This window comes from Polynucleobacter sp. AP-Melu-500A-A1, from assembly GCF_018882125.1.
Classification (GTDB): domain Bacteria; phylum Pseudomonadota; class Gammaproteobacteria; order Burkholderiales; family Burkholderiaceae; genus Polynucleobacter.
Genome location: NZ_JACVOZ010000003.1, coordinates 344,407 through 400,096 on the forward strand (window position 1 = coordinate 344,407; position 55,690 = coordinate 400,096).

Below are 55,690 nucleotides of genomic sequence, written 5' to 3' on the forward strand. Positions count from 1 at the left end.
CCTTTTCAAAAGCCAATACCCTGGTAGTAGGGGTTTCCCGTGATAGCCTCAAATCACACGATAACTTTCGTAGCAAATTACAGCTTCCCTTCGAGTTAGTTGCTGATACAGAAGAAAAGCTCTGCCAACTCTTTGGTGTGATGAAGATGAAAAATATGTACGGCAAGCAGGTCCGCGGGGTTGAGCGCAGCACCTTCCTGTTTGACTCCTCTGGCAAGCTCGTAAAAGAGTGGCGCGGTATCAAGGTTCCAGGTCATGTGACAGAGGTATTACAAGCAGCCCAAGCTATCTAATAATTTTTACAAAAAATTTGCTCTTAGGTGCTTGCAAACCCCAAAAAATGGGGTAAAGTAAATCTATATGCACCGCAAGCGACGGGAAAGTCTGACAATCCGTTTGAATCAGAAGCCTGAATATTTCAGAACAGGTATGGAGAGCAACCCCCGCCATTTTTTAGACTTCGCTGCAATTCGTTTCGTAATAAACCGCCAAAGCACTTCGCTTGGCGGTTTTTTCTTTTAGGAGAGTCTGCATGCCATTGCCACCCATCCCAACTCAAATTGCTGATCAAGTAAAACTGAATCGCAAGGACACCCCTGATTTAAAGAAACGTCCTGCCACAGCAAAAGCAGTAGTGATGGAAACCTCTGATTGGACCAATGATGTAGAAGAAGACTTTTCTGCGGCTGAAGTAGCGCTTGAAAAAATTAAGAGTGATCGCAGCCCTTTTGATGGCGACAGAAAAGAATCTGTACCTGCAAAACCAAAACGTGTAATCCGCACAGGACCACCGAGCTTATTCGTTCTAGATACAAACGTCCTGATGCATGATCCAAGCTCGCTGTTCCGTTTCTCTGAACATGACTTATATCTGCCAATGACCACTCTAGAAGAGCTGGATAACCATAAGAAAGGCATGACCGAAGTCGCACGCAATGCCCGCACGGTCAGCAGATCGCTCGATCAGTTAATTGCAGGAACAAGCGGTACTTTGGATGAGGGTATCCCACTCAATAAGCTGGGTAACCATGATGTCTCAGGACGTCTCTTCTTCCAAACCAAACTCTCCACACAGCCTTTGCCTGAGGGGCTACCTGAGGGTAAAGGTGATAACCTGATTTTGGCAGTAGTCAGTGAGCTTCAGAAAACCCGCAATGGTCAAGAAGTCGTGTTGGTATCAAAAGATATCAACATGCGCATCAAAGCACGTGCCCTCGGTTTACCAGCTGAAGATTATTTCAATGATCAAGTATTAGAAGATCGTGACCTGATGTATTCAGGAGTGATGACTTTGCCTGCAGATTTCTGGCCAAAACATGGCAAGGATATGGAAAGTTGGTCTGACTCAAAATCTGGCACCATGTTCTACCGTGTAACAGGACCTTCCGTTCTAAGCATGCTAGTAAATCAATTTGTATATCAAGAAAATCCGGATGGCTCAACCCCGTTCTACGCACAGGTACGAGAGATCAATGGTAAAACAGCCCTCCTACAAACATTAAGAGATTTTTCTCACCAAAAGAATAATGTCTGGAGCGTAACGGCCCGTAACCGTGAGCAAAACTTTGCCATGAATTTGCTCATGAATCCTGATATCGACTTTGTGACACTTTTAGGTCAGGCTGGCACTGGAAAAACCTTACTGGCCTTGGCTTCTGGCCTAGAGCAAGTGCTTGATAGCAAACGCTATAACGAAATCATTATCACCCGTGCCACAGTTCCAGTTGGCGAAGATATTGGTTTCTTACCAGGAACCGAGGAAGAAAAAATGCAACCTTGGATGGGTGCATTTGATGACAATCTTGAGGTTCTTCAACGCAATGATGATAGTGCGGGAGAATGGGGTCGCGCAGCAACTCAAGAACTGATCCGGTCACGTATAAAGGTAAAGAGTATGAACTTTATGCGAGGCAGAACTTTTGTGAGTAAGTTTGTCATTATCGACGAAGCGCAAAACTTAACACCAAAACAAATGAAGACTTTGGTAACCCGTGCAGGCCCAGGGACCAAGATTATTTGTCTAGGCAATATTGCACAGATCGATACTCCTTACTTAACTGAAGGCTCATCTGGTCTAACCTATGTAGTCGATCGCTTTAAAGGTTGGCGCCATAGTGGTCACGTGACACTTGCGCGTGGTGAGCGTTCACGTCTTGCGGATCATGCAGCTGACGCACTGTAATCAAGCCCTCTCATGCCGCACTCTCATTGGGTGCGGCATTTTTATTTGCGCGCTTTTATTCTTGAATGGCTGTAGTACGTTTAGTGGAAGATCTGCCAGTTCTAAAGTTTCTCAATTTAAGCAAGATACGAGTGTAGGTACTGAAGACATCTCGATTGCCGCAGTGGGCCTAGTAGGCGTGCCTTATCGCTATGGCGGAAACAATCCTAAAGCGGGTTTTGACTGTAGCGGACTCATTGGGTATGTATATCTTAAATCTGCAAATATCAAATTGCCCCGCACGATACAGGATATGAGCACCAAAGGAAAAGGGATTGATGATCAAGCCCCAGCCCCGGGTGATCTTGTCTTCTTTAACACCACTGGCGATAAATACTCCCATGCTGGAATTTATGTAGGTCAGGGACGCTTTGTCCATGCACCAAGCTCAGGTGGTACTGTCCGGCTTGAACAAATAGAGAGCCCCTATTGGGCATCTAGATTTACAGAAGCTAGAAGATTAGCAGCATCAAAATAAATTCTCACTAGAGACAATATCTTTGTCTTATTCTCGGAATATGATGGTCACAAAGTAGGAAATCATTTACTTTGTAGTCTGTAGTAGCAATGTTGATTCCAAACCATCAGGAGAAATCGTATGAAAAAGTTCCTCATCGCTTTAAGTATTGCATTGAGTTTTTCTGCTTCCGCATTTGCAGCAACACAAGCGGAGTGTGAAGCAAAGGCAGTAAGCAAGGATGGCAAACCCATTTATGGTGCCGCTAAAGAAGCTTCCATTAAAAAATGTATGGGTGGCGCACCTGCTGCTCCTGATTGTGAAGCAAAAGCAGTGAGCAAAGATGGTAAGCCACTATATGGCGCAGCCAAAGAAGCTTCTATTAAGAAATGTGAAGGCGGCAAGTAAATCTTTTTATCGCATCTCTTCAATTAAAAAGCCTCGCAATGCGAGGCTTTTTAATTATGGGGTACTCGATAACCTTTAGAAGGGTTCGTAACCACCAGAAGAATAGCCAATAGAGCCCACTGCCAAATTATCAAACTTGGTATAGGGTCCTTGCCAGCTCAAACGTATAGTTCCAATTGGGCCATTACGTTGCTTGCCGATAATAATCTCTGCAACCCCTTTATCAGTTGTGGTGTCAGGGTGATACACCTCATCACGATAAATAAACATAATCACATCGGCATCTTGCTCGATCGCGCCCGATTCACGTAAATCAGACATGATTGGACGTTTGTTTGGACGTTGCTCTAGACCACGATTGAGTTGTGATAATGCTACAACTGGACACTGCAATTCTTTAGCAAGTGATTTGAGTGAGCGTGAGATTTCAGAGATCTCAGTAGCACGGTTTTCTGATCCTGAACCACTCATCAACTGCAAATAATCAATCACTACCAGCCCTAAGGTACCGCCGAAGTTTCTGGCAATACGACGGGCTCTAGCACGCAATTCTAAGCTGGATAAGGCGCCTGTTTCATCTATCAAAATTTGGGTATTACTTAGACGCGCAATCGCATCCGTTACACGCGGCCATTCATCATCTTGCAATTTACCTGTACGCATACGACTTTGATCTACGCGACCAACGGAGCCTAACAAACGCGCCGCTAATTGCTCACCTGACATTTCCATTGAAAATATGACAACTGGTAAGCCTTCGGCTAAGGCCACGTTTTCGGCAATATTCAATGCCATTGCGGTTTTTCCCATCGAAGGTCTTCCCGCAATGATGACTAGGTCACCCTTTTGCAAACCACTGGTTTGTTTATCAAGGTCAATAAAGCCCGTTGCTATCCCAGTGATATCGCTGCCACCTTGGCGGTTATAGAGTTCATCAATTCTGGCGACCACTGAACGCAGTAAAGGCTCAATTTCCAGATAGTCAGATTTGCGACTCCCTTCTTCACCAATTTGCAAAATGCGCGATTCTGCTTCATCTAGCAGCGTTCTCACAGAACGCCCTTCAGGAATAAAAGCAGAACTCACAATGCTGTCAGAAACTTCGATCAAGCGACGCAAGATACTGCGATCGCGCACAATATCTGCATAACCTTTGATATTGGCAGCGCTAGGCGTGCTTTGAGCTAAAGAGTTTAAGTAATCAATACCAACGAGGTCGCCACCCTGCTCTGATTTGACTGCTTCATGCACAGTAATAACGTCAGCTGGCTGGTTGTCGCTGACTAAACGCTGAATGACCTTATAGATCAGAGCATGTTCAGGGCGATAGAAATCTTTATCAGTTAATACACCACCTAGGCGATCCCAGGCTGTGTTATCGATCAGTAGACCACCGAGCAAAGACTGCTCGGCTTCTACAGAATGCGGCGGGACTTTTAAAGCCTGCACGACTGCATCCCCAGAACCCATCATGCCGGGATTCAGCATAACGGAACGTGGACGGGATTCAGCCATGAGGCTAGTTTACAGATGTAAAACTTAAGCTTGCTCGCCAACTACACGAATAGTGATATCAGCCACTACATCGGTATGCACAGCAACCGCTACAGGGTGATCACCAACCATTTTCAACGGGCCAGTAGGCAAACGAACGGAGGCTTTCTCAATCGTAAAGCCCTTAGCTTTTAAAGCATCAGCGATGTCATGATTGGTTACAGAACCAAACAAACGACCGTCAACACCCGCTTTTTGACCGATTTCGAGTACTAAGTCTTTCAGCTTTGCGCCAATAGCTTGGGCAGCAGCCAATTTCTCGGCAGCCACTTTTTCCAACTCAGCACGACGGACTGCAAAGTCAGCGATAGCTGCGTCAGTTGCACGACGTGCTTTGCGTTGTGGGATTAAGAAATTGCGAGCGTAACCGTCTTTAACACGAACGATGTCACCAAGGTTGCCCAAGTTGATTACTTTTTCTAAAAGAATGATTTGCATTGAGGGCTCCTAATTATTTCTTATGTTGATCGGAGAATGGCAGCAAAGCCAAGAAACGGGCACGCTTGATAGCAGTGTCTAACTGACGCTGATATTTTGCTTTTGTACCTGTTAAACGAGCAGGAGTGATCTTGGCGTTTTCGCCAATAAAATCCTTCAATGTATCTACATCTTTGTAGTCAATCTGTTCTACGCCAGCAACAGTGAAACGGCAATAACGTTTACGCTTGAACAATGGGTTCTGAGCTGGTTTCTTTTTGAAATCGGGTTTCTTTCCAAACGCCATGATGATTTCCTCTTTAATTTTTCAATTGAATATGGGTAATATGGAAAACAAGTCTTTGATTACGCAAGGTCTTGGGTGCTAAAAATCCTTCAAACACTGCTTGGGTTCCTAAGTCCATTTGCTCAATGCCCTTTTGAATAGGGCCTATTGCAAGGGCTTCCACGCTCATCTGAATTTTCCTTGCCACTCCTACCTCGTTTGCTTGACCGCTATGTTCCAGCTGGCAATGCATCACCGGTATTCCTGCAGGTGTAAATCGAATCGCGTCTTTAGATACCAAGATTGCAGTGAGGGTGAAATGATTCAACGCCGCTCCGCCACTCTGATACGTTTTCTAGTCTCTGTATTCCTCTTCAAATTTATAACTTAGGCTGTCGCTACAGGAGCTTCAGTTTGAGCTGATTTACGCGCTTCTTCACGTTGCACTTCTTTCATCATGATGGAAGGCTCAGTTTCAGCTTTCTTAGTCTTGATAATGAGGTGACGCAAAACAGCATCATTAAATTTGAATGCATGCTCGAGCTCTTCCAGAGTTTTCTGGTCGCACTCAATGTTCATGCAAACGTAATGGGCTTTAGCAAGCTTGTCGATCATGTAAGCCATCTGACGACGACCCCAATCTTCAATACGATGAATTTTGCCGCCCGCAGCTGCTAATGTAGCTTTGTAGCGATCGATCATCGCAGGCACTTGCTCGCTTTGGTCCGGATGGACGATAAAAACGATTTCATAATGACGCATCTAACACTCCTTAAGGATAAAGTCACCTGGGCGTCTTGCTAACTTCCGATGGTTTTTAAAGTTAGCGCCAGTGTGACAAGGTAGTAACAAATTGTAGGTAAAACTTACAACACTTTTAAAGCCGCTTTTTCAGCGCTTACCCAATAACAGGCAAGACCGCTATTCTAGCAAAAAAATCCTGCCAAGTCAGGGGTTTACCCATCATCTTTGCTTGTTTTTCAGCATTAAGAGCCAACTGAAGCGCAATTCTGGCTCTGGGAGCAGTCAAACTACCGGCAGCTAAGTAGCCAATGGGATCTTTTTCAGGAATATCAGAATAGGTTATGCCTGCGCCTGTCCTAGTGGTTCTCACCAAGGCAATGCCTTTGCTCACTCCCAGCGTCAGCGGAGCCTGCCATGCATCATGAAAGCCCCCCATTCCACTACCAGCCAGCACCAAGCCTTTAACCTCACTATCCAACCAAAGGGATACCGTCTCAGGACGTGCGCCAGCATGACTAGTCAAAATTTCTACCCAAGGCCATTCACCACCCTCTGGAATCGGCAGATCTTCTGTCCAGGCAGCTTGGACAGCCTTCACACCGGATAACCAGGATGGATTAATTAAACCGGCTGAACTACTAGGAGAAGCCTGAAGTGGAGCATTGAGTGCGGTTGTATGGCGTTTTGCCAAGTCCATTGCCAGACAAGCCCTGCCGTCCATTACCGCATAAATGCCGCCCGGACAGTTATCTAAGGGGGTTGCAGCCCATTTCACAGCATCCAGTAAATTCGATGGCCCATCGGCTCCGGGAGCGTTGCTGGGGATCATAGCACCCGTCAGAATGACCCGTTTGCCGAGTCGATTTGCATGTCGACCACAAGTTAACTGCAAAAAAATCCCCGTTTCCTCAATGGTGTCAGTGCCATGGGTGACTACGATTCCTAATATGGCTGGATCCTCGAGGGATGCATAAACACGCTCTCCAAGACTGCTTAGCAAGGGTTCAGATAAGTTACGGCTATTGATGTTGGCCAACTGCTGGGAAATCAGATTTACCCCTTTAGGGATGGCGGATTTAATATGCGACACCAGTGATTCCACACCCACCTGCCCAGCAGCATATTCCAGCGGCCTTTCTGCAGCAGATGCCAGTCCCGCAATGGTGCCACCCATCCCTAATACCAAAATATAGGGTGATTTTTCAGGGTGCATTAGATTTGAGCTCATCTTTCCATTATCCCCCGCTAAAAATCCTTGAATTCTTAAATACTGCTGTATACAATCCCAGTATGGACATAAATACAGTCGATTATCTTGAGGAGCTGACTGCCCTCCCTAAGCTCACTCCCCGTCAGAGCGAGATCTTGGAACTCATTTCTAGGGCGATCGATGAAAGTGGCTTGCCACCTACACGCGCAGAAATTGCCAATCAACTTGGCTTTGCGTCTGCCAATGCCGCCGAAGAGCACTTACGTGCGCTAGCAAAAAAAGGCTACATCGAACTCACCCCCGGCACATCGCGCGGTATTCGCATTCCAAATCGTTTTAATCAAACACAACACTCTAATCAATACCGTCAGATGTCTTTGCCATCGGGTGCGCTACAACAACTCACGCTGCCATTAATTGGGCGTGTTGCTGCAGGATCTCCCATCATGGCAGTGGAGCATATTGAAAAACAAGTGCCAATCGATCCAAACTTATTTAGTAAAGGTGCGGATTACTTGTTAAAAGTAAAAGGTATGAGCATGCGCGATGCAGGCATCTTAGATGGTGATTATTTGGCTGTAAGAAAAACCACTGAAGTTCGCAATGGCGATATTGTGGTTGCTCGCCTTGACGATGAAGTCACTGTCAAGCGCTGGCTGCAAAAGAAAACTGCGAATGGCATGGTCATTGAATTGCAAGCAGAAAATCCAGACTTCAAAAATATTGTGGTCGATAGCCGCCAAACTAACTTTGCTATTGAAGGTCAGGCTGTAGGGCTCATCAGGGCTGAAGGCCTATAAAGCAGTGGGCTAAAGAAAAAGACCTCTTTAAGAGGTCTTTTTTTATTGCATCGAATATCTATTTTCTAGACTTATTTTTTGGGAGCTATGACGTTTGCATTCTTAGGGGATGCTGTTATCGTAATCAATGTTTTAGGTCCTGTAAAAGAACCATCATTTAATTCCACAGTAGAAGTCCGATCACCTTTAGTAAAAACCAAGATGCTCGTCTTTGCTTTGATTGCACTGACTGTAGTCCATCCTGCCTTAGGATATTCAGCTTGGAAGAAAGCGTAAATATCTGTTGAATTTTGTACTCCAGATAAAACTGCTCTACCAACCCAGTTATCGCCGCGTCCAATAATTAAAGAATCGGCGCTCAAAATTTTAGAGCCTGCAGGCAATGGCATATCCCCCAAGAGTTGTGCCTGGATTTCTTGAGCCTCGCTTGAGGCACTAGAAGAATCACCAGATGAAGCACATGCGAGCAACATCAATGAAAGTAATGTTGCGGAGATGCTGCCTCTAGAAAAAATGGAGAAATTCATAATCTGTTTACCTAACAATTGAATAAAACCATTTTAGGGAATGTCCTTAAATCGTCAAGGCAAATTACTGGAGGCGCGTGAGGGAATCGAACCCCCGTACGAAGCTTTGCAGGCTCCTGCCTAACCACTCGGCCAACGCGCCAAATACTTTAATCAAAAATGGGAAGCTTTTTAGGGCTTCCCATCGAACTTGGAGCGGGAAAGGAGGTTCGAACTCCCGACCTATACCTTGGCAAGGTATCGCTCTACCAGCTGAGCTATTCCCGCATAACAGGGCGACAGTTTAACAAACAATCCAAAAGAAAGCATTATTCCTCTTCCGCAGAAAGATTACTTCAATCGAGATAGGGCTTTAAAGCTTATCTGGCTAGGCTTTAAGAGAATTAATATATTTTGCCAGCCAACTGCGGTAATGCTTTTTTCATGTAGTAAAACATTGACCATAGCGTTAAAAACGAAGCCACCCAGATTAACCATGTACCTACTCTTGCACAATCTAACCAACCAAATAAAGTGTCGTTGAGTAATAGAAAAGGGATGGCGATCATCTGGGCAGTCGTTTTTAGCTTTCCAACCATATGCACTGCGACGCTCTTTCCAGCCCCAAGTAATGCCATCCATTCTCTCAGTGCAGAGATCGTAATTTCACGGCCAATAATGATGAGGGCTACCCATACCTGAACTCGATCCATATTCAGTAACACCAAGAGAGCAGCGGCAACGATGAGTTTATCGGCCACTGGATCCAAGAATTGCCCAAAGGCAGATTCTTGTTTCATTTTTCTCGCTAAAAATCCATCTAGCCAGTCAGTCACTGCCGCAGAAACAAACAGAATCGTTGCAATGAGATTTTTCTCGAATGGAGAAAGCAAGTCATTGGGAAGATAAAAGACTGCTACCAGCAAAGGAATTGCTGCAACCCGTAACCAGGTTAATGCGATTGGTAGATTGAATGGCATGGACGAAGAATAAACTAATTCAGGTTGATATTGCCTAATGAAGCTGCCGATAAATTTGCTCTGCCAGAGTCAGTGAAACCCCTTCAACACTAGCAATTTCCTCAATGCTGGCATTAGCCACTCCCTTTAAACCTCCAAAACGGGCTAATAACTTCTGTCGACGTTTAGCACCTATCCCTTCAATCTCCTCAAGACGAGAAACGGTTCTCGCCTTAGCTCGCTTGGCTCGCATTCCAGTGATTGCAAAACGATGGGCCTCATCACGAATCTGCGCGACCAACAATAGGGCGGCACTATCAATACCAAGCTCCAGTGGCGTTCTACCATCAGCAAAAATCAGAGTTTCTAATCCAACCTTGCGCCCTTCGCCTTTGGCAACGCCAACAATTAAACCAATATCAATACCGAATTCTGAAAAGACTTGACGTGCCATTTCTACTTGACCTTTTCCACCATCAATCAAGATGACCTGGGGAATTTTTTCTAAAGGCAACTCCTGGAAGTTTGCATAGCGTCTTTGTAATACCTGACGCATTGCTGCATAGTCATCGCCCGGCGTAATGTCATTAATATTAAAGCGTCGATACTCTCCGGACTGCATGGCATTTTTTGTATAGACCACACAAGATGCTTGTGTTGCTTCACCAGAAGTGTGACTAATATCAAAACATTCAATCCGTAACTGTTCTAAATTTTCTAACTCTAAGCTAAGAATATCGGCTAATGAACGTGCTCTCGCTAGCTGTCCACCCGTCTCTACTAAGCGCTTAGTCAAGGCCAGCTTTGCATTTCCCTCGGCCATCCCAAGCCAATGACGGCGCTGCCCCTGCGGTTGATGCAAGAAGGTAATTTTTCTGCCTGCTTGGGCATTTAATAAATCATGTAAATCTTCAGGTGGAGTCTCACTGAGCATTAAGCCGTCATCACTCGCTGACTGTAATGCATGATTTAAAACCAATACTGGGGGAATATGATTTGTACTAGAGGGTTCATCCCCTATCACTTCATCTAAATAATGTTGCGCAATAAATGCTTCGAGTATTTCTGCTGGAGATGGAAGCTCGCCAGAGCTAGAACGTAGACCTTTTGGAAAATATGCTCGATCGCCAAGATGTCGGCCACCACGTACCATGGCCAGATTCACGCAGACCATCCCCTCTGTTTGCGCAACTGCAATGATGTCTACATCGCCCTCACCTTCAGCAACGGTATCCATAGACTGTTGTTGTAAAACACTTGAGAGATCAGCAATTCGATCGCGCAGCACTGCGGCCATTTCAAATTCCATTGCCTCACTATGCGCATGCATTTCTTTTTCTAATTCAGATAGAACCCTGCTATGGTCGCCCTCTAAGAAGCGCGTTGCCTGGGCCACATCTTGGCCATACTGCTCAACACTTAAGCGCCCGACACAGGGAGCGCTACAGCGATGGATTTGGTGCAACAAACAGGGACGACTGCGATTTTTAAACACCGAGTCTTCACAGGTTCGTAGACGAAATACCTTTTGAAGTATTTGAATGCTATTGCGTACTGCCCAAGAATTTGGAAAAGGTCCGAAATAGTGATTTCGTTTATCGACTTTTCCGCGATAAGACGCTAGCCTAGGAAACTGATGACCTGTTAGCATCACATAGGGATAAGACTTATCATCTCTAAATAAAATATTGAATAGCGGTGCTAATTCCTTAATAAGGTTGTTTTCTAGAATAAGGGCTTCAGTTTCCGTCCGTGTTACCGTGGTTTCGTAGCGGGCGATTTTGCCCACCATAAGCTCAATGCGCGGCGAAAGCTGGGTGCGTTGAAAATAACTAGATACCCGTTTTTTGAGATTGCGCGCTTTGCCTACATATAGAATCTGTCCCGCTTCATCAAAGAATCGATACACCCCCGGCAATCCGGGTAGCCGTTTAACGTCCTGCTGAAGGTTTTCAAAAAGCGAATTACTCATGCGTTGGGATATTTTCTGCCAAATCGTAGACAACTATGGTGATGCCGGTATTTGTTGGCGCCTAGCCCGAAGCTTATCAAGTCTTCATGGCCAAGATGTCCGTATTTTTTGCGATGACTTGCCAACCCTTAATTTACTCGATTCTGGAGTAGACCATGCAATTATGAAAAGGGTGGAACTACTGCCTTGGGAAGCAAGCTATTCTAATGCGCGTCACCCAGTGCAAGCCCCCGATGTCGTCCTTGAGGCGTTTGGCTGTGAGCTACCTGAACGCTATCTAGCAGGACTCTTTATTGCCGCGATAAAACCCATCATCATTAATCTAGAGTATCTGAGTGCTGAGCCGTGGATTATGGACTTTCACGGCAAACCATCACCACAGTCTCATGGCATCCCAAAGTATTTTTTCTTTCCAGGCTTTCAAGATGAAGTAGGCGGCTTACTACTTGATCCTATACCTTTGCCAGGAGAACTCACTGCCCAGAAAATTCCTCGGGATCTCCAGGAAGTTTGGTTAAAGCTTAGGCCAAAAGCTAAGCGCATCAGCATCTTTTGCTACCCTGGAGCCCCATTGCAAAAATGGCTGGATGACCTAGACACGATGGATGAGGAATTCGATATTCTTCTCACGCATGGTCACTCAGAGATGTTGGCGCTATCAACGAGAAAACAAATATCCCTCCCCAAAAATCTTCAACTTCTCTCAATTCCATTTGTCTCACAAGATGAATATGACTGGGTGCTTTCCCAATGTGATTTCAATATCGTGAGAGGAGAGGATTCATTTGTGAGGGCTCAGTTAGCGGGCAAGCCTTTCATATGGCATATTTATCCCCAAGAAGATCGGGCACATGAAGTCAAACTAGCAGCCTTTTTGGATCTTTACCTAGAGAGTGCAAATCAGGAACTCAGACTTGCGATCATCGCCGCCATGACCTGGGCCATGCCAAGCACTTGGCTGAGCTCTATAGATAAATGGAGTGCTCATTCCCTAGCCTGGCGCTCCCAGTTACTTGAAAAACAGCAGGATGGTGGCTTATCTGCCCGTCTATTGAGGTTCGTTGCTTAATTCAAAGCAACAAAGGCTTGTGGGCGGTTACAATCTTGTTTTTGATAAAAACCGCAGAAAAATAGCTCTGCACCCAGGAATAGCAAGATGAAAACAGCACAAGAACTCCGCGTTGGTAACGTAGTCATGATTGGTACTGATGCCATGGTCGTTTTGAAGGCCGAATATAGCCGCTCCGGTCGCAACTCTTCAGTTGTGAAAATGAAATTTAAGAATTTGTTAACTGGTGCACCGAACGAAGGTGTTTATAAAGCTGATGACAAGTTTGATGTGGTTATCTTGGATAAGAAAGATTGCACCTATTCTTATTTTGCTGATCCGATGTACGTATTTATGGATACCGAATACAACCAATATGAAGTGGAATCTGAATTCATGGGTGATGCATTGAACTACCTGGAAGAAAGCATGCCATGCGAAGTAGTGTTCTACGAAGGGAAGGCACTCTCTGTAGCCATGCCAAACTCCTTGGTTCGTGAAATCATTTATACAGAGCCAGCTGTTAAAGGCGACACCAGCTCAGGTAAAGTATTGAAGAACGCTAAACTAGCTACTGGCTATGAGTTGCAAGTTCCCCTCTTCTGCAATACTGGCGATAAAATTGAAATTGATACCCGCACTGGTGAATACCGCAGTCGTGCCAACTAATTTCTGAGTCTTATAACTAAAAAGTCCGGTATGCCGGGCTTTTTTATTTGCTTTCTCAAGGTCATAATATCGCCATGAGCAATGACATCACTCCAGAAATTAGACTTCTCAAAGTCACTGATATCCCGCAACTCATTGACTGCGTCAAACGGTGCTATGGAGATAGCTACCCCTTCCATGAAATGTATGATCCAGTTGCTGTACAAAAGCTGGTGGATGACAAACTCATGCACTCCGTTGTTGCACAACACCCTGATGGGCATTTAATTGGTCATTGCGCACTCACTTTTGATGGCGCCAACAATACCGCCCCTGAAGCTGGCAAGATGATTGTTGATCCTGACTTTCGGGGTCACCACATTGCTGAAGCAATGGCCAAGAAACGCATTGAGATTGCCAAAGAATTAAATTTAGTAGGCTTTTGGACTGACTGTGTCACTAACCATCCTTATAGCCAGGATGAAATGATTGCCTTTGGCGCTCAAGAGACTGGGGTTTTATTGGGTGCCTCACCTTCACGAGAGATGGCTGGTTTGCAAAACTTTACTGATACCAGGATGTCGTTCTTATCATGCTACCTTGCCTTAAGGGAGAGTATAAATACAGTTTATCTACCTAAAAATCACTTAGATTTTGTGAGTAATTTAGCAAATCAGATTAAGGTGGATAGAAAGATTACGGAATCAAGTGCGCTCGGATCTGGTAAATCAGAATATAGCGTCATGGTTAATCCTGAGACCCAAATGGCCAATATCAAAATTCAACATATTGGGGAAGACTTTTCTTTTGCCATCAGCTCTGAACTTTCAAAGCTTGAGCCTCAGAAACTAGCCTATACGATGTTAAACCTCCCGATATCTCAAGCAGCTGCCGCCCTAGCCTTTTCTCAATTAGAAGCGATGGGATTCTTTTGGGGTGCTTGGCTTCCCAATTATTCAGCAGAGGGCGATGTTCTGCGCCTACAAAAGTTACATGAATCTGTAAATGTCGATGAGATTATTTGCGCAAGAGCACAGGGAGACGATATTAAGAAGTATGTCATCGCCGAATGGAATCGAGTAGGGAAAAATAATCCTCGTATTTGCTAAATCAAGCTGAATTGTTTTAGTAAGCCTTTTGCGTGTTGATACTGCGCCTCGTCCTGCAAATCATCCCAAGCCAGCGCTGGTGACTGAGGCATCAATCGGTTTAAACGCTCTGTAGATTCTGCTTGCTTTGTTTTAGATACTTTAAGTTTTGCCAATAATTGATCAGCTAAATCTGGGCGATTACAAATAAGAACTGCATCACAACCTGCGTCCAAGGCCATCTCGGCACCTTTCACGACAGAGCCCGCAACACTTGCACCTTCCATCGATAAATCATCGCTAAAGATGACACCCTCAAAACCCAACTCTTGACGGAGAATCGAGTGCAACCAAATCTTCGAGAACCCTGCTGGATTTTTATCTACCTTTGGATAAATGACATGGGCAGGCATCACTGCAGCTAGGCTGAGGTCTAGCCATTCATAGGGTTTAGCGTCATCGTTCAAAATTTCTTTTAGAGGACGTTCATCAACTGGGATAGCCACATGGGAATCCGCTTGCGCCCAGCCATGGCCCGGAAAGTGCTTTCCGCAGTTAGCCATATCCGCTAAACGCAGACCTTCATTCAAACTTTTTGCCAAGGCAAAGACGATTTGCGGATCTCGACTAAATGATCGATCACCAATCACACCGCTTCGACCAAAATCTAAATCCAATACTGGAGTAAAACTAAAGTCAACTCCGCAGGCACGCAGTTCAGCAGCCAATACATAACCACAAGCAGTAGCAGCGGCCATTGCTAAGGCTGCAGATTCTGCTGGATGGGTAGATTTATATTGTGTTGACCATAACTCACCTAACTTACGCATTGCCGGAAGATGGGTAAAACCATCCGTCTTGGCACGTTGGACTCGACCACCCTCATGATCGATTGAAATCAAAACATCAGGACGCAGTGTCTTAATAGCTGCAGTTAATTTAGTGAGTTGCTGACGATTAGCAAAGTTCCTACCAAACAAAATGACCCCACCTGTTAAGGGATGCAAAATTCTTTCTCGATCTTGCTCATTTAACTCAAGACCAAGGACATCAAGCGTAATAGGTCCCGGGCTGAAGGGGGATTTACTCATCTCTTCCTCTTTTTTACTGTGGCAATTTATTATTTGAGTTTTACTTCTGAACGACGATGACATGGGCAATTGCCATATCCTGCTCATCACTCACTGTGACCTGTGCTTCCCAATTTTTTTCCTGCATAAACTGGGCTAACGCTCCAAGATAAGAGGTAAAAGGCTTTCCACTGGGCTCATTCAGGGTTTGTAAAGTCCTCCAAGTCATCGGCATTCTCATACCTAGGCCAATTGCCTTTGAGAAAGCTTCTTTAGCAGCAAAGCGTGTAGCCAAAAAAGCCATCCCACGTTTGTGATTTCTGGCGAGTCGGTGTTTGAACACCAACATTTCATCAGGTCCCAAGACTTTTTCTGCAATGCGACCTTGTGTACGATCATAAGCAGCTTGTAAGCGTGCTATCTGCAAGATATCCGTTCCAATGCCGATAATCATTTGTATATTTAAATCCCTTAGGCTGTGATCTAAGTTTGCTTACGTCCCTGAACCATCAAAGACTTCATATCTAATATGGCTTTTTGCCAACCCTTGAATAATGCCTCAGCCACAATGGCATGCCCAATATTAAGCTCGGATAAATCAGTAATCGCAGCAATGGGGATAACATTACCCTCGTGCAAGCCATGCCCCGCATTTACTCTGAGTCCAATACTTACTCCATATGCGGCAGCCTTTTTAATGCGCTCTAACTCTTTAATCTGTTCATTGCCCGTTACATCGGCATAACGGCCAGTATGTAATTCAATCACAGTAGCGCCAAGTTCTTTAGCAGCAGCAATTTGCTTTTCATCGGGATCAATAAATAATGACACCCGAATACCAGCCTCTTGCAACTGGTTAATTGCAAGTTTCACCGCATCGTAGTGACCCAGTACATCTAAGCCACCTTCAGTAGTGACCTCTGCACGCTTTTCGGGAACTAAACAGACATCATGCGGCTTGACCTGGCAGGCAATCTCAATCATTTCTGGAGTGACAGCGCATTCTAGATTCATCCGGGTTTTAATTAAGGGTCGTAATGCTAATAAATCTGCATCTTTAATATGGCGACGATCTTCACGTAAATGTAGGGTAATCAAATCTGCGCCCGCCTCTTCTGCTAAACGTGCGGCTTTCAACGGGTCTGGGTAAGCGGTGCCCCGGGCGTTCCGCAAAGTGGCAACGTGATCAATATTGATACCAAGTTCAAGGGCTTTAGATGCTGTCATCTCTGTAGATTACTAGATTTTTTTAAGATCAATCAAAATTTGACGAGTAGTGAGCACCTGGTCTTGAAGATGAAGGCCCAATAAGAAACGCATGAGTTGCTTACTCTCAGAAAGCGTTTCTGTATCTGAAAAATCTCCAGCAGCAATTGCCAAGAGCGATTTTCCATTGAGGACTGGCCAGTGGCCTGGGTCATCTACCTGCGCAGGCCGGACACCTCGCTCTGGTTGATAAACATACTGCTCACCCGCCAGAGGGGCTGCGTTAGTCTCAACGCAGCGATCCAATGCGGCTGCGTACCCTGTCTGCTGTAATAAAGTGAGCTCAAAAGGACGCAGGATTTCTTCTAAACCCTTGGACTCAAATTCAAGATTAGAGAGGGCATTAATTGTTTGAGCATAAGAATCGTAGAGTTTTTCATATTCATCCTCACGTGCCAAAAACTTTACCAAGAGCTCATTAAGATAAAAGCCACAGAGCAAAGCATCCCCAACCAATGCAGGCATACCGCCAACCCATTCAGACTTGGTGAGGGTGCGTAACTCAGATTTACCACTCCAAGACACTAACAGCGGCTGAAAGCGCTGCAATACTGGACGCAAAGTGGAGTGTGGACGCTTTGCGCCCTTAGCGATCAAAGCCATCCGGCCATGCTGGCGAGTAAAGACATCCAAAATTAAGCTAGTTTCTTTGTAGGGAATGCTATGCAATACAAAAGCAGGTTCGTCAGCAACACGAATCGAGGCCATGGTTTTTATTCCAGACCTTGTGCCCGTAGCTCAGCACGATCATCAGCCCAACCACGCTTTACTTTGACCCAAGTCTCTAAAAAGACTTTGCCGTCGAATAACTTTTCCATGTCAATTCGGGCATCTGTAGAAATTTTCTTTAAACGTTCCCCTTTTTGACCAATGATCATCGCTTTATGACTATCGCGATCCACTAAAATCGTAGCAGCAATACGGCGCATCTTGCCATCCATCTTAAATTGATCAATGACAACGGTACTGGTGTAAGGCAACTCTTCACCAGTGAAGCGAAATACTTTTTCACGCAGAATTTCAGCAGCTAAGAAACGCTCACTACGATCCGTAATGGTTTCGCCATCATATACAGGAGGCGATTCAGGTAAATAACCCTCTAGGACATCAAGCAGCCTGTGAATATCGCCTGGACTTTTAGCGCTCATAGGAACGATTTCAGCAAACTCGCATTTCCCTTGATCCTCATGCCCACCTAATTCAGTCCAAGGTTGACTCATCTCTTTCATGAAATTGAGCAATGCTTGATCCCGCTCAGATGGCGTCTGAAAGCGGCTATTAAAAAGATCTAATTTATTGAGAACCAACACTACTGGCAAGTCATTGGGGAGCAGGCGAAGTACTTTCTTATCATCTTCACCATAGTAGCCAGCCTCAACTACAAAACAGGCGACATTCACATCTTGTAAGGCGGTAGTAACAGTGCGATTCAATGCTTTATTGAGGGTATTCATTAAACGCGTCTGGAAACCAGGGGTGTCTATAAAAATAAATTGGGCTTCTTCACGGTTCTGAACCCCTAAGATTCGGTGACGAGTCGTTTGAGCTTTGCGAGAAGTAATGCTGATCTTTTGTCCGACCAATGCATTGAGGAGTGTTGATTTGCCCATATTGGGACGCCCAACAATGGCGATAGTACCGCATCTAAACACGATTAGCCCTTCAGCTTGAGGTTCAACTGCTCTTCAGTCACTTCTTTTTTAGCCGCTTTTTTCTTGGCAGACCGAGTTTTCTTTGGTTTACGTGACTCTTGTGGCAAGGCTTTCAGCACTGCGATCAAAGCAATTTTTGCCGCAGCTTGTTCAGCTGCGCGGCGGGAGGCGCCCTCGCCTTTGACAGATACCTTCAAGCTTGGGATCAAACACTCTACTTCAAATTGCTGGTTATGTGCAGCACCCGTTGTACCGGTCACGTTATAAGTAGGTAAAGGTAATTGATAGCCTTGCAGGCATTCTTGTAATAGTGTTTTATCGTCTTTGCCCAAAGTCATTGGATCTACCTGAGCCAGAATGACAGAGTAGAGTTTTCGTAAGCAAGTCTTAGCAGATTCAAAACCACCATCTATAAAGATTGCGCCTGTGACTGCTTCTAGCGTGTCAGCCAATATAGAAGGTCGACGAAACCCACCACTCTTTAATTCTCCTTCACCCAAACGCAAATAGTCTGATAAAGATAAAGTTTGGGCAATCTCATATAGCGCTTGTTGCTTCACGAGATTTGCGCGCACACGAGAAAGATCGCCTTCATCTAAATCTGCATAACGTTCATAAAGCATTTCTGCGACGACGCAATTAAGAATAGAGTCTCCCAAAAATTCTAAGCGCTCATTATTCTTTTTGCTATGACTACGATGAGTCAGTGCCTGATTTAAGAGCTCAGGTTTTTTAAAGCTATATCCAAGACGCTCTTGAAGGGGTGCAGTGTCAATGACGGCGCGTGCACACATGATATTTACTCAAAGCCTCCGATACGGCCGAGGTTTCCTAGGTTAAGCCAAACGAAGAAAGCCTTACCCACCAGATTTTTATCAGGGACAAATCCCCAGTAACGAGAATCTGCACTGTTATCTCGGTTATCACCCATAGCAAAGTAATGGCCGGGCGGCACTTTACAAGTCAAGCCAGATTGTTGATATTGACAAAATTCTGCACCAGGAAAACGTTCGGTTGGGAAGACGCTTGCAGGCCGATCAGGATCATTCAAAATCTCATGACGATTGCCACCTAAATCGGTTGGAAAGGCTTCAGTAAAGCGCTTGGCATAACGCATATTCTCAGGATCGAGATAGGGTTCGCCGCCGCTATATTGCAAAGGCTGTCCATTAATGGTCAGGCGCTTATCTACGTATGCAATCACATCACCTGGGAGTCCAACCACTCGCTTAATGTAATCGACGGATTCATCACGTGGGTAACGAAACACTACAACATCACCGCGTTTTGGTGATCCCAAATCCACCACCTTCTGGTTCAATACTGGCAAGCGAATGCCATAGGTAAATTTATTCACTAGAATAAAGTCGCCAATTTGCAAGGTCGGAATCATGGAGCCAGATGGAATTTTGAATGGCTCCACCAGAAAAGAGCGCAACACAAATACCGCACAAATCACGGGGAAAAAACCAGCTGTGTACTCAAGCCAAAGCGGCATGCGATCAATGCCAGCCAATTTTCGTTGTGGCGCAAAGTAAAGTCTGTCAGCAACCCAAGCAATACCAGAAATGATCACTAAGATCAGGAGAATAAGGGCAAAATTCATTAGCCTTCTACCTGCAAAATGGCCAAGAAGGCCTCTTGTGGAATCTCGACGTTACCCACTTGCTTCATGCGCTTCTTACCCTCTTTCTGCTTTTCTAAAAGCTTACGTTTACGAGAGATGTCGCCACCATAACATTTAGCCAAAACGTTTTTACGTAAGGCTTTCACATTTTCGCGAGCCACGATATTGCTACCAATAGCTGCTTGAATCGCAACATCGAACATTTGGCGTGGAATAATGCCCCGCATCTTAGAGACTACTTCACGGCCACGGTGCTGGCTATTGCTCCTATGGACAATAACCGACAGAGCATCAACACGATCACCGTTAATTAAGATATCGACCTTCACAACATCTGCTGGGCGATATTCCTTAAATTCATAATCCATCGACGCATAGCCACGAGAGATGGATTTGAGACGGTCAAAAAAATCTAGCACTATCTCTGCCATCGGCAATTCATAAGTGAGTTGTACTTGTCGGCCAAGGTAATTCATACCCGTCTGAATACCGCGCTTACCAACACACAAAGTAATCACTGAACCCACATACTCTTGAGGCATATAGAGGTTGACAGTGACAATCGGCTCCATGATCGTATCGACCTTGCTGGTCTCTGGCATCTTAGAGGGGTTATCGACCATCAAGATCGTGCCATCAGATTGCTGTACTTGATAGACCACGGTTGGAGCAGTCGTAATCAAATTCATATCGTACTGACGCTCTAAGCGTTCTTGCACAATCTCCATATGGAGAAGGCCCAAGAATCCACAACGAAAACCAAATCCTAAGGCCTGAGAAACTTCTGGTTCATATAAGAGGGAAGCATCATTTAACTTGAGCTTCTCTAATGACTCACGCAATTGATCGTACTCACTAGCTTCAACTGGATAGAGACCAGCAAAGACCTGTGACTTCACCTCTTTAAATCCGGATAATGGTGTGGTGGCAGGTGTGCGGCCCTGCTGCCCAGTAGTATGGGTAACTGTATCACCCACCTTGGCAGCTTTTAATTCTTTAATACCGGCAATAATGAAGCCCACTTGACCGGCGCTAAGTTCAGGACGATCAACTGATTTCGGGCTAAAGACCCCAACGTGCTCAACTAAGTGGCTTGAGCCATGCGCCATCAAGGTAATTTTGTCCTTTGGTTTTAGCGTACCATTCACAACCCGCACCAACATCACAACCCCAACGTAGTTATCAAACCAAGAATCAATAATTAAGCATTGCAAAGGCGCGCTCGCATCGCCTTTCGGCGGTGGTACGCGACGGATCATTTCTTCAATGACTTCATGAACTCCCAGACCAGTCTTAGCAGAGCAAGTGATCGCATCCGTTGCATCAATTCCAATTACATCTTCAATTTCTTGAATAGCACGTTCAGGATCGGCCTGGGGTAAATCAATCTTATTAAGGACAGGAACCACTTCAACGCCCAATTCGATTGCCGTATAGCAGTTAGCAACGGTTTGCGCCTCAACGCCCTGACTAGCATCAACAACCAACAAAGCGCCTTCGCATGCAGACAAAGAGCGACTAACTTCATAAGAAAAGTCTACGTGCCCTGGTGTATCGATGAGATTAAGGTTATAAATCTTGCCGTCTTTGGCTTTGTAATTCAAAGCAGCGGTTTGGGCTTTGATCGTAATGCCGCGTTCACGCTCGATATCCATTGAATCTAGGACTTGAGCTTCCATCTCTCGATCGGAGAGGCCGCCGCAAATCTGAATAATACGATCGGCAAGCGTTGATTTGCCATGATCGATATGGGCGATGATAGAAAAATTGCGGATTAAATCCATAGCGTCTTATTTGGTAATTCAAAAAACGCCTTGTCAGAACGCACCACAATGATGCGCTGCAAAAAGTCGTCTTAGAGGGATTGTAATGGGTGGCGCCGATGAAGCGCCGAACCCCATTTTTAGACCTAAATTGGCCTTATTTTGGCCTTACTGGTATGATTAAGGTGCTGTCTGCGCGGCGAATAAAGACCGGAACAGCCTTATTAGCATCCAAACCCTTAACTAGGCTCTCAAACTGCTTCACGCCGGTAATATCGGCATCCCCGATGCGAATAATGACATCGCCAGGACGAATTCCCACTTTTGCCAAAGTACCGTCGCCAAGGGCAGTAACTTCAATACCCCCTTTGACGTTGAGCTCTTTTTTCTTGGCATCTGATAATTCATTCACTATCAGACCTAAAGTATTTGTACCGGAAACATTCGGAGTTGGGACATCAGCCTTCTTGGCAGCAGTTTGAGTCGATTCGCTATCGCCAACGTTCACCGATAAATCTCGAGTGGCACCCTTACGCCAAACTTGCACAGTTGCACTTGTGCCTGGTTTCGTCTCACCAACCAAACGCGGTAGATCAGTTGATTTGGCAATTTCACGGCCATTAAAACTCAGAATGACGTCACCAGCTTCGATTCCACCAATTGCTGCTGGACCACCTGGATCAACATTACGCACATAAGCACCACGAGGTTTACCTAAACCTAAGCTCTCTGCAACTTCTTTAGTCATCTCCCCTAACGCAACACCAATTCGACCGCGGGTCATTTTTCCGTTGGTACGCAATTGATCGGCTACACGCATTGCCTCATCAATCGGAATTGCAAAAGAGATACCCATGTAACCGCCAGAGCGGCTAAAAATTTGGGAATTAATACCAATCGCTTGTCCGGCAGTATTCAGAAGTGGGCCACCCGAGTTTCCAGGATTGACAGCAACGTCTGTTTGAATAAAAGGCAAATAGTCGCCAGTGTCACGGCTCTTGGCCGAGACAATCCCCGCAGTCACTGTATTCTCAAGGCCAAATGGGGAACCAATAGCCAGAACCCACTCACCCACTCTTACTCTTGAAGAATCACCTAAAGGTAACTTTGGTAAATCGCGTGCTTCAATTTTTAGTACTGCCACATCAGTACGTTTATCCATACCTAATAACTTGGCCTTGAATTCGCGCTTATCAGTCAAGGTGACATAAATAGTCGTTGCCCCTTCAACTACGTGTGCATTGGTCAAAATCAAACCATTGGTTTCGATAATGAATCCTGAGCCAACACCGCGATCAGATTCTTGCGGCTTGCCTGGATTAGGTTGAGCCTGTTTAGGATTATTGGGCACACCTGGAATAGGTACACCAAAGAAACGGCGAAAGAATTCTGCTTGATCTTCTGGCATGCCTGGTATGCCACCCTGGGCCTGTTGGACAACCACTTTTTCAGTCGTTCGAATATTGACCACGGCTGGACTCGCTTTTTCAACCAAGTCTGCAAAATCAGGAATAGTGACCCGCGGAGTTTGCGCAGAGGCAAGTGGAATAAAAGAAAACTGACCGAGGCTCAAAATAGCCAACAGCGCAATAAAGTACTTTTTCATAATGCTAGGCCTACTTGGTAAAAACCAAAAAAGTGGAGATAAAGAGAATATTAGGTCAACTTGCCAAAAATCAAGGTGCCGTTAGTACCACCAAAGCCAAAGTTGTTTTTAACCGCATGGTCAATCTTCACATCCCGGGCAGTATTGGCGCAGTAGTCCAAGTCGCATTCAGGGTCTTGATTGAAGATATTGATGGTAGGTGGGGATTTCTGGTTATGCAGGGCCAAAATAGTGAAAACGGATTCCAAGCCACCAGCACCCCCCAAAAGATGACCAGTCATTGACTTAGTGGAGTTAATTAAGGCCTTTTTGGCATGATCGCCCAAGGCTGCCTTAATGGCTTCAGTTTCGTTCTTATCACCCAAAGGTGTAGAGGTGCCATGGGCATTTAAGTACTGAATTTGATCTGGATTTAAGTGGGCGTCGCGCATGGCATTGACCATACAACGGCGAGGGCCATCCATATTGGGTGCCGTCATGTGATATGCATCGCCACTCATACCAAAACCCAGTAGTTCGCAATAGATTCTTGCGCCACGGGCTTTTGCATGTTCATACTCTTCGAGCACAACAACACCGGCACCTTCACCAAGAACAAAGCCATCACGGTCTTTATCCCATGGACGAGAAGCAGTTGCTGGATCATCGTTTCGAGTAGAAAGTGCTCTAGCTGATGCGAATCCGCCAACACCCAATGCAGAAATCGTAGATTCAGCGCCACCAGCAAGCATGACATCTGCATCGCCGTACTGAATTAAACGTGCAGCCAAACCAATACTATGCAAACCCGTAGTACACGCAGTCACTGCGGCCACGTTTGGACCTTTAAGCCCAAACAAAATACTGAGATGCCCAGAAATCATATTAATGATGGAACCTGGAACAAAGAATGGCGAGATGCGACGTGGACCCCGGGCCAATAACTCGGCACCAGTTTCTTCAATCATCGGTAAGCCACCAATGCCAGAGCCCACCATGACGCCGACACGCTCAGCGTTTTGCTCGGTAATCTCTAGACCGCTGTCACGAATCGCTTGTGAACCAGCAGCGATACCGTAATGGATAAAAGTATCCATATGGCGTGCTTCTTTCGCAGAAACATATTCTTCGACATTGAAATCTTTAACCTCACCAGCGAAATGGACGCTCAATGGAGTGTGGTCAAACTTAGTGATAGTTGCAATGCCTGATTTGCCCGCAAGCAAGTTAGACCAAGCCACATCAACTGAGTTACCAACAGGTGAGATGAGACCAAGGCCGGTAACTACTACCCGGCGTCGGCCATTTAATGCTGACACAGTAATGCCAAAGCTAGGGAATTAACCCTGAGCTTTTGATTTAGCGAAATCGATCGCGAGCTGAACGGTGGTGATCTTTTCAGCTTCCTCATCAGGAATTTCGATGCCGAATTCATCTTCCAAAGCCATTACTAGCTCAACAGTGTCAAGAGAGTCAGCGCCCAAGTCGTTCACAAAAGAAGATTCATTTTTGATATCTCCTTCTGCGACGCCCAATTGCTCAGCGACGATTTTCTTAACGCGTTGTTCGATGTTGTCCATTAATTTCCCCAGGGGTTGTAAAAAACGATGGAAGGATTTTATCAGTTTGGCGGATCGAAATAGTAAATTCGCCTAAAAATGACCAAATCCTTGCTTTGCCGTTAGGCTAAATATAGTCCGCCATTGACGTGTAGGGTATTACCCGTAATATAGCCCGCAGCTGGAGAGGCCAAAAATGCCACTGCCTGTGCCACATCCTCAGGGCTACCTAGGCGCGCTAAAGGAATGTTCACTTTTAGGGCATTTTGCTGCTCTTCACTCAAGGCGCGGGTCATATCGGTATCAATAAAGCCAGGTGCAACACAATTCACAGTGATATTTCGACTGCCAATCTCACGCGCCAAGGCGCGGGTCATACCCGAGACGCCTGCTTTTGCAGCAGCATAATTGGCTTGGCCAGCATTACCCATGTGACCAACAATAGAGGTGATATTAATAATGCGACCAGCACGCACTTTCATCATTGGGCGCAAAACAGCTTGTGACAGACGAAAAACTGAGCTTAAATTAGTGTCGATCACATCGGTCCACTCGTTATCCTTCATGCGCATTGCCAAGTTATCGCGGGTAATGCCGGCATTGTTCACCAGGATATTAATACCGCCAAAATCTTTGACGATGAGATCAATAATGTTTTCACAAGCATTTGGCTCGGTGACATTCAAAACCAAACCACGTCCACCTGAAGCTTTCAAACGCTCATCAATTGCTTTAGCCCCATCAGCGGAAGTTGCAGTACCAATCACCTTCGCCCCACATTTCATTAACTCATCTGCAATCGCTTGACCAATGCCACGCGATGCGCCAGTAACTAAGGCAATTTGTCCGCTTAAGTCGAGGTTCATATTTGTCTTTCGCTGTTTTCTCTATTGCTGTTTTATTTAACGCCAGCCAATGCTTCATTCAAGCTAGCTTCATCAAACATGGGTATGCCAGTCACTTGATCATTGATGCGCTTAGTAAGGCCAGCCAAGACCTTACCGGGACCGCATTCCACTACTTGCGTAATACCCTGCTGCCCCATGGCTTGAATAGTTTCTTGCCAACGCACAGGCTTAGCTGCCTGACGCACTAAAGCATCTTTGATGGCGATTGGATCATTTAAGATTTCAACATCAACATTGTTGATCACAGAGATTGTCGGTGCTTTAAATTCAATATTAGCTAGAAAGCCTTTGAGCTTTTCGGATGCGGGCTGCAGCAAAGAGGAATGAAATGGCGCAGAGACTGGCAAAGGTAATGCGCGCTTTGCACCGGCCGCTTTGAGTAACTCACAAGCTTTTGTCACAGCATCGCTTGCACCAGCAATCACTACTTGACCAGGCGCATTAAAGTTCACGGCCTCTACCACGCCACCAGATGCAGTGCTTGCCTCGGTGCAAAGCTGGATGACCGTTGCGTCATCCAAACCCAAAATCGCGGCCATACCACCCGTACCTACTGGTACTGCACTTTGCATAGCCTGTGCGCGAAAACGCACTAATGGCACTGCATCTTTAAATGAAATTACGCCTGCAGCAACCAATGCTGAGTACTCACCAAGACTGTGGCCAGCCATCACTTGAGGAGCCGAACCACCAGCAGCTAACCAGGCACGATAAAACGCCACACCAGCAGTCAACATCACAGGTTGAGTATTGGTAGTTAATGACAATGCCTCTGCAGGGCCTTCAGCCATTAACTTAGTAACATCCTCACCCAATGCCTCAGACGCCTCTTGCAAAGTGGCACGCACTTCAGGGCGCTGCGCAATGGAATTCAACATGCCAACGGATTGAGAGCCTTGACCAGGGAATACAAATGCAAATGTCATGTGAGTATTTTTTTGAAAGTTAAAAGAATTAGTATTTGAGTGCGACCGCGCCCCATGCAAATCCACCGCCAACGCCTTCTAATAAAAGATATTGTCCACGTTTAATTTGGCCAGAACGTACACCCGAATCCAAAGCAAGCGGGATCGAAGCAGCTGAAGTATTACCATGCTCATGCACCGTGACGATCACCTTATCCATGGACATACCCATCTTTTTGGCAGTACCTTCCATAATGCGGATATTGGCTTGATGCGGAACTAACCAATCAATTTGCTCTGGCTTGAGATTCGCCTTTTCTAATGCCTCATGAGCTACCTGCTCCAATACTTTGACCGCTAATTTAAAAACCGCTTGACCATCCATTGTCATGAAGGGTGAACCATGTACCTCACCGTTGCCTGCACGACCTGGAACGCACAAGATATCACGTTGGCTACCATCAGCATGAAGAGCAGTCGAGAGAATTCCTGCTTCTGAAGAAGCCTCTAAGACTATTGCGCCGGCACCATCACCAAATAATACGCAGGTACCACGATCTTGAAAATCCAGAATACGTGAGAAAGTTTCCGCGCCAACCACCAATACTTTTTTGTAAGTACCACAACGAATAAATGCATCAGCAGTTGCCATGGCATAAGTAAATCCTGCGCAGACTGCCTGAATATCAAAAGCGGCACAAGCGGTATGAGCGCCTAATTTATCTTGTAATACACAAGCTGTACTTGGAAACCCGCCCAAATGATCTGGGGTAGAGGTTGCCAAAATAATGAGATCTAAATCACTAGACGTGATTCCGGAACTACTGAGTGCAGCTTGAGCAGCTTTAAGCGCCAAGTCACTGGTGAGTTCATTTTCAGCAGCGAAATGTCGCGCGGAAATCCCGCTACGCGTTGTAATCCACTCATCGCTAGTCTCTAAGCCATTCTTCGCCAAGCGCTCAACTAAATCTTGATTCGTTAAACGCAGATCTGGAAGATAACTTCCTGTACCGGCCACTCTTGAGTAAATACTCATTCTTTTATCTCCGCTACAAAGGCTCCAGCAATGCGGTCAACCATACGATTCTTTGCAGCCTCATAGGCGCGATCCAAGGCAAAACCAAAGGCAAAACGATCTGCAGAGCCATGGCTTTTAATCACACAGCCCCGTAAACCTAACAATACAGCACCGTTGTAACGACGATGATCGACGCGCTTGCGTACTCTCAATAATGGCACCATCGCACAAATTGCCATTAATTTAGTTAACAACGAGCGATTAAATTCTTCACGAATCATGCCGCTCATCATTTTTGCTAGACCTTCGCTTGCCTTCAAAACCACATTACCTACAAATCCATCACAGACTACGATATCGGTAGTGCCCTTAAAAATATCATTACCTTCTACGTTGCCATAAAAGTTTAAATTTGTTTGACGTAATAGCTCGCTAGTTTGTTTGACGACCTCATTACCCTTGATCACCTCTTCACCAATATTCAAAAGGCCAATAGAAGGATTTTGTTTACCGTCCACTACTTGGACCATGACATTGGCCATTTGAGCAAACTGTACTAGGTGCATGGGCTCACAGTCAGCATTCGCACCCAGATCAAGCATGGTGGTGCCCCCACCCAATTCATTTGGTATCGCAGTAGCAATAGCCGGACGATCAACTCCTTCAAGAGTTTTAAGAACATAGCGTGAAATCGCCATCAGAGCGCCGGTATTGCCCGAAGAAATGATGGCGTCAGCCGCGCCATCTTTTACTTGCTCGATAGCAACGCGCATTGACGAATCTTTTTTTCGACGCAAAGCTACCTCAATGGAATCATCCATTAAAACGACTTCACTGGCGGAAATAATTTGAATGCGCTCAAGCGGCGCTTTAGGAAAATGACTCAGGGCTTGTTGGATTGCACTGGCATCACCTACCAATGTCATTTTCACATCGGCATGCTTTTCCAAAAAATCGCAGGCAGCCGGAACCGTAACGACGACTCCATGATCTCCGCCCATGGCATCAATAGCTAGAGTAACGCTCATAAACTCATTGAATGCAGCAAGTGATTTATCCAAGAAAAAAGCGGCTTGTAGTGGAGCCGCTTCGATCTTTTTAGACTAAAAAATTAGTCGTTTTTAGTTTTAACTACCTTACGACCACGATAGTAGCCGTTTGGTGAGATGTGGTGGCGCAAATGAGCCTCACCAGTTGTGGCTTCAACAGCCGTAGCAGGTGCGGTCAAAAAGTCGTGCGCACGGTGCATGCCACGTTTGGAAGGTGATTTTTTATTTTGTTGAACGGCCATATTGAACTCCTAAGCAAGGCGATATTCTAACATGGAAAAGCGTCTAAATGCTTGATTTAACTATAAACACTATGTAAAACAACATCCCCTAAAAAGCCTACTTTTTCAATTTTTCTTCATATTTTTCAATACTTTAAAGGGATTTTCAGGTTTTCCAGCAGCCTCATCGGCATCCTCCACGCCAAAGCTTGAAGCATGGGGCTCGCAAAATCCATCAGGGTGCTTTGGAATCAAAGGCAGAGACAGCAAAATCTCATCTTCAAGGGTTTCTAGAAGGTTGAAATGCTGGCTGGCCACTAATGGCTCCTGCTCCTCATCCTCCATGGGGTAGTCGTCCGCCTCAACTTCGGAGGCCACCAGAACAAAACGACGCGTTTCGGCAAGATTCACGGCACAGTCTTGCAAGCAGCGCTGACAAACCAAATGAAGTCGCCCATTCAGCCCGATATCGAGGATTTGACGAGGCTCACTACCAGGCGAATCCTCAAAATGAGTCCGCATTTGCCAATCAAATCCATCGCCCGAATGGATCACGGAAGCCTCCTCGGCAAGTCTTGGCAGATCGGAGATGCTTAAAAAGCCACCCCCTTGATAGGTCTGTGGGACACATAAATCGACCTTTTTTAAAGCGCTTAACTCTGCCGATAACTGAATTTGAGGTAAAACTTGATTACGATTCATGACATCAGTCTAAATCAAGCCCCCTTTGAAAGTACATTTAGTAATGAGTATTTCGACCAATCCCCTACTGATCCTGGCATCGACCTCGGTGTATCGCCGTGACCTTTTAAAGCGCTTACGTATCCCATTTGAAGTGATTTCCCCCAAGGTAGATGAAACACCACTGACTGGAGAAAGCACTCTCGACTTAGCAATGCGGCTGGCCAATGCCAAAGCCAAAGCTGTTGCTAATGAATATCCCCATGCGTGGGTAATTGGCTCCGATCAAGTTGCAGATCTTTGTGGGGCTGCCATTGGTAAGCCTGGTAATTTTGAGAGGGCCTTCGCGCAACTTCAACTGATGCGAGGTGCAACTGTCACTTTTCATACTGCGCTTTGTCTCATGAAAGGCAATGAGCAAACTACTTTGAGCGTGTCCACTGAAGTAACTTTTCGCAAACTGTCGGATGCGGAATTGGAATCGTATTTGCTAGCTGAGGAGCCCTATGATTGTGCTGGTAGCGCCAAGTCAGAAGGTTTGGGTATTAGTCTTTTGGAATCCATCAAAAGTGATGATCCCACAGCACTCATTGGCTTACCGCTCATAGCATTAACAGGTTTATTACGGGATGCTGGCTTTACCATTCCGCCTCGCAGCGGAAAATAATTGATGAGTAAGCTTGGCACTCTTTATTTGGTTCCCAACACATTGGGTGATGAGGCTCGCACTGCGCAATTACCATGGGTACTTCCAAATGAAACGATTACCCAAGCCGCTAAGCTAAAGCACTGGATTGTTGAAGATGCCAAAACAGCACGCGCACTACTTAAAGCAATCGATAGCGTTTCTCCTTTAATTTGCAGTATTCAAGAAATGCAAATGGGTGAATGGCGTGGTACCGCCCGCAATGCTAAGTATGGTGATGACGTCAAGCCCACCGATCTTCTCAAACCCTTACTGGCTGGCAATGATATGGGCCTCATGTCAGAAGCGGGAGTGCCCGGCGTTGCTGATCCTGGGGCAGAACTAGTATTGGCGGCCCACAAATTGGGAGCAATAGTAAAACCATTAATTGGGCCTAGTTCAATCCTATTAGGCTTAATGGCTAGCGGCCTGAATGGTCAACGCTTTGCATTTCAAGGTTATCTACCGCAAGACATACATGAGCGTAGCGCCAAACTAAAACAACTCGAAGTGGAGTCGAGAAAATTTCAACAGACGCAAATATGGATTGAGACGCCTTATCGCAATACCACAATGCTCATGGCCTGCCTAAGCACTTTGGCACCGCAAACATTACTTTGTCTAAGCGTAGATTTAAGTTTGCCTGCAGAAATGATCCTCACCCTCTCAATTGCACAATGGCGCAAACGCTATCCCAATGAAGCTGCGTGTAGCCCATTACAAAATAGGCCAACCGTATTTCTACTGCTGGCCTAGATGTGATTATTGAATCTTCTTTTGGATTTGTATTTTTTACTTCAAATCTGGAGCTTTAATTAAAGCCTTACCAGCCGCCGCACCAGCTTCAGCACCAAAGCGCTTAGCAACACGCTCGGCAAAGTTTTCTTTCATGGTGTAGTCCAAGATATCTGGGGCCTTAAAGACATCACGCGCTACCGTTTCTACTGTTCCGTAGCCATCCACTAGACCGATCTTAATAGCCTGCTCGCCATTCCAAACACGGCCAGAAAATAAGTCTGGCGTCTCTTTTAAGCGTGAACCACGGCCCTCTTTCACCACTGCAATGAATTGCTGGTGAATTTCATCGATCATGGTTTTAATCATTTCCACTTGCTTTGGATTTTCTTTACTAAACGGATCCAGCATGCCCTTGTTGGACCCTGCTGTGATCATGCGACGGGTCACGCCCAATTTATCCATGAGACCCGTAAAACCAAAGCCTTCCATAATGACACCGATGGATCCAACCAAACTCGCTTTATCTACCAAGATTTGGTCTGCAGCAACCGCTACGTAGTAGCCTCCAGAGGCACAGATATCCTCAACTACTACATAAAAAGGCTTCTTCGGGTAGAGCTTACGCAAACGATGAATTTCATCATTGATCATGCCTGCTTGAACTGGTGATCCACCAGGACTATTAATACGCAGGACAACGCCAGCACTATTCTCATTCTCAAAAGCAGAAACGAGCGAAGAATTGATATCCAACGCATTGGCCATCGAGCTAGAGGAAATTTCACCATCCAAAGTCACCATCGCAGTATGTTTTTCCACTCCCATACCTCGACCAGGAATATGAAAATCAAATACAGCGATCACTATGGCTACGATGACCAACAAAGTGAGGACGCGCAATACAGCCTTCCAACGACGTGCCTTACGTGTTTCTTTTAAGTTCTCTAGCAACAAGTGCTCGAGCGCCTGACGTTCCCAATTTGGGTTAGGGTTATTTTCCATTTTGCAAATTCCTTAGCAATACATTTTCAAATTGAAGGTCTATAAAGAGCTTAGTTTAAGTAGAAACGGTAAGATTTTCTTTGAGCCATTTCGATAACTGAGCTACATCATCCACATGGGCCAAAGAGGATGATTCTTTAAGGGTCTCCGGGGGATGTGCGCCATAAGTCACCGCGACTGCATCCACACCAGCATTAGCGGCCATATCTAAATCATGCGTAGTGTCGCCAATCATCAATATACGACGCGTTGGCACCTGAGTAACATCCGATAACTCCAGCAACATGCCTGGATGAGGTTTAGAAAAAGACTCGTCAGCAGTTCGCGTTTCATGAAACAAATGCCCTATCTGGTGATGTTTCAGAGAGCGATCTAATCCAACACGAGATTTTCCAGTAGCAACCCCTAATAAATACTTATCGGCACGCAAACTTTCTAACAACTCACGAATCCCAACAAATAAATCTAACTCATGGTCTTTGGCTAAATAGTGGAAACGAAAACGGTCTGTTAGTTTTTGAAAGTGCACTGGATCGACCCAAGGAACTGCTCTGCGTAATGAGTCATGAATACCTAGCCCAATGACTGAGCTTGCCAAAGCATCGTCTGGTACTTGAAAACCTAAGTCACGACAAGACTGCTGAATACAGTGAACAATAGTGGGCGTGGAATCCATAATAGTTCCATCCCAGTCCCACACAATCAGGTCATAGCGCCGATCTGCATTATTTGATTGAGGCATCTTGAGCTTTATTCGTTTTCATAAATAGTCTTCGGTAACTGCTCAAATGCATTCATCATCGCCGAAAATTCAGCAGGTAGTGGCGATTCAATCCGCATTTTTTCGCCAGTTCTTGGATGGGTAAATCCTGCTAAATGAGCATGCAAATAGAGTCTTTTGGATTTAATTTGTTTATCTTGATCTTCAAAACCATATTTATCATCACCCAAAATAGCATGCCCTAACTTTTGCAAGTGCACGCGAATCTGATGTGTGCGTCCTGTTTTTAACTGCGCTTCTGCCAGAGTAATGGCAACCTCCTCACGTTGAAAGGTTTTCGTCACGCGCAAAGCAGTATGACTTGGTAGACCATCTGGATCAACCCGTACACGGCGTTCACCATTAGCTAGCAAGTACTTATGCAGTGGGAACTTGAGTTGCATTACCTGAGCACCCTGAGCAATCTCTCCATGCGCCAGTAGGTAATAGCGCTTATCGGTATGCCCTTCCCGAATCTGTCGGTGCATCTCTACCAGAGCACTTCGTTTTTTAGCCAGTAGTAATACACCAGAGGTATCGCGATCTAAGCGGTGAACTAGTTCCAAAAATTTGAGTTCGGGACGCGTAATCCGCAAAGTTTCAATCACCCCCAGAGCTATTCCTGAGCCACCATGGACTGCCAGACCAGCGGGCTTATCCACAATTAAAAGCGCCTCGTCCTCAAACAGGATTGGCATTTTGTCTGAATAGCCTTGAGCCCGAGATTTGGTTTGGGCGGTACTGACTGCCGCCATCTGAGCAGGTTCAGCGATCCGTACCGGTGGAACTCGGACTACATCACCCTCAATCAATCGAGTGGTGGGTTCAGCCCGTTTCTTGTTTACTCGGACCTCTCCTGAACGAATAATTCGATAAACGTGACTTTTGGGTACGCCCTTGGCCCAGCGTAATAAATAGTTATCTAAGCGTTGTCCTGCCTCTTCTGGACCAATAGTCTGCAAATGGACTGCGGGGACTGCTTTTGGCTTGGATACTGGGTCGGATTTCATCATTCATCTCTCTGTCCACCTCCATATGGGGCGTCAAGGGACTCAACAATACCCCATTGTCATTCAACTTGTGCCGTATAATCAATGCTCTAGCCAATTTATTGGCTTGATCCCAACCTAATTCAGGTTTGTATCGTGGAGCTTGGAGTCGCCCTTTAAATGACTCCCGGGGTTGCCCCTCCCCCGTTGTAATGAGGCGCAGGGTTGGTGTGCCGTATGCCGCGACCCGCGATTAGAAGACAGTTTTCAGGCGCGCGCCTGCATTGATGACCTAAAGGAGGTCTCTGCGGCGATCGTCAAGTGTGGCACTAATCTAACCGAAGGTTATGTTGGTGAACTAGGCAAAAGTAGTCTAGATATGCATGATCCACACTCATAAACCGCCTCGGGCTTTGTCCTAAGTGGTATCTAACCTGTCCCCTAACGCAGCGCGCAGCGACGCCCTCCCCCATAGGAGAGTGTTATGAAACGCATGTTATTTAATGCAACTCAACAAGAAGAGTTGCGAGTTGCCATCGTTGATGGTCAAAAACTCATTGATATCGATATCGAAGCTGCCGGCCGTGAACAACGCAAAGGCAATATCTACAAAGGTGTCATTACCCGCATTGAACCCTCGCTTGAGGCTTGCTTTGTCAATTACGGCGAAGAACGCCACGGCTTCTTACCATTTAAAGAAGTGGCTCGAACCTACTTTAAAGAAGGTGTAGATGTTCGTAACGCCTCTATTAAAGATGCCTTGCGTGAAGGCCAAGAAATTATTGTTCAGGTAGAAAAAGAAGAGCGAGGCCAAAAAGGTGCTGCTCTGACCTCCTTTGTCTCCCTGGCAGGTCGCTATTTAGTATTAATGCCAAATAACCCGCGTGGTGGTGGCGTCTCTCGCCGTATTGAAGGCGAAGATCGCCAAGAACTCCGTGAAGCCATGTCGCAATTAGAAGTGCCAGATGGCATGAGCATCATTGCGCGTACTGCTGGAATTGGCCGCGATGCCACTGAACTCCAGTGGGACTTAAGCTATTTAATGCAGTTATGGAAAGCGATTGATGAAGCTGCTAAAGGCAACTCAGCACCCCTGCTGATTTACCTCGAGTCCAGTCTCGTTATTCGTGCAATTCGGGATTATTTCCAACCAGATATTGGTGAGATCCTCATCGACACCGATGACATCTACGAACAAGCTGCTGCCTTCATGTCAGTAGTGATGCCGGATAACCTGCCAAGAGTAAAGCGCTATCAAGATGATGTGCCTTTGTTCTCCCGTTTCCAAATTGAGCATCAGATTGAAACTGCCTATTCACGTACAGTACCGCTTCCATCTGGCGGTGCTATTGTGATTGATCATACTGAAGCGCTCGTTTCAGTAGACGTTAACTCTGCACGGGCAACACGTGGCTCTGATATTGAAGAGACTGCGACCCGTACTAACTTAGAAGCTGCAGATGAAATCGCTCGACAAGCGCGTTTACGCGACTTGGGTGGCTTGATCGTGATTGACTTCATCGATATGGAGTCCAGCAAAGCTCAGAAGGATGTCGAGAATCGTTTGCGCGATGCGTTGCGTCATGATCGTGCACGCGTGCAAATGGGCAAGATTTCCAAGTTTGGCTTAATGGAGATGTCTCGCCAACGCCTGCGCCCAGCCCTTTCCGAAGGCAGCCATGTGACTTGCCCACGTTGTAACGGCACTGGCCATATTCGTGATACCGAATCTTCTGCATTACAAGTACTACGCATTATTCAAGAAGAGGCAATGAAAGAGAATACAGCGGCAATTCATACTCAAGTACCAGTTGAAGTAGCTGCTTTCCTCTTGAATGAAAAACGTGCAGAAGTCATCAAGATTGAGACACGTTTTAAAGTCAATGTCTTAATGGTTCCAAATAAGCATCTAGAAACGCCGCATTACAAACTAGAGCGTTTGCGTCATGACGATCCTCGTCTTGATGACCAAAAGGCTAGCTATGTCATGGCTGAAGAGGCTGCTCGCGAATTAGAAACGGATACGACGGTTAGCCGTAAGGATGCTGAAGTCAAAGTGCGTCCTGAAGCAGCTGTTAAAGGCATTACGCCAACTCAACCTGCGCCTATTAGCCAACCTCGCCCTGCTCGCACTGAAACAGTGGCTGTAGAAAGTTCTGGTGGATTATTTGGCTTTATTAAACGCATCTTCTCCACAGCACCTGCGGTAGAAGAGAAGCCAGCGCCAACGAATAGTCGTGGTCGCAATCAGGGTCGTAATGGTGATCGCAATAATCGTAACCGCGGTCGTCGTGGCGATAGAGGAGATCGTGCAGAACGTCCTGCGGTAACTGCTGCTGAAGGCGCACCTGCCGAAGGTAGTAATAACAACCGTAACGGTAATCGCAACAATCGTAACGGTAATCGCAACAATCAAAATGGTCCGAAACCAGAACGTCAAGAGGGCGCTCGCAATCAAGTTACTCCTGCTGCAGTAACACCAGCAACAGAGGCTGCCCCTGGTAGTGAAGTAGCTACAAATGCTGATGGTGAAGAGCGTCGTGGTCGTGGTCGCAATCGTCGTGGTCGTGGTCGTGGTCAACGCGAACGTGGCGAAAATACTGAGACAACAGCTGATGTACCTGCCGCTGTAGCTGCAAGTACTCCAACTTTCTCAGGACCTCCCGTTGGAATGGCTGGTGCATCTGCAAGCATGCCAATCCAAAATATTACGAACAGTTTTGCTACCGCCAAGCCTGCAATGGAAAAGCAAGAAAGAGCACCTCGTGCTCCACGTGCCCCGCGTCCTACTCAAGCGGCAACACCAGCTCCAGTAGTGGCAGTAGCTACCGCGATTGAAATCATTGCCAAGCCAATGCCTGAACTTCCTAAAGTAGCCTTCCAGGCGCTTGAAGAAAAGCCACTGCATAGCGTTGTGCAATCTGCAGGAATGATCTGGGTAGCAACGGACTCTGGCAAACATGCTGAGGTTCAAGGTCAGATTCAGGCGGAGCCAACAAAAGAAAATTTGGGTAGAAGCCCAAAACCTGCAGCTAGCCTGCCAGATGGTCCAATGGTTATAGTTGAAACCGGCGGCCAAGAAAAAACGGTTTAAAGCTTTTTCTCCAGACTGCCATTTATCCCACAAGGATATTTGGTGGTTTGGCAGAAACCCCGTTTCACATCCATAATTCAGAATATGGTTGAAAAAGTAATCCCGATTCGGATCGACGAAGGCAAAGGCCTTGTGCCGTCTATTCCTGAGCAGCTAGTAGCACCTCATGCTCATACCCAAGATGCGCGTGGTCGAACCTTACGCGACCTACGAATATCAGTAACGGATCGCTGCAACTTTCGCTGCACTTATTGCATGCCCAAAGAAGTCTTTGATCAAAGCTACCCTTATCTTTCTCATCAAGAATTACTTAGCTTTGAAGAAATTACACGCCTTAGCTCAATCTTTACAAGTTTAGGTGTTGAAAAGATCCGTCTTACTGGTGGCGAGCCCTTGCTCCGCAAAAATTTAGAAGTTCTTATTGGCATGCTGGCACAACTGCATACCCCTGAAGGCAAGCCTCTAGATCTGACTTTAACTACCAATGGCAGCATCTTGCGCAAAAAAGCGGCTGCACTCAAAGCGGCTGGTTTGCAAAGGCTCACTATTAGCCTTGATGGTCTGAATGATGAGGCCTTTAAGAAAATGAATGATGTTGATTTTCCAGTAGCCGATGTATTGGATGGCATCCTAGCTGCACAAGAAGTTGGCTTTGAAAATATCAAGGTCAATATGGTGGTTAAAAAAGGATGTAATGATCACGAAATTATTGCGATGGCGAAACACTTCAAGAATACCGGCATCATCCTGCGATTCATTGAGTTCATGGATGTTGGCAGCTCTAATGGCTGGAATATGGCCCAAGTACTCCCCTCCAAAGAAGTGATTGCTCAGATCAATGAAGTTTTCCCACTAGAACCTATAGAAGCGAATTACTCTGGTGAAGTCGCTCAGCGCTGGCGCTATCTCGATGGATCGGGAGAAATCGGCGTCATCTCTAGTGTGACCCAAACTTTCTGTCACGAATGCACTCGTGCCCGCATCTCTACAGACGGTCAAATGTATCAATGCTTGTTTGCCAATCAAGGATATGATTTCAAAACCATGATGCGCTCTGGACGTAGCGATTTAGAAATTGCCAATGCCATTATGAATACTTGGGCAGCTCGCGATGATCACTACTCTGAAATTCGAGGATCTAATACTGCCAACCCATCGACCGGTAGTCGCAAAGTCGAAATGTCTTACATCGGCGGCTAATGATTGCGGCGGATCTTATTACTGGACTGATCCTTGCTGGTGGGAGAGCGCAACGAATGGGTGGGATCGATAAAGGACTGATTCCATTTTTAGGTAAACCGCTGATTGCCTCCGCAATTGCTCGTCTTCAGAATCAAGTTGGTCCTATCCTCATTAATGCCAATCGTAATATCACCAAATATGCGATTTATGGATATCCTGTAGTGATGGATGAAACCCCAGATTTTTCCGGACCACTAGCGGGATTTTCTGCTGGACTTAAAGCATGTAAAACGCCGTATATGCTCACCTCTCCATGCGACTCACCCCTACTTCCCTTGGAGCTTGCATCAGAGCTTACTCATGAAATGGAACGTGGTGATTTTCAGCTAGTCTTTGCATCAAGCCAAGAGCCTGATGGCAAGGTTTGGGCGCAACCCGTTTTCTGTTTAATGCGAACAGATGTACTAGAGTCTCTTGAGCAATTTTTACAAAAAGGAGATTTCAAAATTGACCGCTGGTTTAAAGAGTTACGTTCGAGCACCATCATTTTTAATGATGCCAATGCCTTTGCAAATGTCAATACTTTGCAAGAGCTGCAGAACTTAGAGAAAATATCTCAATGAAACACTCTCCTAACAGTCCGATTCTTCTGAGCTCATCTTTGCATGTAGATGAGGCTCGCAAAGCGATTGCGCAAATGGTCAATGAGCTCGTTGCCGAATCGAAGGCTCTCAATAATCCTGCTGATATCGAGACTGTTTCTTTAGATCAAGCGATTAATCGAATTTTGGCAGCAGATGTTTTATCTCCGATTGATGTGCCATCAGCTGATAACTCAGCTATGGATGGCTTTGCTTTTCATAGTCAATGCCTTGATACCAGCTCTCCCGAAATTGAACTTTCGGTAGTTGGCACTGCGTTTGCTGGCAAGCCTTATGAAGGCAAGGTGGTTGCTGGTCAATGCCTCAAAATCATGACTGGTGCCCTGATGCCGCCTGACTGCGATACGGTGATACCGCAAGAATTCACAGAATCAGTCGATAACTTACAGATTCGCTTTAAACAAAATCAAGTGAGGCCTGGGGAGAATCGTCGCTTACGTGGTGAAGACTTGCAAAAAGATAAGCCAGCAATTCTTGCGGGTCGTCTATTACGCCCCTCTGATTTAGGCTTAGCGGCATCTCTTGGCATTGCCTCCCTCAATGTAAACCGTAAACTGAAGGTGGCTATTCTGTCTTCAGGAGACGAACTGAGGGCGCTGGGTCAACCGTTAGACAGTGGGAGTATTTACGACAGTAACCGCTATAGCCTAACCGGACTACTCAATCGCCTTAACTTAGACATTATTGACTGTGGCATTGTGCGCGACGATCCCACCTCGCTGAAAGAGGCTTTCTGCCAAGCGGCAAAAGAGGCTGATGTTCTCATTTCTTCGGGAGGGGTCTCAGTAGGAGAGGCAGATTTCACTAAACAAATCATGCAAGAGTTAGGGGATGTTGGATTTTGGAAGATTGCTATGAGGCCAGGACGTCCAATGGCATTTGGCATGCTCAAGCCTGTTCCTGGAAAATCTCCAGCACGCAAAACACTATTTTTTGGATTGCCCGGTAATCCCGTAGCAGTGATGGTGACTTTCTACCAATTTGTTCGAGGGGCTCTTTTGCAACTCAATGGTGCCAAGCAAACCGAACCTGCTTTAACCCAAGCGATTTCCGAGTTGCCGATTCGCAAGAAACCTGGTCGTACCGAATTTCAACGCGCTATATTGGGACGCGGTCCTGATGGCAAGCCAACCGTGAAGCTGACTGGTAGCCAAGGTGCCGGCATTCTGCGTTCGATGAGCGAAGCTAATTGCTTTGTGATCCTGCATCAGGATCAGGGAAATATAGCTGCTGGTGAATGGGTAGATGTAGCGCTTTTTGATGGACTGCTTTAAGATTGCGTCATCATGAAACTCACCAAAAAAGAACTCGTCTTCCTTGACCCTATGCATACAGCCAAAACTCTAGTTTTGGTCTACCTGTGCTTCTCTGTCCCCATCGTTTTATTGGCACTCTTTGTTGCCTTCATTCGAGATGGTGCAATCCCAGGATTTACAGTGTTATCTGCACTCATCCTCAATGCTTTGCTTGGCTTTGGATTGCTATGGATTGCCTGTAAAGTGTATAACTGGGTAGCCGGTAAATTTGGTGGCATTGAATTAGCTCTGCGCGAACTCCCCGAAGAAATCGAAGCTGAATAAATAGTATCTCAAAAACATTAAGCCGAACTGAGTAAAACGCAGTTCGGCTTTTTTACTTTTGACTTGTATGAAGTGCTTCTTAAGCTTTCAATAATTCAGTATTAATTAAGCTGGGTGGCTTCTTGCCCGCTAATGCAGCGCGCAAGTTATCAATCGCTAGGTCCACCATTGCTCTACGCGTCTTTTCTGTGGCGCTGGCAATATGGGGAGCCAATACGACATTGCTCAATTTAAGTAACTCTGAATGCACATTTGGCTCGCCCTCAAATACATCTAGACCGGCAGCAAAGATCTTATTTGCTTTAAGGGCTTGAGCTAGAGCTGCATCATCCACTATCCCACCCCGAGCAATGTTTACAAGGGTTGCAGTCGGTTTCATGAGTGCAATTTCTTTGGCGCCAATGGTATGGTGATTCTCTGTTGTATAGGGCAACACCAAGACCACATGGTCAGCAGTTTGTAATAACTCATTTTTTGAAACATATTTTGCGCCGCAAGCTTTTTCATCAGACTCAGCTAGACGACTGCGATTGTAATAAATCACATTCATACCAAAACCTAAGGCACGCTTTGCAATTCCCTGACCTATACGACCCATACCAATAATGCCTATGGTGCTGTGATGTAAATCTACACCTAGTGGGTTATTCACAATCGACCACTTATCCCAATGCCCGTTTCTTACCCAATGCTCTGACTCTGTTATTCGGCGAGCTGTTGCCATCAGTAATGCAAAACCAAAATCAGCCGTAGTGTCAGTTAATACATCAGGCGTGTTAGTCGCCATTACGCCAGCTGCTGTCATTGCGGGCACATCAAAATTGTTATAACCCACCGAAATATTGGCTACGACCTTCAAATCTTTTGCATTGGCTAAAGCGCTTGCATCAATGCGTTCGCTACCAGTTACTAATGCCCCTACTACGCTTGCAAGCTCTTTTTGCAGCTCTTCTGGAGTAATGATCTGATCCGCCTGATTCGAGCGAACCTCAAAAGACTCCTCCAATTTGGCCAAAGCCTCAGGGAATATGGCCCTGGCAATCAGGATTTTAGGTTTGATCTGAGTATTCATAGGGGAGACTTTACCTCAATTAAATTGACCCTTTTGCCTGAAAAATAGGCTATTTCGGCTAAAATAATATTTTTACCATCTGCCGCATCAATCTTAAGACTCTTGAAATAGAACATCATGACTTACGTTGTTACTGAATCCTGCATCCGTTGTAAATACACTGACTGCGTTGACGTTTGCCCAGTGGATTGCTTTCGCGAAGGCCCAAACTTCTTAGTGATCGATCCTGATGAATGTATTGACTGCGCCGTCTGCGTGCCAGAGTGCCCAGTAAACGCAATCTACGCTGAAGATGATGTGCCAGGTGATCAACAAGCATTTATTAAATTAAATGCTGATCTCTCTCCTGGCTGGACATCTATTACCAAGTCTAGAGCCGCCCTTCCTGATGCAGACGAATGGAAAGACGTGAAGAGCAAGCTTGATCAGTTGGTGAAGTAAGCCTTCCTCAACTGCTCGAGAATTCGTGTCGCACTCACCCACCCAAACCGACGCGGTCATCATTGGTGCCGGTCCAGTAGGTCTCTTCCAGGTCTTTGAACTCGGACTTCTGGAAATTAATGCGCATGTGATTGATTCATTGCCAGAGGTAGGGGGTCAATGTATTGAGCTTTATCCTGATAAGCCAATCTACGACATACCCGCTATCCCGGTATGCACGGGACGGGAGCTAACCAATAATCTTCTCCTACAAATTAAGCCGATGGGCGCTCAGTTTCATTTAGACCAAGAGGTAACAGAGCTCAAGCAACAAGCCGATGGGCGCTTTTTAATTAGCACCTCAAAAGATGAGCACTTTCTTAGCAAAACCATCTTCATTGCCGCAGGGGTCGGCGCCTTCCAGCCACGCATTCTGAATCTGGACGGTCTATCAGCCTTTGACGACCAACAAGTCTTTTATCGCGTCAAACATCCTGAGCAATTTGCAGATAAAAATTTGGTGATTTGCGGTGGCGGTGATGCAGCTCTAGACTGGGTGCTTCACTTTGCGGATAGGGCTGCTAACGTCACCCTCATTCATCGCCGTGATGAATTTAAAGCCGCTCCTCTTGCTATTAAAAAAATGCGTGAGCTTTGTACGTCTAATAAGATGCGTCTACTCATTGGTCAAATTACTGGCTTTGAGACTCATGACAATCGCCTTTCTGAAATTGTTGTTACCGATATCGATGGCAAAACAAAATTGCTCCCATTGGACGATTTACTCATCTTTTTTGGTCTTTCTCCAAAGCTTGGCCCCATTGCTGACTGGGGTCTGGAGATTGATCGCAAACAAATTGCCGTTGACACTCAAAAATTTGAGACCAGCACCCCTGGGATTTATGCAGTGGGCGATATCAATGTTTATCCTGGAAAGAAAAAACTCATTCTGTCGGGCTTTCATGAAGCTGCATTAGCAGCTTTTGCTGCGGCTGAATACCTGAATCCTGAAAAGCAGATTCAACTTCAATACACCACCACCTCCCCTAAGCTGCATAAGGTTCTTGGGGTAAAGCCAAACATATCCGAGTAAGTTATCCTATAGCTATTCATTTTTAGCGAATTTTTTATGCGCCAATACCACGATCTTATGAAAGAAGTTCTAGCCAAGGGCGTCCAAAAGTCCGATAGGACTGGTACCGGAACTATCTCCGTATTTGGATATCAGATGCGCTTTAATTTGGCTAATGGCTTTCCGATGGTGACTACAAAAAAACTGCACCTCAAGTCCATCATTTATGAATTGCTCTGGTTCCTTAAGGGAAGCACTAATAACAACTGGCTTAAAGAGCGTGGCGTCTCCATCTGGAATGAATGGGCAGCACCTGATGGTGAGTTAGGCCCCATTTACGGTTATCAATGGCGTTCATGGCCAGCACCAAACGGTCAACACATTGATCAGATTGCTGAAGTGATTGAAACCATCAAAAAAAATCCTGACTCACGCAGAATTATTGTTTCAGCTTGGAACGTTGCCGATATACCTCGCATGGCCCTAGCCCCTTGTCATGCCTTCTTTCAGTTCTATGTAGCTGATGGCAAGCTTTCCTGTCAGCTCTATCAACGTAGCGCGGATATTTTTTTGGGCGTTCCTTTTAATATTGCTAGCTATGCATTGCTTACCCACATGGTGGCGCAACAATGCAATCTAGAGCTTGGCGACTTCATCTGGACAGGCGGCGATTGCCATCTGTATAGCAACCATCTTGAGCAAGTAGATCTTCAGCTCTCCAGAGATTTCCTTCCGCTACCTAAACTCAACATTCTGCGTAAACCAGATTCTATTTTTGATTATGAGTTTGAGGATTTTGAGATCTCCGGCTACGAATCTCATCCACACATTAAAGCTCCAGTAGCAATTTAAGAGAGTTTTCATAATATGACTCAACCCGCTATTTCTATGATCGTTGCGCGCTCGCGTAATCATGTCATTGGTCGTGATAATCAAATGCCCTGGAAGATTTCAGCAGATCTGCAATTCTTTAAACGTATCACTATGGGCTTTCCGGTCATCATGGGCCGTAAGACTTGGGAGTCCATTGGTCGTCCTCTTCCGGGTCGTCGCAATATTGTTGTGAGCCGTAATGCCGATCTCAGGCTTGCTGGCGCTGAAGTTGCCGGCTCATTAGATGAAGCGCTTGATCGCTTAAGTGAAAGCCCTCGCGTCTTTGTGATTGGCGGAGAACAACTCTTTAAACAAGCCTTTGATAGAACAGATCGATTATTCATTACTGAAATTGATCTGGATATTGAAGGTGGTGACACCTTCTTTGAGGTACCCAATCTAAGTCAATGGCAAGAAGTCGAACGCACCCCAGGCTCAGAAGGTGAAATTACTTTCAATTTCATCACGCTAGAGCGCAAATAGTTACAGTTTTTTAGAAAAACTGTACTGAGCAAAAGCCTCTTCTGCTAAACCAAACCATTGCGCTTCCATGTTTCTGAAAACTCGATAGTCCTCAAAGATTTTCTTAAATTGCGGATTCTTTGCAGCTTCTTCAGCATACGTCTCTTCGGATGCCTTGAAGCATGCATCAAGTACTGAAGAATTAAATTTACGTAAGACAGCCCCGTTTTGCACTAAGCGTTGTAGTGCTGGAGGATTCAGAGCATCGTACTTAGCACCCATATCAGTATGGGCAAATAATGCAGCTGCCTCCCAAGCAGCCTGATATGAAGGCGGTAGAGCATCCCATTGCTTTTTATTTACCAAGAATGAAAGTGATGCGGCACCTTCCCAGAAGGCAGGGTAATAATAATTTTTAGCTACTTTTGCCAGGCCCAATTTTTCATCGTCATACGGTCCAACAAACTCTGCTGCGTCAATCGTGCCCTTTTCTAGAGCTGAGTAAATCTCGCCCGCAGGAAGCTGTTGAGGCACTACACCTAACTTAGTTAACACTTGTCCAGCAAAACCAGCAATACGAAATTTAAGGCCCTTTAAATCCGCAGGAGATTTAATTTCTTTCCGAAACCATCCGCCCATTTGCGTACCGGTTTGACCACCTAAAAAATTCACAATGTTATAACTTGCATACAACTCGCGCATTAACTTCATGCCATTACCTTGCAGCATCCAAGCTGTCTGTTGGCGTGCTGTCATCCCAAATGGAGCGGCTGTATCAAAAATAAAAGCACTGTTTTTTCCAAGATAGTAATAACTGGCAGTGTGCCCACACTCCACTGTCCCATTTTGAACAGCATCTAATACTTGGAGAGCGGGAACTACTTCTCCTGCAGCAAATACTTTGATGTTGAACTTTCCATCTGTTGCTTTGCGTAATGCATTGGCGAAGATTTCAGGCGTGCCATACAAAGTATCTAAGGATTTGGGAAAGCTAGAAACCAGGCGCCAGTTCAGCGTTGGCAAACTTTGACCTATAGCTGGAGCCGCAAGAGTAGCAGCGCCAGCACCTAAAGTGGCTTTCTTTAAAAAGGAACGTCTTTGCATTTTTACTCCTCTGCAGTCTTGAATGTCCGCCTTATTTTCCGCCAACCGTCATTGATCTAATCAAGATCGAGCCGGTTTCTTTGGTGCCCCGAATCAAGGTATCGCTTCCAATCATTTCAATATCTAAAAGCATGTCACGTAAATTACCCGCAATCGTGAGCTCTTCGACGGGATACTGTATTTCGCCATTCTCAACCCAGTAACCAAATGCTCCGCGTGAATAATCGCCCGTGACATAGTTCACGCCCTGACCCATTAATTCAGTGACCAGCAAACCAGTACCCATCTCTTTGAGCAAAGCAGGCAAGCCACCCTTAGGCGTTTTTTTACTCTGTAAAGTCAGATTGTGAGATCCGCCTGCATTTCCAGTGGTTTGCATTCCCAATTTACGTGCAGAGTAGGTTGATAAAAAGTAACCCTCCAAAATACCCTTATTGACTACTGTCCGAGCAGAAGTTTTGACGCCCTCCTCGTCAAACGGTGCGCTACCCGTCATCGACTTCAAGTGAGGGTCTTCAAAGAGACTGATGTGTTTTGGTAGCACTTGCTTGCCCAAGCTATCCAGTAAGAAGCTGGAACGGCGATATAAAGCGCCACCTGAAACCGCCTGCACCAATCCGCCGAGCAAGCCAGCAGACAGAGGTGCTTCAAAAATGACAGGGCAACGACGCGTGGTGATCGGCCTTGCTTTGAGGCGAGATAGGGCGCGCTCTGCAGCGTACTTACCAATCGCCGCAGGATCAGCCAACTCCTCAGGTATGCGTGAGCTGCTGTACCAGTCATCTCGTTGCATGCGGGCTTGCTTACCTTTTTCAGTCGCAATCGGTGCGCAAGAAATGTAATGTCTTGAAAAGGGATATCCGCCCATGAAGCCATGCGAAGTTCCCATCATGAAATGCGCATGATGTGCTGAGACAGAAGCGCCATCACTATTTTGAATTTGTTTACTCACTGAAAAAGCGCTGCCCTCAGCAATGCGAGCTATTTCTACCGCGTGCGCAGCGTCAATATTCCATGGATGAAATAAATCTAAATCCATGGGATTTTTTTCTAAGAGCTTGCGCTCTGCAGGACCAGCGCAATTATCTTCAGCTGTATGCTGGGCAATATGGTATGCAGCTTCCACAGTTGCCTTAAGAGATTCCTTTGAAAAATCACTTGTGCTGGCATTGCCGCGACGGTGCCCCAAAAAAACCGTCACTCCAACCTGTTTATCGAGACTTTGCTCAATGGTCTCTACTTCGCCCTTGCGAACCGTCACCGAGAGCCCCTGACCCTCAGAAATCTCCGCTATTGCATCTGAGGCACCCCTTCTTTTGGCCTCTTTGAGCATGAAATCGACAATTTCTTGAAACTGGTTTGATGTATATGTAAACATGCCCTAATAATAGCTAGAATAGAAACATGAAGCATACCGAAGCTTGGAAACGTAAGACCCCAAATGAAATCAAAATTGGCTTGATCTCAGTCTCTGATCGAGCCAGTAAGGGCGTTTATCAGGATGAAGGAATTCCAGCCCTACAGGGCTGGCTCATGAAGGCAATTAGCAACCCCAGCGTCTTCCATGAAAGGCTTATTGCTGATGAGGCTGAAGTCGTCACTGAAACTATTGTGGAGCTAGTAGATGACCTGGGGTGCGATTTAGTCTTCACCACAGGCGGTACAGGCCCATCCCGCCGTGATGTGACCCCTGAAGCCACGCTTGATGCTGGCACTCGCAGAATGCCTGGATTTGGCGAGCAAATGCGCCAAATTAGTCTTCATTTTGTACCAACAGCAATATTATCTCGCCAAACCGCTGTTCTTCGTGAAATTGATGGTCATGCAGCCTTAGTGATTAATTTGCCAGGTCAACCTAAAGCCATTGCAGAAACCCTAGAAGGCCTCAAAGATGCAGAGGGAAAATCGCTCGTCCCAGGAATCTTTGCTGCTGTTCCCTACTGTATCGATTTAATCGGCGGCCCGTATATAGAAACTAACGAGGCAGTTATTAGAGCTTTTAGACCCAAAAGCGCCATCAAAAAATAAATTGAGTTTTATTCCGGTAGAGGAACAATAAATTTCTCGCGGTAATACTTTAGCTCTTCAATCGATTCTTCAATATCAGCCAAAGCTGTATGGGCCTGGTTCTTCGTAAAGCCCTTCACTAATTCTGGATGCCAACGTTTGCATAACTCTTTTAAAGTAGAGACATCGATATTTCGATAATGAAAGTATGCTTCTAACTTTGGCATGTACTTAGCCATGAAACGCCGATCTTGACCAATGGTGTTACCGCACATCGGCGCAATTCCCGCCTTAATATATTTCTTTAAAAAGGCAATGCATTCTGCCTCGACAGTAGCCTCGTCCTGGGTTGACGCCTTTACCTTATCAATCAAACCCGAGCGCCCATGAGTACCTTTATTCCAAGCATCCATAGCATCCAAAAGGGCATCTTCTTGATGCACTACCCAAACAGGGGCAGTAGCAATGGTATTGAGATGCGCGTCTGTAACAATGATGGCAATCTCCAAAATACGCTCAGTTTCAGGGTTTAAACCTGACATTTCCATATCTACCCAGATCAGGTGCTCATTGGAAGGCGCCACCTTTGCTGATGGGGGGTGCGTCGTGTTAGTTTGTTCGCTCATATCTATAATGATCTCATGACATTCACAATTGTTTTTCTAATCGCTTTTATCGCTAGCTTTGGCTTACGCCACTGGCTTTCCCAACGCCAAATTCGCTTTGTTGCGCGACATCGAGACAGCGTGCCAGCTGAATTTGCTGAAAAGGTAACTTTAGCGGAGCATCAAAAGGCTGCAGATTACACGATTGCCAAATTACGACTAGGCATTTTAGAAAATGGGGTTAGCGCTATTATTTTAATTGGCTTCACCTTATTGGGTGGCTTAGAAATTCTCAATATTGCGTTATTGCAATTATTGGGCGATGGTATCCCCCAGCAAATTGCTCTACTGGCTTCCATTGTCATCATCTCCGGAATCATTGATATCCCCTTCTCTTGGTATAAACAATTCCATCTTGAAGAGCGCTTTGGCTTTAATCGGATGACTAAAAAATTATTCTTTAGCGATATGTTCAAGGGGATTGGCATTGGTGGGGCGATTGGCATTCCCTTGCTATGGATCATTCTCTCTTTAATGGCTAAAGCAGGAGATCTCTGGTGGCTTTGGGCATGGGGCGTTCTCACAGCATTTAGCTTGCTCATGCAATGGATTTTTCCAACCTTGATAGCGCCACTCTTTAATAAGTTTGTTGCGCTAGATGATGGTCCGCTCAAAACCCAAATTGAAGCCTTATTAAAGCGTTGTGATTTTGCAAGCCAAGGATTGTTTGTGATGGATGGCAGCAAACGTAGCGCCCATGGAAATGCCTTTTTTGCTGGCATGGGTAAAGCAAAACGGATAGTCTTTTTTGACACTCTCATCGAAAAACTAAACCCTGGCGAAGTTGAAGCAGTGCTTGCACACGAATTAGGTCATTTCAAATGTAAGCATATTCGCAAGCGCTTGTTTGTTTCCTTTCTACTGAGCTTTGCCATGTTTGCATTACTAGGTTGGATCAGCACTAAAGTCTGGTTTTATACCGACCTTGGTGTCATGCCTAACCTCAATGGCTATAACGGTGGCTTAGCTTTGGCATTGTTCATGCTGGTCTCGCCCGTGTTTAGTTTTTTCTTGACACCGCTAGGGAGCTTGGCTTCACGTAAACATGAATATGAAGCTGATGGCTTCGCTGCAGAAAAATCTTCCGCAAAAGATTTAATCTCCGCCCTGGTTAAGCTATATCAAGATAATGCGTCGACCTTAACGCCCGATCCCATCTATACCGCATTTTATAGTTCGCATCCTCCCGCCCCATTGCGCATTGCCAATTTGCAACGATTTAAGTAAGCCAATGGAACGGTTTCTTGCGCTACTGACAGCTTCCTATGGAAGGCATTATTTAGCGCAGCGGATTACAAAAGATGATCTAGGCAATCAAGTATTAGGGGAAGAGCTGATTCAGGTAAGTACCCCAGCCAAGCAACATGTAGGCGCAGTGGGTGATAAGCTCATGCTTGAAAGCACCTCAGTAGATCAGGCGCGTATTTTAGAAATTGAACCAAGAGAAAATTTACTCTATCGCTCTGATGCCTTTAAAAGTAAACTGATTGCTTCCAATGTTGATCAAATTCTGGTTGTTCTCGCAACCCAGCCCGCCTTCTCGCCCGATCTATTGGGCAGAGCCGTGGTTGCTGCTGAAACCAATCAAATTGGTCTGCATATCTTGCTCAATAAAAGCGATCTCAAGGTTAACTTAGCGCATGCTCGAAAAATCATTGAGCCCTATGTGCACATGGGCTATCCAGTCAGTGAAGTCTCTGCTAAATTTGACTCCGCATCTATAGATGCACTCCGCCCTGCTCTACAAGGTAAGGTCTCGGTTTTTGTTGGTCAATCGGGCATGGGTAAATCTAGCTTACTCAATGCCTGGGTACCGAATGCTGCAGCGCTGACACAAGAATATTCAGTCCGACTGGATACGGGTAAACACACCACCACTGCCTGCCGCTATTTTGAGTTACCAGAATCGTGGGGCAGAGATGCCGATGGTAAATTGGGTGCGCTGATTGATTCACCGGGATTTCAAGAATTTGGTTTGGCCCATATGTCAGTCAGCGAGCTACAACATGCCTTTAGAGAATTTCAAGACCTCTTAGGTAAATGCCGTTTTTATAATTGCGCTCATCAGGCTGAGCCAGACTGTGCAGTGCGCGAAGCAGTCGAAAGAAACGAAATAGCGCCAGAAAGACTAGCGCTATTTAGACAACTGCGTTCGGATTCAAAAACTGCGGATACGCAATTGCAAGGAATTACCCAAGCCAAACAGCGATGGTCAGCATTAGCAACAAAGCCATCCAAGCGATAACTAGGCGCCATACCAAGCCCACTGCTGAACGCATCGTCCGCTCGGTAGGCTCCATACCTACTTCGTAGACTAAAGGCTCACCTGCTTCTGCCATCCGCAAGGCCTCATCACTATCCGGCTCACTTAAAGGCTCACCTAAACGTACGCCAAGTGCACCACTACCGGATGCCAAGATCACGCTGGATAAAGAGTCTGGCCACTTCTGAGTAAGGTAGCGCCAGCCATAGGCGGCGCCTTCGAAGTTACCAACAATCGCAAAGCCCATCGCCGTGATGCGGGCCGGAATCCAATCGAGTACATAGAAGAAATGGCGTGCCGCTTCGCTCAAGTTAAAGTCTCCACGCTCCGACCAGCGCTGCGCAGCAATATCCGCTAAGCGATAAAGAACAACGCCCGCAGGACCCATTGGCATTAAGAACCAGAAGAGTACGCCAAAGACATGGCGATGAGATCCAATGATTGCCCGCTCTAAGGCTAATGAAATTACCTCTGTCTCAGTTAATTGAGAAGTATCTAACTCTGGACCATACCACTCCCCTAGCGCAGCACGTGCCGCAGGTAAGTCATGACTTTCGATAGCTTCATGAACCAAAGTAAATGAATGGCTGAACTGACGAAACCCAAAGAAGAGATATGCAATGATGATGTTCCAGATGAAACCTAAGATTGGGTAGGTCACCATGCAAACAACATAGATTACAAATACCAAAAAGGTGGGGAGAATGAATGCTACTAAACAAGCCATGCGAGCACCCACTGGGCTTGCCCCTGCATCCGTCTTGCCACCGAATTCACCAGCAACCCAATCTAACCAGCGAGCACTCACACGAGCAATCCAATGGCTAGAGGTTACTGGGCGATATTGCTCAGCAATGAGGGCGAAGAGGATGGAAAAGAAAGTCATACTTTTAATAGATGATAAAGGTTACGTAACATTCCGGCAGTAGCGCCCCAGATAAAGCGATTCTCGTAAGGCATGGCATAAAAACGGCGACTGCCCTGCTCGCTTTGCCACATTCTTACTTGATGGTTTGCTGGATCCATCAAAAACTCCAGAGGTACCTCAAAGACATCTGCCACTTCAAACTCGTCTAGTACGTATTCTGCCTGAGCTTGGACTAATCCAACCACCGGCGTCACGCTATATCCAGAAACCGTAAGGTATTGAGGCATATGTCCAATAATCTCAACTCGATTTCGATCCAAACCAATTTCTTCTTCACTCTCACGTAAAGCAGTGTCATTGGGACCACTATCACCAGGATCCATTCTGCCTCCTGGAAAACTAATCTGACCAGCATGGTCGCGCAAATGATTTGTTCTTTGGGTTAATAAAACCGATAAACCCTCTTCCCTCTGCAATAAGGGGACCAATACTGCTGCTTGCGTTACCTTTCCTGCAGCTTGACGCTTGGCAATAATATTAGAAGCAATTACCTGACGATTCTCATCAGTAATCTCTGGCTGCCAAATCGGAGGATCCCGAAAGCGTCCTCTCAACGCATTTGCCTGTAAGGAAAATAACGATACTTTTGCCTGATCATCACAAACCGCATAAATGGGTACTGCTCGAGCATCAAAACCAGGCGGTGCTGCGACATTTATCGCATCTTCTTCAGGCTTTGGGATCTTGGTCATAGATATATTCTAAGGTAACAAAAAAGGCGACCTAGGCCGCCTTTATTTGTCTGCAGCGAAGCAAATTATTCAGCAGCTGGAGCCGCTACTGCTTTGGTGCGCGCTTGTAACTTCTCTTTGATACGTGCTGACTTACCAGAACGATCACGCAAGTAGTACAACTTAGCACGACGTACGTCACCACGACGCTTTACTTCAACGCTAGCGATCAATGGTGAATAGGTTTGGAAAGTCCGCTCAACGCCTTCACCAGAAGAAATCTTACGCACGATAAAGCTGGAATTGAGTCCGCGATTACGCTTAGCAATCACAACGCCTTCAAAGGCCTGAGCACGCTTACGCGTACCTTCAACAACGTTCACACTAACAACCACTGTATCGCCAGGAGCAAAGCTTGGCAAAGTTTTGTTAGCAGTTAAGCGAGCAATTTCTTCTTGCTCAATTTTTTCTATCAAATTCATTTTTAATCCTTAAACATCTTGTTAGCGTTTAATCCCGTGATCTTCATCAACGGACCTAACAGAGGATGCAGTTAAAACCATTTCACTAAACCAAAAACTAAACCTTTAAATCACCACTGAGTATTACTAACAGTATTTACAGTGTGCGAAGAAATTGTTCATCTTCTCGGGTTAGCAACCCATTGACTCTTGCCGATTCAATTAAGTCCGGCCTTAGCCTTAACGTCAGCTCTAGAGACTTCTGCCGACGCCAATCTGCTATTTTAGCGTGATGTCCACTTAAAAGCACGTCTGGGACAGATAAATTTTCATATATTTCAGGGCGAGTGTAGTGTGGATGGTCTAAAAGACCATTCATAAAGCTATCTTGGGCAGCTGATTCGCCATCCCCCAGGGCTCCTGGAATCAGGCGAATAACGGCATCCATCATGGCCATAGCGGGTATTTCACCGCCAGAAAGCACAAAATCCCCGATAGAAAGCTGAATATCGACACTTCGATCCACAAATCGTTGGTCAATAGCCTCATAACGACCACAGATGAAGCTCAAATTACCGTAACTGAGGATGTCTGTCGCAATCTTTTGAGAAAAACGCTCACCTTGGGGCGCCAAGAGGCAAATTGGACCACTTTTGATATTTGCCGCTAGATGAGCCGCTTTAATACCAGCAACAATGTCTTCCAAGGGCTTGACCATCATGACCATGCCTGGACCCCCACCATAAGCGCGATCATCCACCGTCTTACGTGGATCTGAACAAAAATCCCGTGGATTCCATAAATGAATACTCGCTAAGGATTGTTCGCAAGCGCGTCCAGTAATGCCCCACTGCGTGAGTGCAGAGAACATCTCTGGAAATAAGGTCACGACATCAAAGCGCATATTTTATTTTCTGGTTTATTGCCAGTCTGATTGCCAATCAAGCGTAATCACTTTATTTGGCAAGTCAACCTTTTGTACCACTTCTTTTACAAAGGGTACAAGATATTTAGTTTCTTTAGAAGAGCTATCACCTATAGCAATCACGCCATGTGCACCATTTTCAGTGACATCGATTACTTCGCCTAGCATCTCATTTTGTAAATTGATCGCATGGCAACCAATGAGATCAATCCAATAATAAGAATCGCTTTCTGCTTTTGGAAATGCGTCGCGCGCTACCAAGATGCGAGCGCCTTTGAGTGCCAAGGCTTGATCACGATCAGTCACACCATCCAATGTCATCACGACATTGCCACTATGCATCTTGGCACTCTTGACCTTGTATTGCGTCAAAGAGGCTTGCTCTATAGAGGCAGCAACGCCAGCATCCCTGCGCGGGATGAGAGATAGCCAGACTGCTTTAGAAGATAGAAGTGCTACAGGTTCGCTTGAGTGAGGTCTTACCTTCACTTGACCCTGCAATCCTTGCGCCTCAGAGATGGCGCCAAGTTCAATCAAATCATTTAGGGAAGGTGTACTCATTTGAAAGCCACCTTATTTTCCCGAAATAGAACTACTGATAAATCCTGCTTCTAAAAACCGCATCCTAAAGATGAAGTTTTTAGTTAAACAATATTTAGACAGCAGGATTGTTTTTGATTAAACGAACAACCGTTGGAGATACTTGTGCGCCAACACCAGTCCAGTAAGTCAAACGATCTTGAGCAATGCGCATGGCTTGCTCAGATTCAGCTGCTTGTGGATTGAAATAACCAATGCGCTCGATAAAGTTCGAGTCACGACGGTTGCGCTTATCAGTAGCAACGATGCTGTAAAAAGGGCGCTTCTTAGAGCCGCCGCGTGCCAGTCGAATGACGACCATACTTATTCCTTAAAATCTAAAATGAAAACAGGTTGATTACAACCCAATGAAATTTCTACAAAAAATCTTGGGCTCCAACTCACCAGGCAAATGCAAGGTAGAGCGGAAAACCTCATATTCTAGACGAAAACCCCCACTTCTTCCACCTATTTAAGTGTTTAAGCCATTAGAATAGAAAATTCCAATATGTGAAATATTCATATAAATCAATAACTTATAAAAAATGGCTGCCAAAATAGTGCTCTCCAACCCCTTCAAAAGTAGCTTAAATAGCCTATTGATAACGATTTCTTGCCTAGCTTTGTCTCTTTTGACAGCCTGTGCCAATGTAATCCCCCCTTGTGGCGCAAAAACCAGCCCTCCGAGTAGTGAACTGCGAAATACTAAATGGGAATTGACCCGATGGAATCTTCCTCCCAATGCCAATGGGGAAGTTCGTACTCGCCAGATCCCCCAAGGCGAGAGCAGTAATCCCATTCAAATCACCTTCGATAGCAAGGGTGATCGGGTGAGCGGCTCTACAGGATGCAATCGATTTACTGCCAGTCTAGATGAAGATGCAAAAGGCTTTACCTTCAAACAAATTACGAGCACAAAAATGTCATGCTCCTCTGCGCGCATGGAACTCGAAAATGATTTTCTATATGAACTAAATGACTACCGCAATATTGTGCGCAATGGCGATCAATTACTGATGATTGGCACGGACCGAGAAGTATTGAGCTTTACACAACGAAGCCTTACTAGCAAATAAGAAAATGATTTGGCCTCTGATAGATTCATGAAAAACTCAAAACTCCTTTTTTGCGCGCTTGGCTTATTCTTTCCTGGTACGGGCTTAAATTGCTTTTACTTACAAGGTCTCAAATCTTTTTGGGCCTGGATTCAATTGATTGCCTTGCTTGGCGGTATTGCAGGTTGGGGCCTACTAAAGGCGGCCCACTTTCACTCGGCCCCTGGATGGGTAATGATCACTTTTGGCTTTATTGCAGTCGAAGCCAGTTGGTTAACAACGATAGCTTTTGGTTTACGTCCAGATGACAAATGGGATGCCCAATTTAATCCTGGAATTGATGAGGCTAAACGGACACGCTCTGGCTGGCCAGCGATCCTGACAGTGATTTTCTCTTTGGTACTTGGTGCCGGCGTGATGATGACCTTCCTAGCTATTTCGTTTGAGCAATTCTTTATTTCTCAAATTTACGAAGCGAAAAAGCTATCTCAGTAATTGCAGATAGCTTTTAGATTGCCTCAACACTCTAGATAAAAAGATTGCTCTAGAACTGCTCTAACGCCAACGCATTCGTAGAGTGCCCACTTTCAATAATCGAGGTGGCCAAAGCCTGCGCTTGTGGCAATAAATTTTCAGCAAAGAAACGTGCAGTAGCAATCTTGGCATCATAGAAACTTGGATCACCGTCACGCAAACGTTGCGCTGCTAAAAGGGCTCTAGCCATTTGCCAAGCTCCAAGCACCAATCCACACAAACGTAAGTAAGCAAAGCTTCCTGCATATACTGCTTTCACATCGGTTTTTGCGTTAGCCAAGATAT

The 55,690-nt window shown here is 45.7% G+C and carries 64 protein-coding genes and 2 tRNA genes (2 of these 66 running past the window's edge); 24 read left to right on the forward strand and 42 right to left on the reverse strand.

Going from position 1 to position 55,690, the window contains the following annotated elements; all coding sequences use genetic code 11:
* The 4 genes from ICN38_RS08210 to ICN38_RS08225 all read left to right on the forward strand — a co-directional run.
* On the forward strand, positions 1 to 293 hold the 3' portion of the coding sequence (locus ICN38_RS08210; RefSeq protein ID WP_216256581.1) for a peroxiredoxin. 172 nt of this gene lie to the left of the window's left edge; only the last 293 of its 465 coding nucleotides appear in the window; its start codon lies off the left edge, out of view; the stop codon is at positions 291 to 293.
* A gap of 239 nt (positions 294 to 532) precedes the next feature.
* A complete protein-coding gene (locus ICN38_RS08215; protein ID WP_216256582.1) occupies positions 533 to 2,182 on the forward strand; it encodes a PhoH family protein in 1,650 nt (549 codons plus the stop codon).
* The gene (locus ICN38_RS08220; protein WP_370624385.1) at positions 2,139 to 2,699 is read left to right on the forward strand and encodes a C40 family peptidase; all 561 of its coding nucleotides are present in this window, start codon (positions 2,139 to 2,141) and stop codon (positions 2,697 to 2,699) included. Before ICN38_RS08215 ends, ICN38_RS08220 begins: the two co-directional genes overlap by 44 nt.
* 120 nt (positions 2,700 to 2,819) lie before the next feature.
* Complete coding sequence (locus tag ICN38_RS08225) at positions 2,820 to 3,086, forward strand: hypothetical protein (protein WP_216256583.1); 267 nt, start codon at positions 2,820 to 2,822, stop codon at positions 3,084 to 3,086.
* 75 nt (positions 3,087 to 3,161) lie between these two features.
* Here ICN38_RS08225 and dnaB read toward each other — a convergent pair whose 3' ends face one another.
* From dnaB to ICN38_RS08255, 6 genes are all read right to left on the reverse strand, one after another.
* Positions 3,162 to 4,601: a replicative DNA helicase gene (gene dnaB / locus ICN38_RS08230; RefSeq protein WP_370624386.1), complete on the reverse strand. Its 1,440-nt coding sequence runs from the start codon at positions 4,599 to 4,601 to the stop codon at positions 3,162 to 3,164.
* 24 nt (positions 4,602 to 4,625) lie between these two features.
* Positions 4,626 to 5,078 carry a 50S ribosomal protein L9 gene (gene rplI, locus ICN38_RS08235; RefSeq protein WP_216256584.1) on the reverse strand — a complete coding sequence of 151 codons (453 nt, stop codon included), beginning with the start codon at positions 5,076 to 5,078 and terminating at the stop codon, positions 4,626 to 4,628.
* Between the two features lie 13 nt (positions 5,079 to 5,091).
* The gene (gene rpsR, locus ICN38_RS08240) at positions 5,092 to 5,364 is read right to left on the reverse strand and encodes a 30S ribosomal protein S18 (protein ID WP_076022861.1); all 273 of its coding nucleotides are present in this window, start codon (positions 5,362 to 5,364) and stop codon (positions 5,092 to 5,094) included.
* Positions 5,365 to 5,377: 13 nt separating this feature from the next.
* Positions 5,378 to 5,671, reverse strand: coding sequence for a primosomal replication protein N (priB, locus tag ICN38_RS08245; protein WP_216256585.1), 294 nt, complete (start codon positions 5,669 to 5,671; stop codon positions 5,378 to 5,380).
* 59 nt (positions 5,672 to 5,730) lie between these two features.
* The gene (gene rpsF, locus ICN38_RS08250) at positions 5,731 to 6,105 is read right to left on the reverse strand and encodes a 30S ribosomal protein S6 (RefSeq protein ID WP_216256586.1); all 375 of its coding nucleotides are present in this window, start codon (positions 6,103 to 6,105) and stop codon (positions 5,731 to 5,733) included.
* 136 nt (positions 6,106 to 6,241) lie between these two features.
* On the reverse strand, positions 6,242 to 7,315 hold the full coding sequence (locus tag ICN38_RS08255; protein WP_216256587.1) for an asparaginase: 1,074 nt from the start codon (positions 7,313 to 7,315) through the stop codon (positions 6,242 to 6,244).
* A gap of 62 nt (positions 7,316 to 7,377) precedes the next feature.
* Between ICN38_RS08255 and lexA the strand changes: the two genes are divergently transcribed.
* Positions 7,378 to 8,097, forward strand: a complete 720-nt coding sequence (lexA, locus tag ICN38_RS08260; protein ID WP_216256588.1) for a transcriptional repressor LexA — start codon at positions 7,378 to 7,380, stop codon at positions 8,095 to 8,097.
* Positions 8,098 to 8,168: 71 nt separating this feature from the next.
* Here the strand turns inward: lexA and ICN38_RS08265 are convergent, their stop codons facing one another.
* The 5 genes from ICN38_RS08265 to uvrC all read right to left on the reverse strand — a co-directional run bounded on the left by ICN38_RS08265 (position 8,169) and on the right by uvrC (position 11,534).
* On the reverse strand, positions 8,169 to 8,624 hold the full coding sequence (locus tag ICN38_RS08265) for a hypothetical protein (protein ID WP_216256589.1): 456 nt from the start codon (positions 8,622 to 8,624) through the stop codon (positions 8,169 to 8,171).
* A 68-nt stretch (positions 8,625 to 8,692) separates the two neighbouring features.
* Positions 8,693 to 8,766: transfer RNA gene (locus ICN38_RS08270), tRNA-Cys, on the reverse strand.
* A 49-nt stretch (positions 8,767 to 8,815) separates the two neighbouring features.
* A tRNA-Gly gene (locus ICN38_RS08275) sits at positions 8,816 to 8,891 on the reverse strand.
* Between the two features lie 116 nt (positions 8,892 to 9,007).
* Positions 9,008 to 9,583: a CDP-diacylglycerol--glycerol-3-phosphate 3-phosphatidyltransferase gene (gene pgsA / locus ICN38_RS08280; RefSeq protein ID WP_216256590.1), complete on the reverse strand. Its 576-nt coding sequence runs from the start codon at positions 9,581 to 9,583 to the stop codon at positions 9,008 to 9,010.
* 34 nt (positions 9,584 to 9,617) lie between these two features.
* Positions 9,618 to 11,534, reverse strand: a complete 1,917-nt coding sequence (gene uvrC, locus ICN38_RS08285; RefSeq protein ID WP_216256591.1) for an excinuclease ABC subunit UvrC — start codon at positions 11,532 to 11,534, stop codon at positions 9,618 to 9,620.
* On the opposite strand from uvrC, the gene earP reads away from it, so the two are divergent.
* The 3 genes from earP to ICN38_RS08300 all read left to right on the forward strand — a co-directional run bounded on the left by earP (position 11,533) and on the right by ICN38_RS08300 (position 14,339).
* Positions 11,533 to 12,603 carry an elongation factor P maturation arginine rhamnosyltransferase EarP gene (gene earP / locus ICN38_RS08290; RefSeq protein ID WP_216256592.1) on the forward strand — a complete coding sequence of 357 codons (1,071 nt, stop codon included), beginning with the start codon at positions 11,533 to 11,535 and terminating at the stop codon, positions 12,601 to 12,603. The two genes, uvrC and earP, sit on opposite strands and share 2 nt — an antisense overlap.
* An 87-nt stretch (positions 12,604 to 12,690) precedes the next feature.
* Positions 12,691 to 13,251, forward strand: coding sequence for an elongation factor P (gene efp, locus ICN38_RS08295; RefSeq protein ID WP_216256593.1), 561 nt, complete (start codon positions 12,691 to 12,693; stop codon positions 13,249 to 13,251).
* A gap of 74 nt (positions 13,252 to 13,325) precedes the next feature.
* A complete protein-coding gene (locus tag ICN38_RS08300; RefSeq protein ID WP_216256594.1) occupies positions 13,326 to 14,339 on the forward strand; it encodes a GNAT family N-acetyltransferase in 1,014 nt (337 codons plus the stop codon).
* Here ICN38_RS08300 and nagZ read toward each other — a convergent pair.
* The 17 genes from nagZ to ICN38_RS08385 all read right to left on the reverse strand — a co-directional run bounded on the left by nagZ (position 14,336) and on the right by ICN38_RS08385 (position 29,643).
* Positions 14,336 to 15,409 carry a beta-N-acetylhexosaminidase gene (nagZ, locus tag ICN38_RS08305; RefSeq protein ID WP_216256595.1) on the reverse strand — a complete coding sequence of 358 codons (1,074 nt, stop codon included), beginning with the start codon at positions 15,407 to 15,409 and terminating at the stop codon, positions 14,336 to 14,338. The two genes, ICN38_RS08300 and nagZ, sit on opposite strands and share 4 nt — an antisense overlap.
* 40 nt (positions 15,410 to 15,449) lie before the next feature.
* Positions 15,450 to 15,842, reverse strand: a complete 393-nt coding sequence (acpS, locus tag ICN38_RS08310; protein WP_216256596.1) for a holo-ACP synthase — start codon at positions 15,840 to 15,842, stop codon at positions 15,450 to 15,452.
* Between the two features lie 29 nt (positions 15,843 to 15,871).
* A complete protein-coding gene (pdxJ, locus tag ICN38_RS08315) occupies positions 15,872 to 16,615 on the reverse strand; it encodes a pyridoxine 5'-phosphate synthase (protein ID WP_216256597.1) in 744 nt (247 codons plus the stop codon).
* A 12-nt stretch (positions 16,616 to 16,627) separates the two neighbouring features.
* Positions 16,628 to 17,362, reverse strand: a complete 735-nt coding sequence (gene recO / locus ICN38_RS08320) for a DNA repair protein RecO (protein ID WP_216256598.1) — start codon at positions 17,360 to 17,362, stop codon at positions 16,628 to 16,630.
* A gap of 5 nt (positions 17,363 to 17,367) precedes the next feature.
* On the reverse strand, positions 17,368 to 18,264 hold the full coding sequence (gene era / locus ICN38_RS08325) for a GTPase Era (RefSeq protein WP_216862736.1): 897 nt from the start codon (positions 18,262 to 18,264) through the stop codon (positions 17,368 to 17,370).
* A gap of 44 nt (positions 18,265 to 18,308) precedes the next feature.
* Entirely contained in the window at positions 18,309 to 19,100 is a 792-nt protein-coding gene (rnc, locus tag ICN38_RS08330) for a ribonuclease III (RefSeq protein ID WP_216256600.1), read from the reverse strand.
* Between the two features lie 5 nt (positions 19,101 to 19,105).
* Positions 19,106 to 19,912, reverse strand: a complete 807-nt coding sequence (gene lepB / locus ICN38_RS08335; RefSeq protein WP_216256601.1) for a signal peptidase I — start codon at positions 19,910 to 19,912, stop codon at positions 19,106 to 19,108.
* Complete coding sequence (gene lepA / locus ICN38_RS08340) at positions 19,912 to 21,717, reverse strand: translation elongation factor 4 (protein ID WP_216256602.1); 1,806 nt, start codon at positions 21,715 to 21,717, stop codon at positions 19,912 to 19,914. The genes lepB and lepA overlap by 1 nt, the downstream gene beginning before the upstream one ends.
* Positions 21,718 to 21,853: 136 nt before the next feature.
* A complete protein-coding gene (locus ICN38_RS08345) occupies positions 21,854 to 23,302 on the reverse strand; it encodes a DegQ family serine endoprotease (RefSeq protein WP_216256603.1) in 1,449 nt (482 codons plus the stop codon).
* A 50-nt stretch (positions 23,303 to 23,352) separates the two neighbouring features.
* Positions 23,353 to 24,600 (reverse strand): beta-ketoacyl-ACP synthase II, encoded by a 1,248-nt coding sequence (gene fabF / locus ICN38_RS08350; protein WP_216256604.1) that lies wholly within the window; start codon positions 24,598 to 24,600, stop codon positions 23,353 to 23,355.
* Between the two features lie 21 nt (positions 24,601 to 24,621).
* The gene (gene acpP, locus ICN38_RS08355) at positions 24,622 to 24,861 is read right to left on the reverse strand and encodes an acyl carrier protein (protein ID WP_028819177.1); all 240 of its coding nucleotides are present in this window, start codon (positions 24,859 to 24,861) and stop codon (positions 24,622 to 24,624) included.
* Between the two features lie 101 nt (positions 24,862 to 24,962).
* A complete protein-coding gene (fabG, locus tag ICN38_RS08360; protein WP_216256605.1) occupies positions 24,963 to 25,706 on the reverse strand; it encodes a 3-oxoacyl-ACP reductase FabG in 744 nt (247 codons plus the stop codon).
* 32 nt (positions 25,707 to 25,738) lie between these two features.
* A complete protein-coding gene (fabD, locus tag ICN38_RS08365; RefSeq protein WP_216256606.1) occupies positions 25,739 to 26,674 on the reverse strand; it encodes an ACP S-malonyltransferase in 936 nt (311 codons plus the stop codon).
* 28 nt (positions 26,675 to 26,702) lie between these two features.
* Positions 26,703 to 27,689, reverse strand: a complete 987-nt coding sequence (locus tag ICN38_RS08370) for a beta-ketoacyl-ACP synthase III (RefSeq protein WP_216256607.1) — start codon at positions 27,687 to 27,689, stop codon at positions 26,703 to 26,705.
* Positions 27,686 to 28,699: a phosphate acyltransferase PlsX gene (gene plsX, locus ICN38_RS08375; protein WP_216256608.1), complete on the reverse strand. Its 1,014-nt coding sequence runs from the start codon at positions 28,697 to 28,699 to the stop codon at positions 27,686 to 27,688. Before plsX ends, ICN38_RS08370 begins: the two co-directional genes overlap by 4 nt.
* A gap of 83 nt (positions 28,700 to 28,782) precedes the next feature.
* On the reverse strand, positions 28,783 to 28,962 hold the full coding sequence (gene rpmF, locus ICN38_RS08380; RefSeq protein ID WP_011902241.1) for a 50S ribosomal protein L32: 180 nt from the start codon (positions 28,960 to 28,962) through the stop codon (positions 28,783 to 28,785).
* A 105-nt stretch (positions 28,963 to 29,067) separates the two neighbouring features.
* Positions 29,068 to 29,643, reverse strand: a complete 576-nt coding sequence (locus tag ICN38_RS08385) for a DUF177 domain-containing protein (RefSeq protein ID WP_216256609.1) — start codon at positions 29,641 to 29,643, stop codon at positions 29,068 to 29,070.
* Between the two features lie 43 nt (positions 29,644 to 29,686).
* On the opposite strand from ICN38_RS08385, the gene ICN38_RS08390 reads away from it, so the two are divergent.
* Both ICN38_RS08390 and ICN38_RS08395 read left to right on the forward strand, forming a co-directional pair.
* Positions 29,687 to 30,289, forward strand: a complete 603-nt coding sequence (locus ICN38_RS08390; RefSeq protein ID WP_216256610.1) for a Maf family nucleotide pyrophosphatase — start codon at positions 29,687 to 29,689, stop codon at positions 30,287 to 30,289.
* A gap of 3 nt (positions 30,290 to 30,292) precedes the next feature.
* Entirely contained in the window at positions 30,293 to 31,063 is a 771-nt protein-coding gene (locus tag ICN38_RS08395) for an SAM-dependent methyltransferase (protein ID WP_216256611.1), read from the forward strand.
* Positions 31,064 to 31,099: 36 nt separating this feature from the next.
* On the opposite strand, the gene sppA is transcribed toward ICN38_RS08395, so the two are convergent.
* The 3 genes from sppA to ICN38_RS08410 are packed head-to-tail and all read right to left on the reverse strand — an operon-like array spanning position 31,100 to position 33,817.
* Complete coding sequence (sppA, locus tag ICN38_RS08400; RefSeq protein WP_216256612.1) at positions 31,100 to 32,047, reverse strand: signal peptide peptidase SppA; 948 nt, start codon at positions 32,045 to 32,047, stop codon at positions 31,100 to 31,102.
* A 55-nt stretch (positions 32,048 to 32,102) separates the two neighbouring features.
* Positions 32,103 to 32,789 (reverse strand): HAD-IA family hydrolase, encoded by a 687-nt coding sequence (locus ICN38_RS08405; protein WP_216256613.1) that lies wholly within the window; start codon positions 32,787 to 32,789, stop codon positions 32,103 to 32,105.
* An 8-nt stretch (positions 32,790 to 32,797) separates the two neighbouring features.
* Complete coding sequence (locus ICN38_RS08410) at positions 32,798 to 33,817, reverse strand: RluA family pseudouridine synthase (protein ID WP_216256861.1); 1,020 nt, start codon at positions 33,815 to 33,817, stop codon at positions 32,798 to 32,800.
* Between the two features lie 463 nt (positions 33,818 to 34,280).
* Here ICN38_RS08410 and ICN38_RS08415 point away from each other — a divergent pair, with 463 nt between their 5' ends.
* From ICN38_RS08415 to ICN38_RS08435, 5 genes are all read left to right on the forward strand, one after another.
* A complete protein-coding gene (locus ICN38_RS08415; protein ID WP_216256614.1) occupies positions 34,281 to 36,890 on the forward strand; it encodes an Rne/Rng family ribonuclease in 2,610 nt (869 codons plus the stop codon).
* An 84-nt stretch (positions 36,891 to 36,974) separates the two neighbouring features.
* The gene (moaA, locus tag ICN38_RS08420; RefSeq protein ID WP_216256615.1) at positions 36,975 to 38,090 is read left to right on the forward strand and encodes a GTP 3',8-cyclase MoaA; all 1,116 of its coding nucleotides are present in this window, start codon (positions 36,975 to 36,977) and stop codon (positions 38,088 to 38,090) included.
* Positions 38,090 to 38,695, forward strand: coding sequence for a molybdenum cofactor guanylyltransferase MobA (mobA, locus tag ICN38_RS08425; protein ID WP_216256616.1), 606 nt, complete (start codon positions 38,090 to 38,092; stop codon positions 38,693 to 38,695). Before moaA ends, mobA begins: the two co-directional genes overlap by 1 nt.
* Positions 38,692 to 40,008: a gephyrin-like molybdotransferase Glp gene (glp, locus tag ICN38_RS08430; RefSeq protein WP_216256617.1), complete on the forward strand. Its 1,317-nt coding sequence runs from the start codon at positions 38,692 to 38,694 to the stop codon at positions 40,006 to 40,008. The genes mobA and glp overlap by 4 nt, the downstream gene beginning before the upstream one ends.
* A 12-nt stretch (positions 40,009 to 40,020) precedes the next feature.
* Positions 40,021 to 40,314 carry a hypothetical protein gene (locus ICN38_RS08435; protein ID WP_216256618.1) on the forward strand — a complete coding sequence of 98 codons (294 nt, stop codon included), beginning with the start codon at positions 40,021 to 40,023 and terminating at the stop codon, positions 40,312 to 40,314.
* A 79-nt stretch (positions 40,315 to 40,393) separates the two neighbouring features.
* Here ICN38_RS08435 and ICN38_RS08440 read toward each other — a convergent pair whose 3' ends face one another.
* The gene (locus ICN38_RS08440) at positions 40,394 to 41,386 is read right to left on the reverse strand and encodes a D-glycerate dehydrogenase (RefSeq protein ID WP_216256619.1); all 993 of its coding nucleotides are present in this window, start codon (positions 41,384 to 41,386) and stop codon (positions 40,394 to 40,396) included.
* 117 nt (positions 41,387 to 41,503) lie between these two features.
* Between ICN38_RS08440 and fdxA the strand changes: the two genes are divergently transcribed.
* The 4 genes from fdxA to ICN38_RS08460 are packed head-to-tail and all read left to right on the forward strand — an operon-like array spanning position 41,504 to position 44,234.
* Entirely contained in the window at positions 41,504 to 41,827 is a 324-nt protein-coding gene (gene fdxA / locus ICN38_RS08445; protein WP_216256620.1) for a ferredoxin FdxA, read from the forward strand.
* A gap of 25 nt (positions 41,828 to 41,852) precedes the next feature.
* Entirely contained in the window at positions 41,853 to 42,899 is a 1,047-nt protein-coding gene (locus tag ICN38_RS08450; RefSeq protein ID WP_216256621.1) for an FAD-dependent oxidoreductase, read from the forward strand.
* 36 nt (positions 42,900 to 42,935) lie between these two features.
* Complete coding sequence (locus ICN38_RS08455) at positions 42,936 to 43,730, forward strand: thymidylate synthase (RefSeq protein WP_216256622.1); 795 nt, start codon at positions 42,936 to 42,938, stop codon at positions 43,728 to 43,730.
* 15 nt (positions 43,731 to 43,745) lie between these two features.
* Positions 43,746 to 44,234 (forward strand): dihydrofolate reductase, encoded by a 489-nt coding sequence (locus ICN38_RS08460; RefSeq protein ID WP_216256623.1) that lies wholly within the window; start codon positions 43,746 to 43,748, stop codon positions 44,232 to 44,234.
* Here the strand turns inward: ICN38_RS08460 and ICN38_RS08465 are convergent, their stop codons facing one another.
* Both ICN38_RS08465 and pmbA read right to left on the reverse strand, forming a co-directional pair.
* Positions 44,235 to 45,317: a TRAP transporter substrate-binding protein gene (locus tag ICN38_RS08465; protein WP_216256624.1), complete on the reverse strand. Its 1,083-nt coding sequence runs from the start codon at positions 45,315 to 45,317 to the stop codon at positions 44,235 to 44,237. It lies immediately after the preceding gene.
* Positions 45,318 to 45,348: 31 nt separating this feature from the next.
* The gene (pmbA, locus tag ICN38_RS08470; protein ID WP_370624392.1) at positions 45,349 to 46,650 is read right to left on the reverse strand and encodes a metalloprotease PmbA; all 1,302 of its coding nucleotides are present in this window, start codon (positions 46,648 to 46,650) and stop codon (positions 45,349 to 45,351) included.
* 71 nt (positions 46,651 to 46,721) lie between these two features.
* Here pmbA and mog point away from each other — a divergent pair, with 71 nt between their 5' ends.
* The gene (gene mog, locus ICN38_RS08475) at positions 46,722 to 47,345 is read left to right on the forward strand and encodes a molybdopterin adenylyltransferase (RefSeq protein WP_216256626.1); all 624 of its coding nucleotides are present in this window, start codon (positions 46,722 to 46,724) and stop codon (positions 47,343 to 47,345) included.
* Between the two features lie 8 nt (positions 47,346 to 47,353).
* Here mog and orn read toward each other — a convergent pair whose 3' ends face one another.
* On the reverse strand, positions 47,354 to 47,950 hold the full coding sequence (gene orn, locus ICN38_RS08480) for an oligoribonuclease (protein ID WP_216256627.1): 597 nt from the start codon (positions 47,948 to 47,950) through the stop codon (positions 47,354 to 47,356).
* Between the two features lie 15 nt (positions 47,951 to 47,965).
* Between orn and ICN38_RS08485 the strand changes: the two genes are divergently transcribed.
* Together ICN38_RS08485 and rsgA are read left to right on the forward strand one after the other, a co-directional pair.
* On the forward strand, positions 47,966 to 49,216 hold the full coding sequence (locus tag ICN38_RS08485) for a M48 family metallopeptidase (protein ID WP_216256628.1): 1,251 nt from the start codon (positions 47,966 to 47,968) through the stop codon (positions 49,214 to 49,216).
* 4 nt (positions 49,217 to 49,220) lie between these two features.
* Positions 49,221 to 50,234: a ribosome small subunit-dependent GTPase A gene (gene rsgA / locus ICN38_RS08490; protein ID WP_216256629.1), complete on the forward strand. Its 1,014-nt coding sequence runs from the start codon at positions 49,221 to 49,223 to the stop codon at positions 50,232 to 50,234.
* Here the strand turns inward: rsgA and ICN38_RS08495 are convergent.
* The 6 genes from ICN38_RS08495 to rpsP all read right to left on the reverse strand — a co-directional run bounded on the left by ICN38_RS08495 (position 50,179) and on the right by rpsP (position 54,138).
* Positions 50,179 to 51,138, reverse strand: a complete 960-nt coding sequence (locus ICN38_RS08495; RefSeq protein ID WP_216256630.1) for a CobD/CbiB family protein — start codon at positions 51,136 to 51,138, stop codon at positions 50,179 to 50,181. The genes rsgA and ICN38_RS08495 overlap by 56 nt on opposite strands.
* Positions 51,135 to 51,872, reverse strand: coding sequence for a CoA pyrophosphatase (locus tag ICN38_RS08500; protein ID WP_216256631.1), 738 nt, complete (start codon positions 51,870 to 51,872; stop codon positions 51,135 to 51,137). Before ICN38_RS08500 ends, ICN38_RS08495 begins: the two co-directional genes overlap by 4 nt.
* A gap of 65 nt (positions 51,873 to 51,937) precedes the next feature.
* On the reverse strand, positions 51,938 to 52,333 hold the full coding sequence (gene rplS / locus ICN38_RS08505) for a 50S ribosomal protein L19 (protein WP_216256632.1): 396 nt from the start codon (positions 52,331 to 52,333) through the stop codon (positions 51,938 to 51,940).
* Positions 52,334 to 52,469: 136 nt separating this feature from the next.
* Positions 52,470 to 53,216, reverse strand: a complete 747-nt coding sequence (gene trmD, locus ICN38_RS08510) for a tRNA (guanosine(37)-N1)-methyltransferase TrmD (RefSeq protein ID WP_216256633.1) — start codon at positions 53,214 to 53,216, stop codon at positions 52,470 to 52,472.
* A gap of 15 nt (positions 53,217 to 53,231) precedes the next feature.
* Positions 53,232 to 53,798: a ribosome maturation factor RimM gene (gene rimM, locus ICN38_RS08515; protein WP_216256634.1), complete on the reverse strand. Its 567-nt coding sequence runs from the start codon at positions 53,796 to 53,798 to the stop codon at positions 53,232 to 53,234.
* A gap of 94 nt (positions 53,799 to 53,892) precedes the next feature.
* Positions 53,893 to 54,138 carry a 30S ribosomal protein S16 gene (gene rpsP, locus ICN38_RS08520; protein ID WP_216256635.1) on the reverse strand — a complete coding sequence of 82 codons (246 nt, stop codon included), beginning with the start codon at positions 54,136 to 54,138 and terminating at the stop codon, positions 53,893 to 53,895.
* A gap of 301 nt (positions 54,139 to 54,439) precedes the next feature.
* On the opposite strand from rpsP, the gene ICN38_RS08525 reads away from it, so the two are divergent.
* Positions 54,440 to 54,892, forward strand: a complete 453-nt coding sequence (locus ICN38_RS08525) for an META domain-containing protein (RefSeq protein WP_255562775.1) — start codon at positions 54,440 to 54,442, stop codon at positions 54,890 to 54,892.
* Positions 54,893 to 54,919: 27 nt separating this feature from the next.
* Positions 54,920 to 55,366, forward strand: coding sequence for a hypothetical protein (locus tag ICN38_RS08530; RefSeq protein ID WP_216256637.1), 447 nt, complete (start codon positions 54,920 to 54,922; stop codon positions 55,364 to 55,366).
* 49 nt (positions 55,367 to 55,415) lie between these two features.
* Here ICN38_RS08530 and ICN38_RS08535 read toward each other — a convergent pair whose 3' ends face one another.
* A protein-coding gene (locus ICN38_RS08535) for an acyl-CoA dehydrogenase (RefSeq protein WP_216256638.1) crosses the window boundary here: on the reverse strand, positions 55,416 to 55,690 show its final stretch. The gene runs 1,513 nt beyond the window's last position; the window shows 275 of its 1,788 coding nt (coding positions 1,514-1,788); its start codon lies beyond the right edge, outside the window — the gene reads right to left on this strand; its stop codon occupies positions 55,416 to 55,418.

Coding starts and splice junctions, on each gene's coding strand:
- ICN38_RS08215 (WP_216256582.1), top strand. CDS start 533: ATGCCATTGCCACCCATCCCAACTCAAATTGCTGATCAAGTAAAACTG.
- ICN38_RS08225 (WP_216256583.1), top strand. CDS start 2,820: ATGAAAAAGTTCCTCATCGCTTTAAGTATTGCATTGAGTTTTTCTGCT.
- dnaB (WP_370624386.1), bottom strand. CDS start 4,601: ATGGCTGAATCCCGTCCACGTTCCGTTATGCTGAATCCCGGCATGATG.
- rplI (WP_216256584.1), bottom strand. CDS start 5,078: ATGCAAATCATTCTTTTAGAAAAAGTAATCAACTTGGGCAACCTTGGT.
- rpsR (WP_076022861.1), bottom strand. CDS start 5,364: ATGGCGTTTGGAAAGAAACCCGATTTCAAAAAGAAACCAGCTCAGAAC.
- rpsF (WP_216256586.1), bottom strand. CDS start 6,105: ATGCGTCATTATGAAATCGTTTTTATCGTCCATCCGGACCAAAGCGAG.
- ICN38_RS08255 (WP_216256587.1), bottom strand. CDS start 7,315: ATGAGCTCAAATCTAATGCACCCTGAAAAATCACCCTATATTTTGGTA.
- lexA (WP_216256588.1), top strand. CDS start 7,378: ATGGACATAAATACAGTCGATTATCTTGAGGAGCTGACTGCCCTCCCT.
- ICN38_RS08265 (WP_216256589.1), bottom strand. CDS start 8,624: ATGAATTTCTCCATTTTTTCTAGAGGCAGCATCTCCGCAACATTACTT.
- pgsA (WP_216256590.1), bottom strand. CDS start 9,583: ATGCCATTCAATCTACCAATCGCATTAACCTGGTTACGGGTTGCAGCA.
- earP (WP_216256592.1), top strand. CDS start 11,533: ATGCGTTGGGATATTTTCTGCCAAATCGTAGACAACTATGGTGATGCC.
- uvrC (WP_216256591.1), bottom strand. CDS start 11,534: ATGAGTAATTCGCTTTTTGAAAACCTTCAGCAGGACGTTAAACGGCTA.
- efp (WP_216256593.1), top strand. CDS start 12,691: ATGAAAACAGCACAAGAACTCCGCGTTGGTAACGTAGTCATGATTGGT.
- ICN38_RS08300 (WP_216256594.1), top strand. CDS start 13,326: ATGAGCAATGACATCACTCCAGAAATTAGACTTCTCAAAGTCACTGAT.
- nagZ (WP_216256595.1), bottom strand. CDS start 15,409: ATGAGTAAATCCCCCTTCAGCCCGGGACCTATTACGCTTGATGTCCTT.
- acpS (WP_216256596.1), bottom strand. CDS start 15,842: ATGATTATCGGCATTGGAACGGATATCTTGCAGATAGCACGCTTACAA.
- pdxJ (WP_216256597.1), bottom strand. CDS start 16,615: ATGACAGCATCTAAAGCCCTTGAACTTGGTATCAATATTGATCACGTT.
- recO (WP_216256598.1), bottom strand. CDS start 17,362: ATGGCCTCGATTCGTGTTGCTGACGAACCTGCTTTTGTATTGCATAGC.
- era (WP_216862736.1), bottom strand. CDS start 18,264: ATGGGCAAATCAACACTCCTCAATGCATTGGTCGGACAAAAGATCAGC.
- rnc (WP_216256600.1), bottom strand. CDS start 19,100: ATGTGTGCACGCGCCGTCATTGACACTGCACCCCTTCAAGAGCGTCTT.
- lepB (WP_216256601.1), bottom strand. CDS start 19,912: ATGAATTTTGCCCTTATTCTCCTGATCTTAGTGATCATTTCTGGTATT.
- lepA (WP_216256602.1), bottom strand. CDS start 21,717: ATGGATTTAATCCGCAATTTTTCTATCATCGCCCATATCGATCATGGC.
- ICN38_RS08345 (WP_216256603.1), bottom strand. CDS start 23,302: ATGAAAAAGTACTTTATTGCGCTGTTGGCTATTTTGAGCCTCGGTCAG.
- acpP (WP_028819177.1), bottom strand. CDS start 24,861: ATGGACAACATCGAACAACGCGTTAAGAAAATCGTCGCTGAGCAATTG.
- fabG (WP_216256605.1), bottom strand. CDS start 25,706: ATGAACCTCGACTTAAGCGGACAAATTGCCTTAGTTACTGGCGCATCG.
- fabD (WP_216256606.1), bottom strand. CDS start 26,674: ATGACATTTGCATTTGTATTCCCTGGTCAAGGCTCTCAATCCGTTGGC.
- ICN38_RS08370 (WP_216256607.1), bottom strand. CDS start 27,689: ATGAGTATTTACTCAAGAGTGGCCGGTACAGGAAGTTATCTTCCAGAT.
- plsX (WP_216256608.1), bottom strand. CDS start 28,699: ATGAGCGTTACTCTAGCTATTGATGCCATGGGCGGAGATCATGGAGTC.
- rpmF (WP_011902241.1), bottom strand. CDS start 28,962: ATGGCCGTTCAACAAAATAAAAAATCACCTTCCAAACGTGGCATGCAC.
- ICN38_RS08385 (WP_216256609.1), bottom strand. CDS start 29,643: ATGAATCGTAATCAAGTTTTACCTCAAATTCAGTTATCGGCAGAGTTA.
- ICN38_RS08390 (WP_216256610.1), top strand. CDS start 29,687: ATGAGTATTTCGACCAATCCCCTACTGATCCTGGCATCGACCTCGGTG.
- ICN38_RS08395 (WP_216256611.1), top strand. CDS start 30,293: ATGAGTAAGCTTGGCACTCTTTATTTGGTTCCCAACACATTGGGTGAT.
- sppA (WP_216256612.1), bottom strand. CDS start 32,047: ATGGAAAATAACCCTAACCCAAATTGGGAACGTCAGGCGCTCGAGCAC.
- ICN38_RS08405 (WP_216256613.1), bottom strand. CDS start 32,789: ATGCCTCAATCAAATAATGCAGATCGGCGCTATGACCTGATTGTGTGG.
- ICN38_RS08410 (WP_216256861.1), bottom strand. CDS start 33,817: ATGAAATCCGACCCAGTATCCAAGCCAAAAGCAGTCCCCGCAGTCCAT.
- ICN38_RS08415 (WP_216256614.1), top strand. CDS start 34,281: ATGAAACGCATGTTATTTAATGCAACTCAACAAGAAGAGTTGCGAGTT.
- moaA (WP_216256615.1), top strand. CDS start 36,975: ATGGTTGAAAAAGTAATCCCGATTCGGATCGACGAAGGCAAAGGCCTT.
- mobA (WP_216256616.1), top strand. CDS start 38,090: ATGATTGCGGCGGATCTTATTACTGGACTGATCCTTGCTGGTGGGAGA.
- glp (WP_216256617.1), top strand. CDS start 38,692: ATGAAACACTCTCCTAACAGTCCGATTCTTCTGAGCTCATCTTTGCAT.
- ICN38_RS08435 (WP_216256618.1), top strand. CDS start 40,021: ATGAAACTCACCAAAAAAGAACTCGTCTTCCTTGACCCTATGCATACA.
- ICN38_RS08440 (WP_216256619.1), bottom strand. CDS start 41,386: ATGAATACTCAGATCAAACCTAAAATCCTGATTGCCAGGGCCATATTC.
- fdxA (WP_216256620.1), top strand. CDS start 41,504: ATGACTTACGTTGTTACTGAATCCTGCATCCGTTGTAAATACACTGAC.
- ICN38_RS08455 (WP_216256622.1), top strand. CDS start 42,936: ATGCGCCAATACCACGATCTTATGAAAGAAGTTCTAGCCAAGGGCGTC.
- ICN38_RS08460 (WP_216256623.1), top strand. CDS start 43,746: ATGACTCAACCCGCTATTTCTATGATCGTTGCGCGCTCGCGTAATCAT.
- ICN38_RS08465 (WP_216256624.1), bottom strand. CDS start 45,317: ATGCAAAGACGTTCCTTTTTAAAGAAAGCCACTTTAGGTGCTGGCGCT.
- pmbA (WP_370624392.1), bottom strand. CDS start 46,650: ATGCTCAAAGAGGCCAAAAGAAGGGGTGCCTCAGATGCAATAGCGGAG.
- mog (WP_216256626.1), top strand. CDS start 46,722: ATGAAGCATACCGAAGCTTGGAAACGTAAGACCCCAAATGAAATCAAA.
- orn (WP_216256627.1), bottom strand. CDS start 47,950: ATGAGCGAACAAACTAACACGACGCACCCCCCATCAGCAAAGGTGGCG.
- ICN38_RS08485 (WP_216256628.1), top strand. CDS start 47,966: ATGACATTCACAATTGTTTTTCTAATCGCTTTTATCGCTAGCTTTGGC.
- rsgA (WP_216256629.1), top strand. CDS start 49,221: ATGGAACGGTTTCTTGCGCTACTGACAGCTTCCTATGGAAGGCATTAT.
- ICN38_RS08495 (WP_216256630.1), bottom strand. CDS start 51,138: ATGACTTTCTTTTCCATCCTCTTCGCCCTCATTGCTGAGCAATATCGC.
- ICN38_RS08500 (WP_216256631.1), bottom strand. CDS start 51,872: ATGACCAAGATCCCAAAGCCTGAAGAAGATGCGATAAATGTCGCAGCA.
- rplS (WP_216256632.1), bottom strand. CDS start 52,333: ATGAATTTGATAGAAAAAATTGAGCAAGAAGAAATTGCTCGCTTAACT.
- trmD (WP_216256633.1), bottom strand. CDS start 53,216: ATGCGCTTTGATGTCGTGACCTTATTTCCAGAGATGTTCTCTGCACTC.
- rimM (WP_216256634.1), bottom strand. CDS start 53,798: ATGAGTACACCTTCCCTAAATGATTTGATTGAACTTGGCGCCATCTCT.
- rpsP (WP_216256635.1), bottom strand. CDS start 54,138: ATGGTCGTCATTCGACTGGCACGCGGCGGCTCTAAGAAGCGCCCTTTT.
- ICN38_RS08530 (WP_216256637.1), top strand. CDS start 54,920: ATGAAAAACTCAAAACTCCTTTTTTGCGCGCTTGGCTTATTCTTTCCT.